This window comes from Bradyrhizobium zhengyangense (assembly GCF_022012435.1).
GTDB lineage: Bacteria > Pseudomonadota > Alphaproteobacteria > Rhizobiales > Xanthobacteraceae > Bradyrhizobium > Bradyrhizobium zhengyangense.
The window spans coordinates 225942-275849 of record NZ_JAKLUA010000010.1 but is presented as its reverse complement, the minus strand read 5'-3'; the positions used below and the strand labels follow the sequence as shown (position 1 = coordinate 275849).

The window sequence follows — 49908 nt, the reverse complement described above, 5'->3', positions numbered from 1 at the left end:
ACGCCGCGCGCCGCGGACGTCAAGGCTGGCCGTCGCTCCTGCCTCACCCCAAACTCCGCCCTTGCCAGGCCACGCCTTGACGGCCACAAGCACGGCGTCATTCTCGAAGCAATCGGGCGGATCTTTAATGGTTGCTACGAGGGTGATTGCTCGCACTGACGATGTGAGCCCTATCGCGGCCCCTCACTCGGCCAGCCGAAGCCAGACGTCCTTGCTCGCTAGCGTGCCGTCGGGGGTGGCGATCTCCAGGTCCACGACGTGCAAGGAGTGGTCTCCGTAGACATATTTCAGGTGCCAGATCAGGCCCAGGTCGGGCGTGATGACGAAGTCATCGAGCCCGTCGGTCATCGCCCGAACGGCTTCCCGGTGCGTCAGCGGCGCCGAAAACATCGCATCGATCAGATTGGCGAGGCTCATGCCTTCGACCAGCATCATGCGCGCGATGTCGTCACCATGGACGTGGCGGAGCGCTGATACGATAACGGCAATGGCGTCCGGGTTTTTCATGACACAGTTTACTTCAGGCCATTTGCGTAGCCCCGATCTGGCTGCATTGAGCCGCGTCAGGCACGAGGCCGACGTAGCCCGGATGGAGCGTAGCGTAATCCGGGATCGGTACTCTAGAGAAGGCCCCGGATCGGGCGGAGCCTGTCATCGGGCGGCGCTTCGCGCCGACCCGTTGGATCCATCCGGGCTACGGCCGCTCCTCTGTTGCTGCGCCTTCCATATCGTCCCGCACATGCGCAAGAGGCCCGGCCGATCGGGATCGAATCTGCGGCACGCGCTCTCTCACTTGCGCACGCGCCACACCGTCCAGCCGGGTTTTGACACGGCCTGTATGGGCTCCAGATAGTCCGGAGCTTCGCCGCGGCCGAGATGTGCGGCAAGGCCCTCCGGTGCGATGCGAACGAGATCCTCCTGATCGAAGGAGCCGTTGCACGTCAGGATGTAGTCGACCTGCCGCGCGCGGAGCAGGGCGCGGGCGGCCTCAGGTGTTGCCGTCATCGCATGCACCATGGCGAGGTTGCCGTCATTATTGCGGTGGTAGGGACCGGCGAAGACGGAGTGCTCCGTCGCGGCCAGGATCGCAGAACCGGAATCGATCGGCGCCATCACGCGTCCGGGAGGCAGGCCGGCGAGCGGCGCGGCGCTGGAGATGGTCTGACAGGACGCGGCGGGATCGGGCATCGCGATCTTCTGTCCGCTCGTGCCGGCGGCGAGCGCCGGCCAGACCGCAAGTCCGATGCCTCCAAGTGTGGCGGGCGACACCAGCAACGCCACACGCACCAGCCGCCAACCGGCCACGATGTCAGTGCGAAGCCGGACAATTCCGGCGACGCACAGCGGGGCGGCGACGATATTGGCCGCGGCAGCGCCACGCAATTCCCACAGGCTCTCGCCGACCAGCGCTGCAAGCGTGACGGTCGAAACGATCCAGCGAAAGCGCGTTTGCGGCGTGCAGCCGATCATGGCAACAACACACAGGCCGAGCGTCAGCAAGGGAAACGCATAATAGCCGAGCAGCTTTTGCGGCTGCATCTGTGCCAGTTCAGTCAGCGGCATGGTCTCGACGACGCGGTCAAGCCAGAAGCTGACAAGCAGGGGATCGACCTGCGCATAGGGCGACGCAACGCAGCTCGGATACGATCTGTAGAATGCGCCCAGCAGCAGCGCGCCGGCGAGCGCGCTCGCCGCCAGCCGCGCCCACAAGGGCCCGCGTATGCGGGCAACACCGGCAACCGCGAGCAGGGCGACGCCGCCGCCCGCACACAACAGCAAGATGGGCCCGCCAAAGGCATCGCAGACGGGCCTGGCGAGACTGTTCATCGGGAGCAGCAGCAGCGCCAGCAGCAGCGACGACCCGGCAAGGCCTGCACCAAAGGCACAGGCGGGGCGCAGGACTTCACTGCCTTTCCACACCAGCAGCCCCACAACGGTCGCGCTCGCCAGGGCGATGGCGGGCAGCATTTCCAATCCGACCGACAGCGAAAGCGCGGCGCACAACCCAGCCAAAGCCGCCTTGTCCGCGCGGTGTTCCAGGTCGGAGATGCAGAGCACGAAGCCGAGCAGCAGCACGATCTGCAGATTGTGATGATCGATCGCGCCGGAGCGGAAGTGGATCAGGGCGGGGATCGACAGCGCCGTGATCAGGATCGCCGCAAGCTTTGCCCGCTTCCTGTCTGCAGGGGCGCATGCCTGACTTGCGATCGTCGCTGCGAGCCATAGCGCGGCGCCCATCAACAGCGACGGCCAAAGCACCAGCGTAAGCCCTTCGGCAAGGTGCTGGCCGAGCAGCGGACGGAACAAGAGGATCAGCATGGCCAGGGGCGCATCGACGATGCGGGACCAGTGCATGGCAATTCCGGGCGGGTCGAGCCGGTATTGGGTCAGGTCGAACCAGCCCTGGCCGGCCAGAAGATCGCGGACTTCGACCAGACGCAGGGCGTCGTCGGTCGACAGCGTGTCGAACACACCGGTTTTGATCGCGGGAAGTCCGAGTGCGACCACGATCGTTGCCCAGGTTATCGCGAGCACGATCGCAGGCTTCGGCTCCGTGGTCGATCGTGGCACGGTCGGTGGGACGAACGGCGACATTGTCCGGCGTCTCAATTTGAGTGTGCGGGCATGGGCGTCTCGCCCGTGCTCGCCTCGTCATCCCGCACATGGATCACGGCGATGTCGTCGGCATAGAGCCGCTTCCATCCCTTGATGTGATCGAGCACCTGGGCGGCGGGGCTGTCGGCGACCAGCAGCGTGGCGTCGATCTTGTACTCTTCGAGCAGCCGCGTCAGGTTATCGAGCTTCTTGACCTCGATCGCCTTGAAGAAGTCCATCACGAACTTCTCGCCATAGAGCTCGGCGCGACCGTCGACGAAAACAGGAATGTCGCGCGAGATCAGGTAGCCGCCGAACTGGTAGGCATTGAAGATGCGCTGCGCCTTGCGTTGCTGCAGCAGGTCGACGGCGGCAACCGGCGTCTGGTTCATCGTGAATGTGAAGCGGTGATGCGACATGTAGATCGAGGTCGAGGTCGAGGTCCAGGCCGCGGCCGCGATCATCAGCGCGCCCATCACCGTGACATAGCGCGCGGCTCCGCTCTCGGTGCCTTGCGTGAGCTGCGGCAGCGGCGACTTTTCGCCCAGCGGCTTTGCCAGCACCAGCGGCACCAGGAAGGCAAAGGCCTCGATGCTCCTGACATGGGTGAGGCCCATCCAGGTGAACAGCAGGATCAGCAGAATGCGTGGCACCGACAGTGTGAGGCCGCGAAACAGGCCGAGGGCGATCAGGCCGAGGATCGCGCCTTCGAACGCGGAGAACGAGGCGAAATTCGCCGGCATCCATTCCGAGATGACCGAGAGCAACTCGCCGAGGTTGAGGATGTTGGTGGCGCCCAGCAGCGTCCGCCAGCCATAGGGCGTGACGCAGGCAGCCAGCATCGCGGCGACGCCGAACAGGAACCAGCGTCCGAGAAGCCGGATTTGCTTGGCCGAATCGAGCGTCCAGATGGCTTCGAGCGCCATCGGGCCGATCAGCGCGAGGCCGAGCACGAAGCCGCCATGCAAACTCGCCCACAGCGACATCAGCGGCAGCCAGACCCAGGACGGCGTCACCTTGCGATCGGCCGCGTTCATCAGCACGCCGACCCATGCGATCATCACCGGCAGCGCCAAAATGTGCGGCCGCGCCAGGATGTGATGCAGCGACAGCAGCACTGCCAGCATCGCGAACAGAACCGAGCGCGGAATTTCAAGATGGGCGTCGAGCAGGTAAACGAAGATCGCGGCCGAGGCGGCGATCGCGAGCGCGGTGAGGATCACCGGCCCCGCCCAATCCCATCGCGCGTAGGTGATGGCGTACAGAATTTGCGACAGCCAGGAGGTCGAGATCCAGGGCTCCCCTGGCCGCGTGAACGAATAGAAATCGGTATAGGGCAGGGCGTGGTGATCGAGGATCCACTGTCCGATCTTGATCTGCCAGAACGAGTCGGAGTCCTGAAGCAGCGTGTCGCCGACATAAAGGAAGAAGAGATAGGCACCCGCGCCGACACACAGCGGCACCAGCGCTCGCGCGCGGCTCTGCACGGTGATGCTGTTGGTGAAGGAAAGCGACATGCCGCCTCGTGTTGTTCTTGGGAGCGTTGGCCGAGCGGGCGGCATTGGACCACGGCGGTCATAACTTCCAGTAAATCGGCGGGGCGATCGCGTCTGGCGCGGCATTGTTTCCGCGCAATTTAACCGATTGTTTTAGATTTCGGTTTACCATCGGCGAATACGTGTAGACCCTTCTCTGTTTGCGCAGTCGAATTAACTGCGGCGCAATTCTTTGCCCTTACGTTCGGTTCCATGGTCAGGCGGCGCTGGGAAGCCGAAGAAACCAGACCAGACCAGTTGAAGCCTCGTGTATCTTTTGGAGCAGTCTATGAAGAACCTCGTTTCGCGTTTCGTGAAGGACGAATCCGGCGCCACCGCCATCGAATACGGCCTGATCGCTGCCGGCATCGCGCTGGCGATCATCACCGTCGTCAACAACCTCGGCTCGACGCTGAACACCAAGTTCGGCTCGATCTCGACCAGCCTCAAGTAAGCTGAGACGAATTCAGAGTTCAGAGAGCCCCGTCCTCGGACGGGGCTCTTTTCGTTTGGGGGGCGCGGCGTTGAAGGTTTCGTAGGGTAGGCAAAGCGAAGCATGCCCACGTCAAGTAGATGGCGCGGCGTATCCCCCGCGTCATTGCGAGCGCACCGAAGCAATCCAGGCTGTCTCCACGGAGGGATTGCCGGATTGCTTCGCCGCGCTCGCAATGACGAGGAAGCGGGAGCCACTTTTCTCGATTGCAAAGAGAGTGTGGGCACGGCGCTACGCGCCTTTGCCCACCCTACGAGAGCTGTGGATGTGATTGATCGCGGCGCTACTCGCGCGCTTATTCCGCAAGACTCGGCTGCCACACCGCCGATGTAGCCGGCGCTGCCGAGACCCGCGCCGTGCGGTTCATCCATTCCAGATAGGCCTTCGCGGCCCAGATCGAAGCTGCCGCCAGCGCAACACCGCCGGCGACGTCGACGATGTAATGCGCGCCGATGACAGGCGTCGCCGCGATCATCATGAGGTTGAGGGCCGCTGCAGCACCGCCGATGCGCCGCACCGGCCACAGCGCCCACATGTAGAGCACGGCGGATGCGGCGTGGAAGCTCGGAAACGAGACGATGCCGGAGAGCTTGAACAATTGCATCTCGTGCAGGCTGCCGTCGCGTAAGCCCAGGATGTCGCGCAACTGCCCGGCGTAAATGGCGGTGTTGATGTCGGGGAGGTGGGCCGCGGGCAATTGCAGTGCGTAATAGGTGCCGATCGCCGGCACGAGGGCCGAGATCGCGATGGTGATGGCGAGCGCAAGGCTCATTGCCAGCATGAACAATTGCAGCCGCACGTAGCGCGCCGTCAGCGTCAGCACGATGGGGATGGCGAGCAGGGGCCATTTGATCAGGCCGTAGCTGCGCGACAGGATGTCAGCGAGCCAGGGATGATCGTTGACGAAGCGCGCGATCGGCTCGGGATCGAGGCCGAGCGCGCGATCGATCGCGAGCAGCGCCTGATCCTGCAGCGGCCAGCCCATCTTGCCCGCGACGTAGCTGAGCGGCCCGACGATGGCGCAGGTGATGATCACTTGACCGATCGTGCCAAGCGAGAAGATCAGTTTCGGATCGGCGAGATCGCCTTTGCCGATGCGGTGGCGATAGGCAATGACGACGAAGAGCGCGGCGATTGCCAGCGTCGTGCCGTAGGCGACAGGCTCGAGCCTGAGGCCAGTGACATCAAGGCCGAGCGTCAGCAGGCTGCCCATGAACACGATGGGAAGCCAGTTCAAATGGAAGAGCTGCCAGGCGGTCTTGGCGTCCGTATCGACCATGCTGCACCGGGTTGGATCGCAGCCACAGTCGCTGGCCGGCTTTAAGACCGCGGTAAGAAGTGTGGTCAGCCGTTTACCAATGAATTCCCTGCAATTTGAGCGGTTTGCAGTGCAGCGACGCAAGTGAGGTCAGGCGTGACGCATGACGCATTTGCTGCTTGTCATCCCCCCTGAATAGTTGTTCAGTCCTTGCGGGGCGATTTGCAGCGAATTCGGTGACGAAGCGTTCGGCCGCGGGGCGTGCGGCAGGCGTGGTGGGACAGGAAGCGCGCCATGGTTTATCGGCGGACGCATCAAGTGGTTAAGCGCCTTGCGGCTCGGCGCAGCGCGATCCTGGCGGCGGCAAGGGAAGCCGCAGCCGAAGGCGGCATGGCGGCGGTGCAGATCGCGCCGGTCGCCGTCCGGGCCAATGTGGCGGCCGGCACCGTCTACCGCTACTTCCCTTCCAAGGCCGAGCTGATCTCCGAACTGATTTCCGAAGTCTCCCGTGACGAGCTCGCGGCCATCAGGCGGGCGGCCGATGCCGCGCCGGGACCGTCCTCGGCGCTGGCGGCGGCCGTGACCACGGTGGCCGTCCATACCCTGTCGCAGCGGCGCCTCGCCTGGGGCATCCTGGCCGAGCCCGTCGATGTCGATGTCAGCGCCTCCAGGCTGGCCAGCCGCCGCGAGATCGCGGGCGAGATCGCCGCACGGATCGACGCTGCGGTCCGCGCGGGCCATCTGCCGGCGCAGGACACCGCGCTCGCCGCAACCGCGCTGCTCGGCGCGTTGCATGAGGCCCTGGTCGGTCCGCTCGCGCCTGACAATCTCGAAGACCCCGCCAAGATGCGCGACGCTGTCCAGACCGTGACGCTGCTGGCGCTGCGCGCCGTCGGCGTCATGGACGCCCGCGCGCGTGGTCTCGTCGTGCAGCAGACGCTGCTGCCGACGACCAAGGCGCTGGTCGGGGCTGCGGGCTGAGCCGATCGCAAAAAGGCTCTAGCCCGGGATCGACCGGTGCGCGCTGCGTCCCAGCGCGAACTGACCAACCGGTCCCTCGACGTGGAATTCGAGCCCCGTCATTTTTGCAAACAGATCAATATTGCTGGTGCCGATGGCACAGCCGCCAAGGCCCATATCGGCCGCCGCAAGGTAGAACGTCTGGATCATGCAGCCGACATCCTTCAGGACCAGCGAATATGCGATCGAGCTGTATTTCCAGGAGATCCGCCCGAAGCGCGCAGCGATCGTGATCAGGACCTGCGGCGGCCCGGATGCGTCCATGGAAAACTCGGCCGCCGCGAGAAGCGCCCGGAGCTGCTCGGGGGAGGCATCGAGCGTGACCAGCGCGTGGCCTCCGGCGTCGTAGTGGTAAAATCCGCGCGCCAGACCCTCGCAGTTGGAGACCGCCAGATACAGCTCCAGCTCATACGCACTGCCGGCCGCCGGATACGGTCGTGAGGTGTAGGTGACCTCGGAGCCGCCGTCGACATCGGCGCCGCTCTTCCATTCCGACAACACGCGGGCCGTGGCGCCGAGAAACTGCGCAAGCTCGGGAAGCGTGACGGGATTCCGATCGTCGAAATCCCGCGTCGAATGGCGCGCGCGGAGCAACTGCACGAACGGCGACGCCGGCTCGGGCAGGGCCAATTTGTCGAGGGAGACCGACTTGCCGGGCCAAGGCGGGCGCAGCGCGGGCAGCGGCGGAACGGCGGCAGCATAGGCGTACGCGCCGCCAACCGGATCGGTATGCCGGCCCTCCGTGCTCCGCGTGTGAAATACGAGATCGTGGAAATCCCAGAGAACGAGATTGCCGTCGCCTTCGTTGACCCGAAGGCCGTCTCTGTCTTTCGTATCGAGCTTGATCAACATCCCGCTGCTGAGCAGCAATCCGAGCAGACCAATGTCCAGCGCGGCCGCCTGCCTGCGAAGGTTGCTGATCTTCTGAGGCCGCGACAGGGCCGCGAGCGTGGCGGCGATGGCGGGATCGCAAATCCGGAACAGCGCGCCGGCGCGCGGCGATTCCAGCACCATCTCGTTGTCGCGCCGGCGAAGATAGGCGAAGCGCGACAAGGCGAGAGTATCGCCGTTCGACAGCTTTGCGGGTTCCGGCCAGTATTCCGCGATCTGTGGCTCGATAACGACCACGTCTCGCGCGTCACGGGGCGAGAACAGGCGATAGTCGAGGAGCCCGTGCCGCGCCAGCCGCTGCACCAGGGCATGAACCTGCCTTGCGACGATACTTCTGCCGGGAAGGGAGGCGAGCGGCAAGCCGGTGGCGAGGGGGCCTGCGCGTTCGATCGCCGCGCGGCTGTATTGTCCGAGGTTGAGCGAAGTATCGCCGGACACGGCGGCAACGCTTCCGTCGGCCTGCATATGCAGGGAGAAACGGCCGTTCAGCCGGGCGGCGATGACGAATGCGACTTTCCTGGCCAGCTTTTTCCGGGAGGTGCGCACGGAAGCAGCCTTCAAGTGTGCGGCAGGAACGGGGTCAGTTCGCTTTCCAGGCGTGGGCGGTCCAGCAGCCCAAGCTTCACCGGCACATCGTAAAGCCGGCCGGGCCCGAAGCGACGATAGAAATGCCGCAAGCCCGGGACAAGCACTCTGACGACGGGGACCTCGACGTCGGGTCGTGTCTGGTCGAGCACGAGGAAGTCGTATCCGGCGCGGACCGCGATCTCGACGCAGGCATTGACCTGGTCGCGCGTATTGTCGTGAAGCTTGATATCAGGCGCCGGCGGGATCACCGGATTGTCGCTCGGGATCAGGAACGGATAATCGTCGAGCCGCAGCGGCGTGACACCGTCAAGCGATGGCTTCTCGCCGCTTCCGCCGTCCATCAAGCCAATCGACATGAACTGAGTCAGCTCGGTGAGCGAACGCAGCAGGGCGATGCGGCGATCGAAATGCGAACCGGACCCGAACTCGATGTTCTCGTGCCCATTTTGCATCCAGTGCATGATCGCAACATAAGAGGGAATGCCGAGATCGCTGGTGATGTCGAGGACCCAAAGCCGGCGTCCCGCATCGGCAAACTGGCGCTGCAGATCCCGTACGTAGGAATCCTCGAATTCTGCGAGATCGACTTCCGCACGCTGCACGCGATTGTACCACCAGATCGCGTAGGCATCGCGTTCGACCAGTTCGAGGAAGCCTTGAACGATGGCTTCCTCGCGTGTGTTGCCGGCTGCGCAACCGTTCGAATCCGTGTGGAAGCCGCCATAGAAGAAATACAAGAGGCCAGTCGGAAGATATTTGAACCGCTTGTCGCGCATCGACCAGACCGGCGACCATTCGGTCTTCATCGAGGGATCGAACGGCTCGGGAACCGGATGTGAATCGTCGGGCAGAGGGATATGCCGGTTTTGGAACTGCAGGTCGCTGAAGAACTGGACGTCGTTTGGCAGAAGCGCCTCACCGGGAGCGAAATCGGCGAAGCGTCGCGTCGTCCTGATCTCGTCACCCTGGAAAATGCCGGAATAGCGTTCGATCGCCTCCATCAGCGCGCTGGCCTCGCCCTGCTCGGCCGTGGAGCCCTTGCCGAAGCTGCCGCCGCTCAGGCCGGACCTGAGTTGGTCGACATTCCACGCCGGCGCAGAGAAATTATGGTAAGCGAAAAAATTGGTGTTCATCGGCAGATCGGCTTCGATCCGCTCGAGCCTGGATACCACGCCGGTCAGCGGGCTGACGTGTTTGCGGAACCGCGCCACGGTGGCCCGCGACGTCACGGTGCGGTATCCGCCGCTGGTCATGACGAGCCGTCTGCCTTCGGCAATCTCGATCGGCGCTGCCGCCCGCCGCGGATTCCTCAATTTCTTGCTGCCACAGGTCGCGCATTGCGGACGTTTCGCAACGTAGTGCTTGGCGATGGCGGCCCCGGTGAGGTCGACGCTTGCGATGTGATCGCTGAGATCAGTGCGAAATCCGGAGGCGATCGCCTTTGCAATTTCAATGGCAGCGAAGTGGACCCCGGTCTGTCCGACACTCTCGCTGACCAGGGGCGATGTTGCGACCGCTTGCGCCGCCCCGCGAGCGAGAAATCCCTTGATCTCGCGATTGCGGATCATGCGATCGTGCAGGCAGGTCCAGCAGGCGCTTTCGCCCGGCTTGAACACCGGCCCCACCAATGGAAAAACGCCGGAGGGCTGAACCAGCAGCCAGGGCGTTCCATCGGTGACGCGTTCCCGGTTCAATTCGGCGAGCGTCGGTTCGAGATAATCGTTCACAAGCGTGACGATGAGTTTGGGCGACCGCTTGGCGATTTGAACTCCGAGCTTGGTCAACGCCGCGCTCAGCTCGCTGGCACCCTTGACGTCGATCGATTCCACCCGCACCGGCCAGTTGCGCAGGTTCTCTTCGGCGATTTCGGCAGGCAGGCCGAGGCTTGCCCAATATCCATCAACGGGGCTCGCGTGCGATGCCCCGCTGACGACGTAGCGGCGCTCCAGCAGACGCCGGATCGCTTCCTCGATCTCGGCCACGGGAAAGTGTTTCGAGAGCTGGCGGATGATATCCTGGGCAGCACGGCCATTCTTTCCGATCGCGCTCGCCACTGCGCAATAGAGATCACCATGCAGGAAAAATTTGCGGTTCTCTGAATAGAGACAGACCACATTGGGAGGAAGCAGGTAGGCGGTGAAGTTTGGCGCGAAACGCAAAACGGTCTTGCGGGTCGGCTTCGCGGTGCGGCTCTTTCGCTTGATTGTCATCGGGGGCGCACGCTGATCCTGTTTCCGCCATGTTCGGTCGTTGGTGTACGACGAACGTCTTGCTGGCCCGACTTGTGCCGAGCGCTACCGGATTTCTTGACATGAGTTGGAACACACTCGTTCGCCATCGGCAAGCCGAGCAGGGAGACGAAGCGAACGCGGTGGCGACGAAAGCAAATTGGCCGGGTCGTGTGCGAGCCCGGCCAATGAAATTGCATCATGTCGATGTCGAGTCAGATGCTCTGGCCTAGCACCAGCGGCAGCGCCCCCATGATGCGCAGCATCCCGTGCAAGCTACCGGCACTGGCAACGGCAGGCCGATCCAGCCAACGCCGCAGCCGCCACAGCCACCGCAACCGACGCCGCAGCGACAGGCTCGGCAACCTGCGCAACCTCTGCAGCCACCACACCCTCTGCAGCCTCCGCAGCCGCGACAACCACCGCATCCCCGAGCCAGCAGCACATGGCTCAATTCTTTCTTGTCGTAGGCCAGATGAAAAGTAGCGAGGCTGACGTCGGCGAGTTCTTCTTCGCTGAGCGCCGTGTACCGACCGGAATTGGAGTTCGGCCTTTGTTGAACATCGCCTGTCGGCAACGCGGACGCTGCCGCGCTTCCCGCCAGCGAAAACGTCAGTCCGGCGAGGCCGAGCGCCGGCATTGCGGTTTTGGTCTTGCTGTTCTTTTTCGAAGCTTGTCTCGTCCGCCGCATGGCCGCATCCTCCATGGCTTCAGGTCCGATCTTCGCTGATGATCCTACGCCGAGCAAAAAGGGCGGGCAAGATTCGCGGATACACAAAAGAGTATGGGCCCGTTCGCACGCATTCATCTTCATGAATGACATCACTGTAATTTTTCGTCGATATCGATGGACGGCCGTGATGCGGTGCGCAATCGTCAGGGAGCTCAACCGGAGAGGCGAGCTTGGCCGATCAATTTGGACGCTTCGTTTGGTATGAGCTTCTGACGACGGATGTGCCGTCGGCAGCTGCCTTTTACGCCGAAATTGTCGGCTGGGCCGTGAAGGATGCGTCGAGCCCGGAACTTGCCTACACGCTGCTGACGGCGGGTGCTGCTCCGGTCGTCGGGCTCATGGATCTCCCCGAAGAGGGAGTACGGATGGGGGCAACGCCGAGATGGCTGGGCTACGTCGGCGTCGATGACATGGATGCGACGGTCGCGCAGATCCTCCGACTGGGAGGCGCGATCCTGGTGTCTCCGACCGACAGCAACATCGGCCGCATTTCGGTGGTCGCCGATCCGCAAGGAGCGGCGTTTGCGTTGGTCAGCCGGCTGGCATTTGGCCTGATGCAAACGAGCGGGTCGTATCAGCCCGGGCGCGTGGGCTGGCACGAGTTGCTGGCTGAAGACCGACGCACGGTTTTTCCATTTTATGGCAAGGTTCTCGGCTGGCGACAGGCCTCCGCCGAAGTGGATCCGGCAAGCGTGTATGATTTGTTTTCGGTGGCCGGGCAGACGATCGGCGGCATGCTCACCAAGCTACCGAGCGTAGCGCACGCCTGTTGGCTTCACTACTTCAATGTCGAGGACATCGGCGCCGCGGCCCGGCGGGTCATGACCGGCGGGGGCCGGGTCCTTCACCAGCCGATCGAGTTGCCCGATGGCGGCTGGATCGTGCGATGCGTCGACCCCCAGGGCGCCCTGTTTGCGCTGCAGGGCGCTTGGGATCACAAGGGCGTCGGGAGATCCTCGAGCTCGGAAGTCAGCTGGTCCTCCGAATGGGAGGGCATTGCTTCACGGGGCAGGATGGTGATCCACAAGACCAAGCGCTAAAGCGCGATGCGATTGGGATGAATCGATGCGCGCCAAGAACTCGAGTCACCTCTCCCGCAGGGAGAGGTCGGATCGCATCGTAAGATGCGATCCGGGTGAGGGGTTACAGTCTCACTGTGCGCCGCGGCCCCTCACCTGGATTGCTCAGGCGCGCAATTGCGCGCCATAGCAATCCGACCTCTCCCCGTTGGGGAGAGGTGAAACACGGACCGCCGACCAAACCTAATTTCATCACGCTTTAGAGCATGATCCGGAAAAGTGTGAAGCGGTTTTCTCTCGCGACAAACGCGGAACGCGTTTGCGCGGAGATCATGCTCAAACAAGGAGCTAAAGCGCGATGACGATTCAACCCAATCTCATCGCGCTTTAGGCCAGCCCGCTACTGTGCATGGGGTTGTTTTCGCGTTTTGGTCGGCGGCCTGCCGGCCGCCTTAGATATTCGCCTCGCCCTCCGGGCCGACCGAGGCGATGCGCACCATGTTGGTGGTGCCGGGAATGCCGAGCGGCACGCCGGCGACGATGATCACGCGCTGTCCGGCGCGGACGAAGCCGTCGCGGAACGCGATCTGGCCGGCGCGGTTCACCATGTCGTCCTGGTCGCGCGCATCCTCAGCCACCACGCAATGCACGCCCCAGACCACCGCGAGCCGGCGCCCGGCCGTGATGTTCGGCGTAATCGCCACGATGGGCGGCTTCGGCCGCTCGCGCGCCACGCGCACCGCAGTCGAGCCGGAGCTGGTCCAGCAGATCAAGGCAGGCAGGTCGAGCGTCTCGGCGATCTGCCGGGCGGCATCGGCGATGGCGTCGCCGGCGGTGGATTCCGGCGCGGGGCGCTGGGCCATGATCACGTCCCGATAGATCGGGTCGCGCTCGACCTCCTCGCCGATGCGGTTCATGGTCGAGACCGCCTCGACCGGGAATTTGCCGGCCGCCGACTCCGCCGACAGCATGATAGCGTCGGCGCCCTCATAGACGGCGGTGGCGACGTCGGAGACCTCGGCGCGGGTCGGCACCGGCGACTGGATCATCGATTCCAGCATCTGGGTCGCGATCACCACCGGCTTGCCGGCGCGGCGCGCCATGCGCGTCATCTGCTTTTGCAGGCTCGGCACGCGCTCGAGCGGCAGTTCGACGCCGAGGTCACCGCGCGCCACCATCAGCGCGTCGGAGGCCTCGATGATGTCGGCGAGACGGTCGATCGCCTGCGGCTTCTCGATCTTGGCCATCACGGCGGCGCGGCCGCGGATCATCTTCTTGGCTTCGATCACGTCGTCGGCGCGCTGCACGAAGGACAGCGCGATCCAGTCGACACCGGTGACGAGGGCCGCCTCGAGGTCGGCGCGGTCCTTCGGCGTCATCGCCGAGACCGGCAGGTCGGTGTCCGGCAGGCTGACGCCCTTGCGGTCGCTCATCTTGCCGCCGACCACGACGCGCGTCACCGCGTGCTCCTTGGTGGTCTCTTCCGCGATCAGCCGCACCTTGCCGTCGTCGAGCAGCAGCGCATGGCCGGGCCGCAGGGCGGCCAGAATCTCGGGATGGGGAAGGTTGACCCGGGTGGCATCGCCCGGGGTCTTGTCGGAGTCGAGCGTGAAGGTCTGGCCGTTCTGGAGCTGCACCGCGCCTTCGGCGAATGCCCCGAGCCGGAGCTTCGGGCCCTGGAGGTCGACCAGGATGCCGATCGGACGGCCGTAGCTACTCTCGACATTGCGGATCGTCGCCACCAGCTCCCGCATCTTGTCATGCGGAGTGTGGCTCATGTTGATGCGGAACACATCGGCGCCAGCCTCGAACAGGCGGCGGATCATCGCGAGGTCCGAAGAGGCAGGTCCAAGGGTCGCGAGAATCTTGATACGGCGAAGGCGCCTCATGGCTTATTTCCAGACGGTGGTGACGAGGGAGCTGGCGGGAGGCCAGGTGCGGCGGGGGGCGTACCACCGGGCGGACTATTGGGCAAACCCGGAACGCCGCCACCAGGACCAACAGGGCCGGGCATGCCGGGGACACGCGGCTGCGCAGAAGGCTGCTCGTTGGCGTCCGTGAGCTGCACCGTCCAGGCCCGCTGCTCGCCGGTATCGACTTCGAAATAGCCGGTCCGGTCATAGCCGCGCGCCAGGCAATCCTCGGTGCCGCGGATGGTGAATTCCTTGTCGCGCGAGCACATGAAAGCCTGCCCCGACCATTCGCCGCCGCGGTCATAGTCGATCGCGTAAATGTAATAGTAGCGGGCGACCAGCGTTCCCCGCAGCAGGGTCTCGCAGGACCGGGACGAGATGTTCCACCAGCCTTCGGTGGTCCAGCCGTCGGCGTCCTTGTAGCCGAGCGCGATGCCCACCCGGCTTGAGGTGTTGTTGCAGAGGCGGAAGTCGGCCGAGGCCGGGCTGGCCCAGAGGCACAATAAGCCAACCGCCAGCACCGGGACCAACCGGGCGAGCAGGCGAAGGGGGGAGCGGGGAGATTCGGCGATCATTGTCGCGGAACGTATACCAGATGATTGACGATTTGGCGTAGGGGCCGGGGACCTGCCCATTTGTTGGCCCAGCGGCCGTTTGCGCCGCGATATGGCAAAATCTGTGACAGGACCCCACCTGATCCCGTAAGGGTGACCACCATCAAGGGCGCAGCCGAGGAATCCAGCCATGGCCATTGACGACAAAACCAGAACGGAGCTCGAGGCGGCCGCTTTCCGGCGCCTGGTCGATCATTTGAAGACGCGGACCGACGTCCAGAACATCGACCTGATGAATCTGGCCGGCTTCTGCCGCAACTGCCTGTCCAACTGGCTCAAGGACGCCGCGGACGCCCAAGGCGTCGCGCTGAGCAAGGATGAGAGCCGGGAAGCCGTCTACGGCATGCCCTACGAGAGCTGGAAGGCGAAGTACCAGGGCACGGCCACCGCCGAACAGATCGAGGCGATGAAGAAGGTTCATCCCCACAATCATTGAGGGGGACTGTCCGCGCCGCGGCCTGAGTCGCACCACACAACAGCTTTCTTTGCTCACCTGCAGGAAGGTGTGGGCGCGCTGTGGACGAGCGCGATGCTTGCTTGAACGCTGACGGCGTCAACCCTAAGGGTCTACCCAGCACGCGCGGTGGATGCCGGCGTCACCTCGTTTTGCCAGTTCCATTGGGAGTACCAAGATGGCCACCTCCGCCGCCGTCCGCGACGACGAGCCCGCGACGAAATTTGCCAAGGACCAGCTCAAATCCATCATCGAGCGCATCGAGCGGCTGGAGGAAGAGAAGAAGGCGATCTCCGACGACATCCGCGACGTCTATGCCGAGAGCAAGGGCAACGGCTACGATGTCAAGGCGCTGCGCACCATCGTGCGCCTGCGCAAGCAGGACCCCAATGAGCGCGCCGAGGCCGAGACGATTCTCGAGACCTATATGCAGGCGCTGGGGATGATCTGAGGCGTTTGCGCCTCCGACGTCACTCGGGCTACAAATCGCGGCTGTTGCACTTCGTTTGTGAACGGAGACGTCAGTGACTGCGCCGTCGCTGCCGCGTGAAGTGATCAGTGCCTTCGGCGCTCTTCCGGCGCCGATCGGCAAGCGGCTGTTCCAGGTGCGCGACCTGATTTTTGCGATCGCGGCGGCGGATGACAATGTCGGCCGTCTCACCGAGACGCTGAAATGGGGCGAGCCTGCCTACCTGACCGATGAGACAGGCAGCGGTTCGACCATCCGGCTCGGCCGCCTCAAGGACTCCGACCACGCTGCCATTCTGTTCAACTGCAAGACGACGCTCGTCGACACGTTCCGCGAGCGCTTTCCCGATCAGTTCGAATATCGGCAGACCCGGGCTCTGCTGCTGCCGGTGGCCGGCAAACTGCCGAAGCAGGCGCTATCGGTCTGCCTGTCGCTGGCGCTGACCTATCATCTGGATCGGTGGGGAAAGAGGGCGCGCTAGGCGATCGGCCTTTAGCGCAGCGCGGCCGTGCGCATGACGAAGGACGTCGTCTCGATCTTCGTGGTCGCGCTGCCCGAGAAACCGTCGCAGGACAGGCCATGCATCGGATCGTCGGTGAAGCCCATTGCGACCACGGCCTGCGGCTTGACGAAATAAGCGCGCATCGCAGCCATATCGAGCTCGCCCATCAGCGTGACAGACATCGCCCGGCTGGCGCTCGGCGACAGCATCACGATCTTGAGCCAGATGCTCTCGCCCTTGGCCGCGGAGAGCCGCGTTGCGGTTGCGATCATCCCTTCGGTGCTCTTGCCGACGACGGTGTTGATCTCGGTGGCCGGCGCAGCGTTGCGGGCGACGGACGCCGCACGCACGCCGTGCGGGATTGGCGCCGAGGCGGCGACGACGCGGGAGCGGTCGACTGGCGAGGCGGAAGCGGGCGCAAAGGCCAGCGCCTGATAGGCGGCGTTGGAGACGCTCGCGGTCGGTTGCGGATCGGTCGCGGCGGCCAGCGCCTGGCGCGCCCTGAGTGCTGCAATCTGCGCCGGTGTCGCTTGCTGCGGCGCGGCCGGAGTATCCCAGAAGCCGCGGGCATTGATGATGTCGGCCGGGGACTCGAACTTGCGGGCTGCCGGCTTGTCAGCCACGGGCTCGGGCTTCGGCTCAGCTTTCGGTTTCGGCGGCGCAACGAGCTGGGCATCGGCCGAGGCGAGCTGGATGGCGGAGGCGACCGACGGCTTGGCGCGCGGCGTCGGCACAGGATCGGCGGGTTTGCTCGCGGCGGCGACCACGGTGGGCTTGGCGGCCGGGGCGGGAGCGCCCTCGTCATCCTCGTCGGCACTGGCTGCCGGAGCCTGTTTGCTCTTGAACAGGGCGGCGAAGAAGTCTGGCTTACCGGCGCCATCGTCGCCACCGCCGCGACGCTCGATCTCGGCCTTGGCCAGCTCATAGCCCTTCAACGGCACACCGTCGGTTGGCAGATGCACCGTCTTCCCGTCGGGGAAGACGCGGGCGAGCTGGTCATGCGTCATGCGCGGCCAGTGCCGGATGCTGCCGGTGTCGAGATGCACGAAGGGCGAGCCGGAGGTCGGGTAGAAGCCGACGCCGCCGCGTTGCAGGCGGAGGCCCGCGAAGCGGATTTGCTCCAGCGGAACGTTCGGGATGTAGAAGTCCATCGCATGGCCCAGCATGTGCTGGCTGAAGCGCGCCACGCCCGAGGAGCGGCGGCGCAGCATGGCGTTGGTGGCGGGGGAGCGATAGGAGGAGATGATCTGGATCGGCTGCTTGCCGTCGACGTCGCGATAGACTTCCCAGAGGATGTCGAACAGGTGACGGTCCATCACCGTCTCGTCCTGGGTGCGCCAGTCGCGCAGGAAATGGTTGAGCGTCTTCAGCGCGGCTTCGTCGTAGCGGCCGTCGCGCTTGAAGGTGACCGTAAGGTCTTCGCCCGAATGGGTGTGGTGGAAGGAGAGCGTCTTGGTCTCGTTCAGCGCCGCGGCGTTATGGACCGAGCCGGCAGCCGCAAACAGCACCAGCGAAGCGAGGCCGATCCGAGATCCGACCTTCACTCCCGCATGGGACAGCGACAACGCAGCGAATTTGCGTGCGAAACCAGTCAGCACGAATGAGCCCACCCAGTCGACGAGCGTTCAAAATGGACTCTCCCGCCAACCCCGTTAGCGCGCGAAAGAGGATGAACGCTTTCTTAAAGCGAGAAGGTTAATCCGAGGTTGACCTTCCCGCCCCCAAACCAAGTCAGACTACAATCCTAACCGGTTGAGTGTGGCGAAAAAACGCCAGCCGCCCGAACTCGGGTGGAGAATGGTTAACGTTAAGCGACCCTATCCAGAGGAAAGGGTCGCTGATTCTATTGAAGAATTTCAGGGATTGAGGGCAGGCCGCGGCTCAGCGGGTGAAGACCCGCTGCTGCCGGCGGCCAACCGGAGCCGGCGGCTGAGCCGGGGCGCCGCCGCCGAACAGCCGCTCGAAGAAGTTCAACCCGGACGAGCCGCCATTGTTGGCGATCGCTACACCCGAGGGCAGCGTCGTTGCCGGGCGCGAATAGCTCGGCTGCGAATGGGCGACGACGTTCTCGAGGTCCTTGCCGCGGCCGTTCTTCAGGATGTTGATCATGGTCGCGTCGCGGCCATAGACGTCCTTGCGGAATTGCAGCTTGCCGCCGTCGTCCACGAACGCGGTCTGGTAGGTGATGTTGACCGGGATCGGGGTCGGGAATTTCAGGTCGACCTCACCCGAGCCGTACATGCCGCGCACGCGCTCCGGGGTGTAGTGCTCGTTCGGCATGGCGATGTTGAGCAGGACCGAGGCGTACTGATCCGGATATTGCACGCGCATGCAGCCATGGCTGAAGGCGCGCTCGTCCTTGGCGAACAAATACTTGTCCGGCGTGTCGTGCTGGTAGACCAGGAACTTGTTCGGGAAGTTGAAGCGGATGCGGCCGAGCGCATTGGCTTCCCCGGGCGGCTGCGAGATGTGCACCGAGCCGTCGCGGTTCTGCTCGAGCTTCAAGCCCATGCGCTGAAGCACGGTCGGGTCCTGCTGCAGCGCCGGCAGATACTCGCCATAGACGATCGACGGCGGCACGTTCCAGGTCGGGTTGACCGTGATGTACTTCATCGTCTCGGTCAGCAGCGGCGTTGCGTGCTGGCCCGGCTTGCCGGTGACGACGCGGGTGGTCCAGACCTGCTGGCCGCGCTGCATCACCTTCAGCGTGTAGTCGGGAATGTTGAGGATGACATAGGCATCGCCGAGCGAGGGGGCGCCGAGGTCGCGCGGCAGCCAGCGCCAGCGCTCCATGTTCACCAGCACGGTGTCGATCTGCCTGTCACGCTTCGGGCTGTTCAGCGCCTTCACGGTCGGCGCATCCAGCACGCCGGTCGCCTTCATCTCGGCGCCGTCCTGGAATCTGCGCACGGCTTCGGCAACCGTTGCGTCATAATGGTCGTCGCTGGCGTTCTCGGTGATGCCCAGCTTGGCGCGAAGCTGCGGCACGCGCGGGTCCTGCGCGACGATTTCCGCCTGCCTCTTGCCCTTGGCGGGGGTGTATTTCAGCGCGGGGCCGTCGGTGATCTCGATCACCGGACCGTCGCCTTGACCGCGCAGCTTGGCAAGCTGCGCCTTCAGCTCCTTGTAGAGCTTCTGCGGCGGGTTGTAGCTGTCGAGCGCGGCAGAGGCGTCGGCTGCGGTCGTGACCTTGGTGAGCACCTCGCTCGGATCGACCGGATGCTCGGGATAGAGGATATCGGCGCTGACCTGGGACCAGTGCATGCGGCCGCTCTGCGCCTGGCGCGCATAGTCGAACATGCTGGCGGTGAGCTTCAGCTCGGCATCGGCGAGCGCATCGGGCGTCGTGGCGGCGACGAAGTCCGGCACCGGATAGTCGGCCGGATTGAGACCGTCGGAGGCCGCATCCTTCAGCCGCGCGATCACGCCCTTGGCCGCAGCGGTCAAGCTGCCGGCTTGCGTCCAGACCGGCGCGAAGTCGCGGGCGCCGTAGAACTTCTCGGCGGCGGCACGTTCGTTCTTGCGGTCGAAATGGCGCGAGGTCTTGGACCCGAGGATGTCCTTGATCTTGTCGGCGACCGGCTGGTCGGCGGCGGGAACGTTGCTCGCGGCCTTCACCGGCTCGGCGGCCGGAGTTGCGGCTGCCGCCGCCGGAGCAGCGGGGCTGGCCGATGGCGCGGCTGCGGTGTCAGCCTTTAACGGTTCAGATTTGGCAGGCTCAGATTTGGCCGCTTCAGATTTGGCGGGTTCGGTCTTAGCGGGCTCGGTCTTGGCAGGTTCGGTGGTGGCCGTCTCGCTCTTCGGCGCCTCGGCGGCGGGCGTCGTGGCGATGTCGGCAGGTTTGGTTTCGACCTTCTCTGCGGCTGGAGCGGCTTCGGCCTTCACAGGCTCCTTGGCCGCATCCTTCGGAGCGTCCTGAACTGTGGCGGTGGTGTCGAGCTTGATGTCGGATGCGGTCGGGGGCGGAACGTTTGCGGGCTCGGGGCGCGGGATCGCAGCTTCGATCGCGAGTTCGGCAGCGCTGCTGCGCGCCTGATCCTGTGCCAGCGCCGAGCCGGCCGACACCGTGATGAAGGTCGCTGCGACCACCGCCAGAACGCGGTCAAAGCCTGCACGGTGGTTCAAACAGTCACGCATTGTATCGCACCCCTCGGGTGAGCTGTCCCTCGTGGAACAGCTTTCGTTATCGCCTAATTGAGCTTCGGCTAAATCGCGCCGGCCTCTCGAAAGTTACACGCCTGCACGCAACGATTCATACGCAGACGATATACAGGCCCCGTTTTCACAGCTAGCGCTACCCCGGGAAACTCACGACAAACTGACTTCAAGACAGTCTGTTTGCAACGGATTGTGCGGCTTTGCCCCGCGCTTTTCCCGCTGTCTGTCACTTCCAAGTCACGGTTCCGGCCGGAGCCGAATTTTGCCGTAATTCAACGGGTTGCGGACGCCTCACGAATGCGCGCGAACTGCCATTCGCATGAGGTTCAGTGCGTCTCTTCGCCGCTTTTCCCGCCATGTCCGGGACCCCCCGCTTCGTCGAGTTTGCGATACAGCGTGGACCTGCCGATCTTGAGTCGGCGCGCCACCTCGGACATCTGTCCACGGTAGTGCGAGATCGCGAAGCGGATGATCTCGCTCTCCATGTCCTCGAGCGGACGAACATCGCCGGTCGGGGTCAACATGGAGAGGGATCCTGCCAGGGGCAGCGGTGCGATGGGTATTTCGCTACCCGATACCACCGGGGGCGCCGCGATCGGCTCGATCATCAGCGGGGCGGTCGGAATCTCCGTCGCGGAATGCGGGTGCGAGGCCAGCAGCGGGAAATCGTCCAGGCCGAGCTGGTCGCCCTCGCTCATCACCACCGCGCGGTAAACAGCGTTTTCGAGCTGGCGGATGTTGCCGGGCCAGTCGAGCTGGGCGAGATGGGCCACGGCCTCGCCAGTGACGCCGGAGATCGCGCGGTTCTCCTCGGCGGCAAAACGCGCCAGGAAATGCCTGAGCAGATGCGGGATGTCCTCGCGGCGGGCCCTGAGCGAGGGGATCGTCAGCGGCAGCACGTGCAGGCGATAGAACAGGTCTTCGCGGAAATGGCCCTGCTTGACCCGGTCCAGCAGCTTGCGATTGGTCGCTGAGATGATGCGGACGTCGACCTTCACGGGCTTGCGGCCACCAACGGCCTCGACTGCGCCCTCCTGCAGTGCGCGCAAGAGCTTGACCTGCGCGGTCAGCGGCAGCTCGCTGACCTCGTCCAGAAACAGCGTGCCGCCGTGAGCCTCGAGGAATTTGCCGGTATGCCGCTCAGTCGCGCCGGTGAAGGCGCCCTTCTCGTGGCCGAACAGGATGGACTCGACGAGATTGTCGGGGATCGCGCCGCAATTGACCGCAACGAACGGCTTGGCCTTGCGCTCGCCGCTGCCATGGATGGCGCGGGCGAACATCTCCTTGCCCACGCCGGACTCGCCTTCGATCAGTACGGGGATCGACGAGTTTGCCGCCTTCTGGGCCGCGCGCATCACCGGCGCCATCGCTTCGGCGCGCGTGATGATGTCGGAGAAGGTCAGCCGACCCTCGCGGCTGTGACGGATGCGCTGCAATTCGCCCTTCAGCGCGGAGGCATTCAGCGCGTTGCGAAGCGAGACCTGGAGCCGCTCCAGTCCGACCGGCTTGACCACGAAGTCGGCCGCACCGGCGCGCATCGCCGAGATCACGTTGTCGATGCCGCCATGGGCGGTCTGCACGATGACGGGCACGCTGAGGCCCGCCTCGCGGATTTTCGCCAGCACGCCCATGCCGTCGAGGCCGGGCATCACGAGATCGAGGATCATCGCGTCGATCGCGGGTGCGTCGGGGCCGGTGAGGGTGGCGATCGCAGCGTCGCCGGATTCGACGACGACCGTCTCATAGCCGCATTTCTGCACCATGTTCTCGACCAGGCGGCGAGCTACGGCGTCGTCGTCGGCGATCAAAATACTGGCAGCCATGGTGCTCCCCGCACGCTACTACTATCTGTCTCGAATCGGGTCACTCTGGCCGAAGCCGATTAACGCACTCTTAAACCTTGATGCCCCCGCCCACCGTCGCGATTGTTGAACACAGGTTTCCCACACAATGACTTCGCGCTCCAAAGCTGCTCTCACAAAGAACGCTGCTCTTCGTAAGCCCGCCGCCAAGAAATCCGCCGTCAAGAAATTGGCACCCAAGGCAAAGTCCTCCGCGAAGCCTGCGAGCAAGACGGGCAAGCTTCCGGAGTGGAACCTTGCCGATCTCTATTCCGGGATCGACGCGCCGGAAGTGGCGCGCGATCTCGAAACGATGGATGCCGATTGCGTCACGTTCGAGACCGACTACAAGGGCAAGCTCGCAACAGGCACAGCAAACGAAGATGGCGGAAAATGGCTCGCGGAGGCCGTGCGACGCTATGAAGCGATCGACGATCTCGCCGGCCGTCTCGGCTCCTATGCCGGTCTCGTCCATGCCGGCGACAGCGTGGACCCTGCGATTTCAAAGTTTTACGGCGACGTCTCCGAGCGGCTGACGGCGGCCTCGACGCATCTCTTGTTCTTCGCGCTCGAACTCAACCGCATCGATGACGATATTTTGACTCGCGCGATGCAAACCCCGGAACTCGCGCATTATCGTCCGTGGATCGAGGATCTGCGCAAGGAGAAGCCGTATCAGCTCGACGACAAGCTCGAGCAGCTGTTCCTGGAAAAGGCGCAGACCGGCTATTCCGCGTTCAACCGTTTGTTCGACCAGACAATCTCGGGCCTGCGCTTCAAGGTCGGCGCCAACGAACTCGCGATCGAGCCGACGCTGAATTTCCTGCAGGACCGCGACGGCGCCAAGCGCAAGGCTGCGGCGGAAGCGCTGGCAAAAACCTTCAAGGCCAATGAGCGCACCTTTGCGCTGATCACCAACACGCTCGCCAAGGACAAGGACATCTCCGACCGCTGGCGCGGTTTCAAGGATGTCGCGGATTCCCGCCACCTGAACAATCGCGTCGAGCGCGAAGTGGTGGATGCGCTGGTCGCCTCGGTCCGCGCGGCCTATCCAAAACTGTCGCATCGCTATTACGCGCTGAAGGCGAAGTGGTTCGGCAAGAAGAAACTGGCTTATTGGGACCGCAACGCGCCGCTGCCGTTCGCGGCGACCGACGTCATCGGCTGGCCCGATGCACGGAACATGGTGCTGACGGCCTATCGCGGCTTCTCGCCGAAGATGGCCGACATCGCCGAGCGCTTCTTCACCGATCGCTGGATCGATGCGCCGGTGCGTCCGGGCAAGGCGCCCGGCGCATTCTCGCATCCGACCACGCCGTCGGCGCACCCCTACGTGCTGATGAACTACCAGGGCAAGCCGCGCGACGTGATGACGCTTGCGCATGAGCTCGGCCACGGCGTGCACCAGGTGCTGGCCGCCAAGAACGGCGCGCTGATGGCGCCGACGCCGCTGACGCTGGCGGAGACCGCGAGTGTGTTCGGCGAGATGCTGACGTTCAAGCGGCTGCTTGCCCAGACCAAGAATGCAAAGCAGCGCCAGGCGCTGCTCGCCGGCAAGGTCGAGGACATGATCAATACCGTGGTGCGGCAGATTGCGTTCTATTCGTTCGAGCGCGCCGTCCACACCGAGCGCAAGAACGGCGAGCTCACCGCGACGCGGCTCGGCGAGCTCTGGCTGTCGGTGCAGGGCGAGAGCCTGGGTCCGGCGATCGAGATCAAGGCGGGTTACGAGAACTACTGGATGTACATCCCGCACTTCATCCATTCGCCGTTCTACGTCTACGCCTATGCGTTCGGCGATTGCCTGGTGAACTCGCTCTATGCCGTCTACGAGAACGCGGCCGAGGGCTTTGCCGAGCGCTATCTCGACATGCTCGCCGCCGGCGGCACCAAGCATTATTCCGAGCTGCTGCGGCCCTTTGGGCTCGACGCCAAGGATCCCAAATTCTGGGATGGGGGCTTGAGCGTCATCGCCGGGATGATCGACGAGCTGGAGGCGATGGGCTGAAGGGCGCGAATGCCTGGATTTAGGGCAGGGCTGCCGCGCGGCATCTGTTGAACCCCGGTTCAGCAAAGCAAATTCCGCGCGCCGGATCCGCGATAATCGGGATTCCAAATGAGCCTATTTGCTGGAAAACCGCGCCTTGGCGCCGTTGCCCTGCCCGAAGGTTTAAGGTATCCCAGCCGAGGAATTCGACTTTCGACTGGGGACATCCATGGCAGATCATAGCGAAGTTGCGTACAGCACCGCCGACGGCAACGACTACGTTGCTCACGAGCAGACCTACGAGGGCTTCATCAAGCTGGTGAAGTACGGCACGGCGTCGGTCGCGCTGATCGTGATTCTGATGGCGATCTTCCTCACCTAAATCGACCTTGGCGGCTGCCTTCATCTGTGGCGGCAGCTGCCCACAAAATTTGCAAACAAGCCGGTTCTAAAGCCGGTATGCAACGCTGCGGGAGTAACGCTACTTTTTTGTGCGTGCGCTGGCCCGCGCCGCCGGAGGACCTATGAAGATCGCCGTTGCCAAGGAAATCGATCCGTCAGAGCCGCGGGTCGCGGCTTCGCCTGATACGGTGAAGAAGTTCAAGGCGCTGGGCGCCGAGATCGCCGTCGAGCCGGGCGCGGGCCTCAAGTCGGGCCTCCCCGATTCCGAATTCACTGCGGTGGGGGCCACTGTCAGCGCCGATGCGCTGAAGGATGCCGACATCATCATCAAGGTGAAGCGTCCCGAGGCCTCCGAGCTGTCGCAATACAAGCGCGGCGCGCTCGTCATCGCCATTATGGATCCCTATGGCAACGAAGCCGCGTTGAAGGCGATGGCCGATGCCGGCGTTTCCGCCTTTGCGATGGAATTGATGCCGCGCATCACCCGTGCGCAGGTGATGGACGTGCTGTCCTCGCAGGCGAACCTTGCCGGCTACCGCGCCGTGATCGAGGGCGCCGAGGCCTTCGGCCGTGCCTTCCCTATGATGATGACCGCGGCCGGCACCGTGCCTGCCGCAAAGGTGTTCGTGATGGGCGTCGGCGTCGCCGGTCTCCAGGCGATCGCGACCGCGCGCCGCCTTGGCGCCATCGTCACCGCGACCGACGTGCGGCCTGCGACGAAGGAGCAGGTGGAATCGCTCGGTGCAAAGTTCCTCGCCGTCGAGGACGAGGAGTTCAAGAACGCGCAGACCGCCGGCGGCTACGCCAAGGAGATGTCGAAAGAGTACCAGGCCAAGCAGGCCGCGCTGACCGCCGAGCACATCAAGAAGCAGGATATCGTCATCACCACCGCGCTGATCCCGGGCCGTCCCGCGCCGAAGCTCGTCTCGGGCGAGATGGTCAGGTCGATGAAGCCGGGTTCGGTGCTGGTCGATCTCGCCGTCGAGCGCGGCGGAAATGTCGAGGGCGCCAAGGCGGGCGAGGTCGTCGAGACAGATGGCATCAAGATCGTCGGCTACACCAACGTCGCGGGCCGCGTCGCGGCCTCGGCCTCCAGCCTCTATGCACGCAATTTGTTCTCCTTCATCGAGACCATGGTCGACAAGAAAGAGAAGAAGCTCGCCGTCAACTGGGACGACGAGCTCGTCAAGGCCACCGCGCTGACCAAGGACGGCGCCGTGATTCACCCGAACTTCCAGCCGAAGGTTTAAGGAGGCCCGTCATGGAGCATGCTGCACAGGTCGTCGACCCCTTCATCTTCCGGCTGTCGATCTTCGTCCTCGCCGTCTTCGTCGGTTATTTCGTGGTGTGGTCGGTGACACCGGCGCTGCATACGCCGCTGATGAGCGTCACCAATGCGATCTCTTCGGTGATCGTGGTCGGCGCGCTTCTGGCCGGCGGCGTCGCCAACGTCTCGAGCGGTTCGGGCTGGGCGCGCGCGTTCGGCTTCGTCGCGCTGATCTTTGCCTGCATCAACATCTTCGGCGGCTTCCTTGTCACCCAGCGCATGCTGGCGATGTACAAGAAGAAGTCGAAGTAAGCGGCCACCTCGGGCTGATGGGATCAATGGGGACCTGAGATGAGCGCAAACTTCTCTGCATTCTTGTATCTCGTGGCGGGGGTGCTCTTCATCCTGTCGCTGCGCGGACTCTCGAGCCCGGCGTCGTCGCGCCAGGGCAATCTGTTCGGCATGGTCGGTATGGCGATTGCGGTCGCCACCACGCTCGCCAACCATCCGCCGGCCGATGGTCTCGCCTGGGTGCTGGTGATTGTCGGCATCGCCATTGGCGCGGCGATCGGTGCGGTCATCGCCCGCCGCGTGCCGATGACGTCGATGCCCGAACTGGTCGCCGCCTTCCACTCGCTGGTGGGCATGGCCGCGGTGCTGGTCGCCGCCGGCGCGTTCTATGCGCCCGAGGCCTTCGACATCGGCACCCCCGGCAACATCCACACCCAGAGCCTGGTCGAAATGTCGCTCGGCGTCGCCATCGGCGCGCTGACATTCACCGGCTCGGTGATCGCATTCCTCAAGCTGTCGGCGCGGATGAGCGGCTCTCCGATCATCCTGCCGGCGCGGCACGTGATCAACGTCGCGCTCGCAGTCGCGTTGGTCGCCTGCATCGTCGGGCTCGTTGTCACCGGCAGCCCGGTGTTCTTCTGGCTCAATGTCATCCTGGCGCTCACGCTCGGCGTGCTCATGATCATCCCGATCGGCGGCGCCGACATGCCGGTCGTGATCTCGATGCTGAACTCCTATTCGGGCTGGGCCGCGGCGGGCATCGGCTTCACGCTCGGCAATTCGGCGCTGATCATAACGGGCGCGCTGGTGGGCTCGTCGGGCGCGATCCTGTCCTACATCATGTGCCACGCGATGAACCGGTCCTTCATTTCGGTCATTCTCGGCGGCTTCGGCGGCGAGACCGCTGCTGCCGGCGGCGGAGCAGGTGGCGAGCAGAAGCCCGCCAAGCTCGGCTCGGCTGACGATGCCGCGTTCATCATGAAGAACGCCTCCAAGGTCATCATCGTGCCCGGATACGGCATGGCGGTGGCCCAGGCCCAGCACGCGCTGCGCGAAATGGCCGACATGCTGAAGAAGGAAGGCGTCGAGGTGAAATACGCCATTCACCCGGTCGCGGGCCGCATGCCCGGCCACATGAACGTGCTGCTCGCCGAGGCCAACGTGCCCTATGACGAGGTGTTCGAGCTCGAGGACATCAACTCCGAGTTCGCGCAGGCCGACATCGCCTTCGTGATCGGCGCCAACGACGTCACCAATCCGGCGGCGGAAGAGGACAAGACCTCGCCGATCTACGGCATGCCGGTGCTGCAGGTCTGGAAGGCCGGCACGGTGATGTTCATCAAGCGGTCGCTGGCGTCGGGTTATGCCGGTATCGACAATCCGCTGTTCTACCGCGACAACACCATGATGCTGCTCGGCGACGCCAAGAAGGTCACCGAGAACATCGTCAAGGCGATGTAGCGCCGGAGAGCCGGCGCAGCGATGACATTCCTGAAATGGATCGCCATCGTCGCTGCCGCCGGCTATCTCGCAGGTCTCGCCGTGCTCTATGTGAAACAGCGCAGCATGCTGTTTCCGATCCCGACCACTGAGCGCACCGCACCGGCCGCCGCAGGGTTTCCGCAGGCCGAGGAACACGTCCTCACCACCTCCGACGGTGAGAAGATCATCGTCTGGCACGTGCCGCCGAAGCCCGGCCGCGACGTGGTGCTGTACTTCCACGGCAATGGCGATTTCCTTGCGGGCCTTGCCGGGCGCTTCAAGGCGATCATTGCTGACGGCACCGGTCTCGTCGCGCTGTCCTATCGCGGCTATGCGGGCTCCAGCGGCGCGCCGAGTGAGGACGGTCTGCTGCGCGACGGCGCGGCCGCGTATTCATTCGCGGCGGAACGCTACGACGCCCAGTGCATCGTCGCCTGGGGATTCTCGCTTGGGACCGGTGTTGCCGTTGCCGTCGCGTCCGAGCATCCGGTTCGCAAGCTGATCCTCGAGGCGCCCTACACCTCGATCGCAGACGTCGCGGCCGCGCAATTCCGCTTCCTTCCGGTCCGTCTCCTGATCCGGGATCCGCTTCATTCCGACGAGCGGATCGCGGGCGTCACAGTGCCGCTGTTGGTCGTTCACGGCGCGCAGGATCAAACCATCCCGATCGCATTCGGGGAGAAGCTGTTCGCGCTGGCGCACGAGCCGAAGCAATTCGTTCGACTCGCTGAGGGCGGGCACGACGATCTCGACAACTTCGGCATGATCGAGATTGCGCGAGGTTTCATCAACGGCTCCTGAGGGCTGACGGGCGCGATCTTCTCGCGCATAATCGGGCGGTTCAACGAAGGAATCGCCTGCATGAGTGTACACGGACCGATGCCGCGGTCGTCCTGGGTGTTCCCGGCCCTGGCGGTGCTGCTGTTCCTGGTCGTCACCGCGACCGGCTACGGTTTCACCCTGTCGGCCGGGGGCGGCCTGTTCGCGATCGTCCTGCTGGTGATCCTGTTCGGCACCGTGTTCGCAGCCGTCCATCATTCCGAGGTGATCGCGGAGCGGATCGGCGAGCCGTTCGGCACGCTGCTGCTCACGCTTGCGGTGACCATCATCGAGGTCGCGCTGATCACCACGATCATGCTCGGCGACAAGCCCGCCCCGACGCTTGCGCGTGACACCGTCTTCGCAGTGGTGATGATCGTCTGCAATGGCCTCGTCGGCCTCTGCGTGTTCATCGGCGGGCTGCGCTACCGCGAACAGGGGTTTCAGCTCTCTGGAGCCAACGTCTATCTCAGCGTGCTGATTGCGCTCGCGACGTTGACGCTGATCATGCCCAATTACACGCTGACGACGCCGGGGCCGATCTATTCGACGCTTCAGCTCGGCTTCGTCGACCTCGTGACCATCGTGCTCTATGGCGTGTTCCTCTACACCCAGACCGTCCTGCACAAGGATTATTTCGTCCATGAGGGGGCGGAGGGCGAGAGCGGGGAGGCCCATCTGTCGGGCAAGATGCTGGCGCTGAGCGTCGCGCTGCTCCTGATCTCGCTCCTGGCCGTCGTGCTGCTGGCCAAGAAATTCTCGCTGGTGGTGGACGCCGTCGCCGACACGATCGGCGCTCCGCCGGCCTTTGCGGGTCTTCTGGTCGCGCTCCTGATCCTGATGCCGGAAGGCGTCTCCGCGATCACCGCGGCCCGCAAGAACGATCTTCAGAAGAGCATCAATTTGGCGCTCGGATCCTCGCTGGCGACCATCGGCCTGACCATCCCGGCGGTCGGGCTCGCCACCTATGTCATCGACCAGCCGCTAGTGCTGGGGCTCAATTCCCAGAACACGGCGCTGCTGTTCCTGACATTCTTGCTGAGCATGCTGACCTTCGGCACCGGCAGGACCAATGTCCTGTTCGGACTGGTCCATATGGTGGTATTTGCCGTCTACGCGTTCATGGTGTTCGTGCCCTGAGCCGATTCGTCTTAGAGAGGTTCTCGATGCTTGCCGCCAGGTCCGAAGTCCAGATCGACAATGACGAGGTCCGGGTGACCGAATGGCGGCTTGCCCCGGGCAGCGCGACCGGGCATCACACCCACGGAATGGACTATGTGATTGTTCCCGTCGTCGCCGGCGAAATGACCATCGTGGCGCCGGGCGGGGAGCGTTCCAAGGCGCAGCTCTCGGCGGGAAAATCCTACTTCCGCAAGGCCGGCGTCCAACACGACGTACTTAACGAAACCTCAACCGAGATCGTGTTCCTTGAGATTGAGCTGAAGGCGTAAGGCGCGCGTAACCTTTGCCATCGATCCGTCGCAGTTGATCCCTTACAATGCCCCAAAGTTCCCGCATCAGATCGCGCGGGGAGTGGCCGAGAAATGCTGAAATACCTCGCTAAAATCTCGATGGATATTTTCCCCTCGGTGCTCGCGACGATCATCGGGGCCTACATCGTTAACCACTACATCAACGCCAGGCCGGCGGCGGATACGCCAGCCGCAGTCGTCGCACCTGCCGACGCCGGCAAGAAGCCCGCTGACGTGGCCCACCTCCCGGGCCCCGGCGTGAAGGCCAAGGGCGTTTCCGAGAAGAGCATTTCCGACAAGAGCGCGGCGGACAAGGCGGCGGCCGACAAGTCTGCTGAGACCAAGGCTGCCGACACCAAGGCTGCGGACGAGGCCGCTTCGCACGGTCATTCCCCCGCGCATGAGAAGGCGGTTGCCAAGTCCTCCCCCGTCACGTCCAGCCCGGCAGCCCCCGCCGCTGCACCCGTGGTTGAGGCCAATTCGTCTCCGGCCGTGACCCCCGACGCCAACGATCTCGCCCGGGCTGCCATCGAGCGCCTGCGCAAGTCGCCCGAGGGCAAGGCCGCCGAGAAGGCCGCCGAGGCCAAATCGACTGAAGCCAAGCCTGCCGAAGCCAAGCCTGCCGAAGCCAAGCCTGCCGAGACCAAGTCGGTCGACAAGGCGCCCGAGAGGACGCCGGAGCCTGCCGTTCAGGAAGCATCCCGCACGCCGGAGGCTCCGCGCGTCGTGACCGCGGTGCCAGCGACGGTGCGTCCCCTGCCTCCGCCGATCAATGTGTCGACGCCGTCACCCGAGGCCTATGGCAATGGCGCCGCGTCGCAGGCGAATCCGCCGTACACCGCCTCGATCGGCAACGACGATCCGAATCGGCTGACGCCACCGGCCGATATTCCGGTCCCGGTGATCGCCCCGCCGCTCGACCTGCGCGCCGATGCCGGCGCGCCGATGCCGCGTCCCAAGACCAATGTCGCCGACGAAATGTTGTCGGGCATGAAGTCGATGTTCCACGCGGTTCTGCCGAAGAGCGCTACCCCCGATTAGCCAGGATAGCGCCTACGCCATCCCATAATTGTCAGCCGCCGACACGGGCCAAGCCGCTGCGAGCGGCGTCATCGCGTGGGCGCAGGCTGACTGCCTTGTTGTAGGACGCCGCCGCCTTGGCCTTGTCACCCAGCCGCTCATAGGCCTGCCCCCGGGTCGTCCAGACCTGAGCATTGTGCGGATCGGCTTCGGAGGCCTCGTCGAGATCGGCAGCCGCCTCCTTGACCTTGCCGATGGCGAGATAGCTGACGGCACGGCCGAGCAGCGGTTCGGCCTTCTGCGGATTGAGCCCGCTGGCGGCGCCGAAATCGGCAATCGCGAAGTCGTGCTCGTTGTTGCCCTGGTAGAGCAGGGCGCGGCCGTAGAGCGCCTGCGCATTATAGGGATCGAGCGCGACGGCGCGGTTGAACTCGTCCAGTGCGGCCTGCGTCTCGCCGGACTTGGCAAAGCCTTGCGCTTTTTCCGTGTGGGTCTGGGCCTCAGAGACGTTGGCAGCGCTGACGGCGCTGTCAGGCGCGGCGGTCGCCTTGGGCGCTTCCTGCGGCTTGTCCTTCTCCGGCCCCAATGAGCCGAGATCGAAGGAGCAGCCGCACAGCGCGATCCCCATCAAGGTCAGCGCAAGGGGCTTGCGCCAGATACGGCGTCGCCGCGCCAAGACGGGCTGGGGGATAGGGAAGGCCATCTACGGTTCGCTCGCGCTAGAGCATGATCCGGAAAAGTGTGCAGAAGTTTTCCGAAAAGATCATGCCCAAACAACAACCTAAAGCGCGATGACAAACAATCCCGATCTCATCGCGCTTTAGCGCCGCATCTGTAGTGCCCCGTCCCGGAAAGGCACTGCTCACAAAAAAATAACGCGGGCTCGGAGCCCGCGTTATCGAAACTCAGTCCTGCAATCTCGGCAAGATCAGCGCGGTCCGCGCGGACCTGCACCGGGGCCGCCACGGCCACCACGCTCGCCACCGGGGCCAGCGCCGAACACCGGCTTCGGCTTCATCGGCAGCAGGCCTTCGCGCTGCAGCTTCTTGCGGGCCAGCTTGCGCGCGCGGCGCACGGCTTCGGCCTTTTCACGAGCCTTCTTCTCGGAGGGCTTCTCGTAGTGACCGCGGAGCTTCATCTCGCGGAAAATGCCTTCGCGCTGCATCTTTTTCTTCAGCGCCTTGAGGGCTTGGTCGACATTGTTATCGCGAACGAGAACCTGCACGCGGCATCCTCTTCAGTGGATCGGATTTGAATTCTGGTAAGACGAAGGGATGGCAAAAAGCGCAAGCCCTTAACCTTGAGGGCGCGGATGTATCAGACAAAACCTGGGATGTCCACCTGCGAAGCGGAGTTTAGGGCCAAGTTCAGCCATTAAATGCGGCGAAAATCCTCCCTTGCAGCCCCGATTTGGGAGATTTGGCGCCAAGAAGGGCCGCAGCGGACATAGTTCCGAAAATCTTTGCAATCAGGGGAGACGCCACATGGACATGAAGAAATACGCTGCCGAGGCCATCGGCACGTTCTGGCTCACATTCGCAGGCTGCGGCAGCGCGGTGATCGCCGCCGGCTTTCCGCAGGTCGGCATCGGCCTGGTCGGCGTGTCCCTGGCCTTTGGCCTCAGCGTCGTCACCATGGCCTATGCGATCGGCCACATCTCGGGCTGCCATCTCAACCCGGCCGTCACGGTCGGCCTTGCTGCCGGCGGGCGGTTTCCGGCAGGCCAGATCCTGCCTTACGTGATTGCGCAGGTCTGCGGCGCCATCGTCGCCGCCGAGCTGCTCTACGTGATCGCCAGCGGTGCGCCGGGCTTCGACGTCACCAAGGGCTTTGCCTCCAACGGCTATGATGCGCATTCGCCGGGCCAGTACAGCATGATCGCCTGCTTCATCACCGAGGTGGTGATGACCATGATGTTCCTGTTCGTCATCATGGGCGCGACCCATGGCCGCGCGCCGGCGGGCTTCGCACCGCTCGCGATCGGGCTTGCGTTGGTGATGATCCATCTCGTCAGCATCCCCGTGACCAACACGTCCGTGAATCCGGCGCGCAGCACCGGCCCCGCGCTGTTCGTCGGCGGCTGGGCGCTGGCGCAGCTCTGGCTGTTCTGGGTCGCACCGCTGATCGGCGGCGCGCTGGGGGGCGTGATCTATCGCTGGCTCAGCGAGGAGCCCGCGGGCGTCGTCGCGGGCGTGAAGACGGCCTAGTTCAACAGCGGGATCGCAGCTTTTGCTGCGGTCCCCCTACTTGCTCTTTGAAGGCCTGACTTCGGTGACGTGGCCCATCTTGCGGCCGGGGCGCGGAGCGCCCTTGCCGTAAATGTGGACAGTCGCGCCGGGCACGCTCAGCCACTTCTCGTAATCATTGATTTCGTCGCCGATCAGATTGGTCATGGTGACGATCTCACCGTGGCGCACCGGCTTGCCGAGCGGCCAGCCGGCGATGGCGCGGATGTGTTGCTCGAACTGGGAGACCGACGCGCCGTCGAGCGTCCAGTGTCCGGAATTATGCACGCGCGGCGCGATCTCGTTGACCAGCACTTTCGATCCGCCGCCGTTGGCGAGCACGAACATCTCCACCGCGAGCACGCCGACATAGTCGAGCGCGGTTGCGATCTTGCCGGCGATGCTGCGTGCCTCCTCGGCAAGTACATCAGGGATCGGCGCAGGCGCTCGCGAGATCTTCAGAATGTGGTCGCGATGCTCGTTCTCGGTGACGTCGAAGCATTCGACCTGGCCCGATGCAGAGCGTGCGGCGATGACGGAGATCTCGCGCTCGTACGGGATGAAGGCTTCCAGGATTGCCGATTTTGTGGCGAGGCTGGTCCACACTTTCGCGATGTCGTCGCCCTCGCGGATGATCGCCTGGCCCTTGCCGTCATAGCCGAAGCGGCGGGTCTTCAGCACCGCGGGGAGGCCGATTTTGACGATCGCCTCGCGCAACGATGCGACCGAGGTGACGTCGGCATAGGCGGCGGTGCCGATGCCGAGCCGCGTGACAAAATCCTTCTCGGCGAGCCGATCCTGGGTGGTCTCGAGGATCTTGCGGTTCGGCAGCACCGGACGGCGCGAATCCAGCACCAGGGCGGCCGCGGACGGAACGTTCTCGAATTCGTAGGTGATGACGTCGACATCGTGGGCGAACAGCTCGAGCGCCTCGACATCGGCATATTCGGCGCAGGTCGCGTTCAGCACCACGTCGAAAGCCGGCGAGTCGGGATCGGGCGAGAACACCTGGCAGCGCAGGCCGAGCCGCGCCGCCGCCATGGCCAGCATTCGACCGAGTTGTCCGCCGCCGAGGATTCCGATGGTGTCGCCGGGCTTCAGCTTCACCTGCTTTGCGTCAGTCACGCCTTGTCCTCCGGGCGCTCGGCAACCGCCTCGGTCTGTGCCTTGCGCCAGGCGGCGAGGCGATCGGACAGCGCTGGATCGGACAGCGCCAGCACGGCGGCCGCAAGCAGCGCCGCGTTGATCGCGCCGGCCTTGCCGATCGCGAGCGTGCCGACCGGAATGCCGGCCGGCATCTGAACGATCGAATAGAGCGAATCGATGCCCTTCAGCGTCCTGGACTCGACGGGGACGCCGAAGACAGGCAGTTCCGTCAGGGCTGCGGCCATGCCGGGCAGGTGCGCGGCCCCGCCGGCGCCGGCGATGATGACCTTGAAGCCTTCCGCCTTGGCGCCCTTGGCGAAGGTAAACAGCCGGTCGGGGGTGCGGTGAGCTGAAACGATGCGGGTGTCGGAGGCGACACCAAGCGCTGCGAGCGTGTCGGCGGCGTGCCGCATCGTCTCCCAGTCCGACTGGCTTCCCATGATGATGGCGATCGGCGCGGTCATGACGTCAATTGTGCTCGGAAAACAGAAAGATAGGCCAGATTAACGGTTCCGGCCGGCGGCTCGCAAGGCGGTGGCAAGGAGAAGGGAATGCACTATCCTGTCTTGGTGAATCCCCGCAAGCCTTCATTGAGCAGGATGCCCATGAAGAAATCAAAAAGGGCGACCGCTGCGAAGGCCAAAAAGGGCCGGAAAACCAGCGGGAGCCGAACGAAAGTCGTACCCAAGCGGCCTGCGGCGCCGCGCCGCGCGTCCCGGGCCGGCGCTGCCAAGACGGCGACCAAGATGACCGGCAATGCAGCGAGCAAGGACAGCAGCACGGCGACCATCCGCGGCCTGCGGACCAAGCTCACCCAGGCGCTGCGGCGCGTCGCCGAGCTCGAGGCGGCGGCCGACACGGATTTCCTGCTCGACATTCCCAACCGGCGCGGTTTCGAGCGCGAGCTCCAGCGCGCCATCGCCTACATGAAGCGCTACCGCGCCAGCGGCGCGCTGATCGTGCTCGACGTCGACCGGCTGAAGCCGATCAACGATTCCTTCGGCCATGCCGCCGGCGATGAGGTGCTCAAGGCGATAGCCAGCACGCTGACGCGACAGATCCGGGCGTCCGACGTGGTCGGCCGTCTCGGTGGCGACGAGTTCGCATTGCTGTTGTGGAATCTCAGTGAGACTGACGCCAAGGCGAAGGCGGCCATCTTCGAGCAGGCGATCGACGATTTGTCCTTCACCTTTCGCGGCCAGCATGTGACGGCGGGCGCCTCCGCCGGTGTTGCGCTGCTCGGTGCGCAGTCCGATGCTGCCCGCGCGCTGGAGGAGGCTGATGCCGCCATGTATGTGCGCAAAGCGCACCGGCGGCACGAGCCGCGGATCAGGCTTGTGGGCAGCTGAGCATGATCCGGAAAAGTGTGCAGCGCCTTTCCGAAGAGATCATGCTCAAGCAATAAAACCTTACAGCGTGGCGAGATCTTCCGGCACGTTGCCGAATTTGCGCAGCAGCGTGGCATCGCCGAACTCACCGGTCATGGGATCGCCGCTGCGGCTGAACGCGACTGCGCCGATATGGCCGGTGCCGCGCGCCAGGGCCTCGGCGCGTCGTAGCGCAGCGGTCGAGCTCTGGCATTCCTCAGCAGTGCCGGCGACAGGCGATCCGTCGGCATCGATCAGGAAGGGCATTGCAACGTAATAGGTCACGTCTGACATGGCGTTGCTCCAATGGTGGGGTCTTAAGCCGCGCTGCTCCTGCTGCGCGAAGCCTCCGGGATGCAGCCGGCCGTAACAGCCGCCTGCAATTCCTCCAGCGCCGCTTCCAGATATTCGTTGGCCATGATCAGCGCCTTGATGGTGCTGCGCAGGTTGCCGTCGCACATCGCGATCGCCTGGTCGCAGGCCTGTTCATAATGGCTGTTGTCGAGAAGGGCGGGGGCTGACATCGGCGGTGTCCTTGCTGTCCTTGGGCGGTTTGCTTTGGGCATTTCCGGGGGGCGTCGGGGATAGGATTAATGTTCCTCTTTTGTTCTTTTTGAGTCAAGTGGATTCACGTTGCGGCAATGCACGGCCACCGGATCAGGCGATGATGTCGGGGGTAATCTGGTCTTCGATGAATGCGATACGGTCTCGCAACAACAGCTTGCGCTTCTTCAGGCGCTGTAACCGCAATAGGTCGGGGGCAGGCGATTGATGCAGTGCATCGATCGCCGCGTCGAGATCTCGGTGTTCCTGCTGCAACCGGGTGAGCTCGGCTTCGAGTTCACGCTCGTCTTCATGGGTCATGTCTGCGGTGGCCGAAAAACCGATAGGCTTGAGATTAAGGCTGTGGATGCCCTGTGGAAATTATCGTCCTTGCGCGGCGTGATCGCAAGCGATCTGCGACCTTCACGCACCGCTCTCTCGCAAGATATTTCGACGATTCGCGGGCGCGTGGCGCAAGCACCTTGATATCATGGATTTTTCGACGCGTGGTTCCTTACTCACGCTTCATTACATATGAATTTTCAAAAATGACGGTGCGACGACGGATACATATCGACAGAACGAATCGGTGATGTACACTTCCTCGTCCGGATCGAATCCAAGGTTCACCCCTACCGAGGAGGTTTCGAATGACAATTCAGGCACATCTGGTTGAATTGGAACGGAAGCACAAAACTCTCGAAAACGAATTGCACGAAGCGCTCGTGCACCTTTCAACAGACGACCTGCAAATTGTTGAGTTGAAGCGCCGCAAGTTGATGGTCAAGGACCAGATTGAACGACTGAAGCAGACCGGCGACACGCTTCACTAGTAACCCCCGTAACAGCGTCAAGTTTGATCGTATCCTTTCAGGCAGGGACGAAAGCCTTTGCGCTCGTCCCTGCTGTAAGGTGCGCACCCGCGCGATCATCATCGCGCAGCGGGCTAGATTTCTGCGAGCTCCGCGACGTGGTCTGCGATCGCGAGCGATGATGTCAGTCCCGGCGATTCAATGCCGAACAGATTGATCAGTCCTGCGACGCCGTGATCGCGCGGCCCCTGCATCAGAAAATCCTGTGTTGCCACTGCCGGCGGTACGATCTTCGGGCGGATGCCCGAATAGCTCGGCATCAGCGCGCCATCGGGTAGCGTCGGCCAGTATTTGCGGATCGCCGGATAGAACCGCTCGGCGCGCGACGGATCGACCTCATAGTCGATCGTCTCGATCCATTCGACATCAGGGCCGAAGCGCGCCTGTCCCGCCATGTCCAGCGTCAGATGCACGCCAAGCCCACCGGGCTCGGGCACCGGGTAGATCAGGCGCGAAAACGGCGCGCGCGCATTGCAGCTGAAATAATTGCCCTTGGCGAGATAGGCCGGCGGAATCCGGTCGATCGGCATGCCGTCGATGTGGCGCGCCACCGATGTCGCCGACAATCCCGCGGCATTGACGAGCAGGCCGCATTGCAAGGCCATCGGCGCTTCGCCGCCGGCTTCGATCTCGATCACGCCCGCCTCCGCCTTGGCGCGGATCAGCGGCGTGTGAAACGCAAAGGCCGCGCCCGCTGCCTCGGCCTCGCCTTGCAGCGAGAGCATGTAGGCATGGCTGTCGATGATGCCTGTCGACGGCGACAGCAGCGCAGCGTCGCAGGCCAGTGCCGGCTCCAGCGCGCGCGCGGCCTCGCCTGAAAGCAGCTGCATGTCGAGCACGCCATTGGCCTCGGCATGCGCCTTGATCGATTGCAGCTTCTCGGTTTCCTTCGCATTGGTCGCGACGATCAGCTTGCCGCAATTCTTGTGTGGAATGCCGCGCTCGCCGCAATAGCGATACAGCGCTTGCTTGCCGCTGACGCACATGCGCGCCATCCAGCTTCCGGCACGGTAGTAAATCCCGGCATGGATCACTTCGCTGTTGCGTGAGGAGGTGACGGTGCCGATGGCCTCGGCTTCCTCGAGTACGATCACCTCGCGCCCCGCCTGGGCGAGCCTTCTTGCCACCGCGAGCCCGACCACGCCGGCTCCGATGACGACGCAATCGACCCTATCCATGGTGATGCAGAAGTCCCGCTGAAGGTGGTGCCGATGGCTCCGGTTTGCCCGGGAAACGCGCTGCGCGGGCGTTGTCCGTTAAGGAAGCATTTATCATGTCAGGGCAATTGCCGTATTTCACGTCACATTTTTCTGCTGGGCCTACAGGCGTTTACCCGATCCAAACCCGTGAAGCCAGACAATCCGCAGTTGAAATCGCGGGTGGCTGATGGCTGAGAAGAACTGGCAGGAAGGCAGCATGCTTCCGATTGCTGTGCAGGCCGTCGTGTGCCTGACCAGCGCGGTCGCGCCTTCGCGTGCCTATGCCAATAGCTTCATTTCGCCAAACCAGATTGGCGATTTCGGCGCTAATCTGGTCTGGGAAGCCCTGATCGGGGGCGTTGTCATCTGCGCGTTCCTGGCGGCCATCGCGCTGTGGATCCATTCCGCGCTGCGCAGGAGCAACCGTTCGCAGCTGCGGCGCAACGCCTTCATCTCTTCGGCCATGAACAATCTCAACCAGGGCGTGGTGATGACGGATGCGCAGCGGCGCATCATCTTCTGCAACGACCGCTATCTCGAGATCTACGGCCTCGCGCGCTCGGACCTGTGGACCGGCATGACCGGCTACGACATCCTCGGGTTGCGGCGCAAGCGCGGCGTCCTCGGCGTTTCCGACGATGAGTTCTACGAGAAGGCGGCAAGTCACAACGGTCTGATCACCGAACTGCCCGATGGTCGCTCCATCCTGGTCAAGTATTTCGTGCTGCCCAATGGCGGCTCGGTGGCGACCCATCTCGACGTCAGCGAGCAGCGCGCACTGTCGCGACAGCTCGCCTCGACCAAGCAGTTCCTGGAAACGGTGCTGGACAACGTGCCGGCTTGCGTCGCAGCGAAGAATATCGAGGACGGCCGCTATATCTTCGCCAACCGTGCCTATGAGCACTTCTGGGGGTTTTCGCGGGATCAGGTCGTCGGCAAGAATGCGCGCGAGCTGTTCGGCGCGACATCGGCCGATAGCATTGAGATGACCGACCGGGCCGCATTGCTGGCGCCGGAAGGACAATATCGCAACGAATTCGAGGTCGAGGTTGGCGCGGCCCGGCGCATGGTGGCCTCGATCCGGATCGTGGTCCGCAACGAAAGCAACAAGCCGCAATTCCTGCTGATCGTGTTCGAGGACATCACCGATCGGCAATCGCTGTCGATGGAGCTGGAGAGCACCAAGAAGTTCCTCGAGCTCGTGGTCGATAACATCCCCGTGGCGTTGATCGTGGAGCAGGTCAAGGACGGCCGCTACCTGCTCGCCAACCGCAGCGCCGAGACGATCCTGAACCGGAGGCGCGAGGAAGCGACCGGCCTGACCGCGGCCGACATCTTCAATGCCAAGGAAGCCAAGCTGATCATCGCGCGCGACGAGGCCGCGATCAAGAAACGCGGGATGATCACCGAGGAGCATCCGATCTCCACCAAGGACGGCCTGCGCCTGTTCCTGACCCGGCGCGCCACAGTGCTCAACGACGCCGGTGAGCCGCAATATCTGATCAAGACCCACGAGGACGTCACCAACCGCCGGCAGATCGAGTCGCGGATGGCGCACATGGCCTATCATGACGGCCTCACCGATTTGCCGAACCGCGCTGCCTTCCTTCAGGCGCTGACCCAGATGATCGAAGCCTGCGAAGGGACCGACGAGGAATTTGCGGTCCTTTGCGTCGATCTCGACGGCCTCAAGGAAGTCAATGACGTGTTCGGTCATGCGCTTGGCGACAAGCTGTTGATCGAGGTGGCCCAGCGACTGCAGGACACCGCACGCGGTGGCCTGGTGGCACGCCTGTCCGGCGACGAATTCGGCCTGATCATCGACGGTAAGCAGCCCGACGCAGGCCTTGCGCTGGCGCAGCAGCTTGGCGAGGCGCTCGCGCCGGAATTCCAGATCGACGGCCGCGCGGTCCGCGCCGGCATCACCACCGGCATGTCGGTCTTTCCGCACAACGGCCCCGATGGTGCCTCGCTGCTCGCCAATGCCGGCGCGGCCCTGTTCCGCGCCAAGCAGAAATCGCGCGGTACGATCAGCCTCTACCAGCCCGAGATGGACCAGCAGATCCGCGACCGCCGCGTGCTGCACCAGGACCTGTCGAAGGCGATCAAGAATGGCGAGCTTTCGCTTGCGTTCCAGCCGCAGGGCATCGCGCGCAACAGCGTCGCCGAGAGCGAGATCATCGGCTTCGAGGCGCTGGCGCGCTGGCAGCATCCGGTACGCGGCCAGGTCTCGCCGGCCGAATTCATCCCGATCGCGGAAGAAAGCGGCCTGATCGTCGAGATGGGCGAATGGATTCTCCGCGAGGTCTGCCGCGAGGCCGCGTCGTGGCCGAAACCAATGCAGGTCGCGGTCAATCTGTCGCCGGCGCAGTTCATGCACGGTGACGTGGTTGGTCTCGTCCATTCGATCCTGATCGAGACGGGGCTTGCGCCCGGCCGGCTCGAGCTGGAAATCACCGAGGGCGTGCTGATCGAGGACTTTGACCGCGGCCTGGCGCTGCTACGCCGCCTGAAGGCGCTGGGCGTCCGCATCTCCATGGACGATTTCGGCAGCGGCTATTCCTCGCTGAGCTATCTCCAGGCCTTCCCGTTCGACAAGATCAAGATCGATCGCGCCTTCATCATGAATCTCGGCCGCAACCCGCAATCGGCCGCGATCGTTCGCGCCGTGATCGATCTCGGCCACGGCCTCGAAATGTCCATCATCGCCGAGGGCGTCGAGACGATCGACCAGCTCGCTTTCCTCGCCAAGGAGGGCTGCGACGGCGTGCAGGGCTATCTGCTCGGCAAGCCGATGCCGATCGGAAAATATGCCGACCTCGTTGGCCGCGGCGAGGCCATGGAGCTTGCGCTCAAGACCGGCTAGTGATGTTGAGCGCTTACCTCGCTCCCTCTCGACGGTTTCATGGCGGATTACGACCTCGCGATCATCGGTGGCGGCCTGAACGGTGTCAGCCTCGCCCGCGATGCCGCCGGCCGCGGGCTGCGGGTGATCCTGATCGAGCAGGGTGATCTCGGCGGCGCTGCCTCATCGGCGACCCCTCGGCTGATCCATGGCGATCTGTCGGTGCTGGAGCGGCGCGGCTTCTGGCGCGTCCGCCGGGCACTGGCCGAGCGCCGGATTTGGCTGCGGATCGCGCCGCATCTGGTGCGGCCCATGAGTTTTGTGATCCCGGCCCATTCCGACGAGCGTCCACCCTGGCTGTTGCGCGCTGGCCTGTATGTTTATGACGCCCTGACGAACCGCGGCGGCCTTCCGGCATCGACGACCTTAGACATCACGCATCATGCGGTCGGTAACGCGCTGAAACGGCCATTCGGCATCGCCTTCGAATATGCCGATTGCGTCGTCGACGATTCGCGCCTGGTGGTGCTCACGGCGCTGGATGCCGCCGAACGTGGCGCTGCGATTCGGACAGGGGCGCGTTGTGTGCGGGCCGACCGGACCGATGCCTGGCGGCTTGCCGTCGTCGATCGCGGTCATCGCCGTACGATCACGGCCCGCGCGCTGGCCAACGCCACCGGCGCCTGGACGTCAATGGTCGCGGAGACCGTGCTGCGGCAGAAGCAGCCGGCCATGGCGGCCGTGCAGATGAGCCAGATCATCGTGCCCAGGCTGTTCGAGTCCGACAATGTCTATGTGTTCCAGAACAACGATGGCCGGCTGATTTTTGCTAGCCCGTTCGAGCGCGATTTCACGCTGGTCGGTACCGTCACGCATGATTTCACCGGCGATCCCGCCATCGTTGCGATGCCGGGCGCCGATGTCAGCTATCTCTGCGAGGCCGTGAGCCGCTATTTCCGCGAGCGCCTTGCTCCGACGGACGTGGTGCGCACGGTCTCCGGGGTCAATCTGTCGCCGGTGCCCGCGCGGCGACGCGACGGCACGACGTTGTTCCACGCGCGCCGGCGCAAGGCACCGCTGCTCACGATGTTCGGCGGCGACATCACGACCTCGCGCTTTCGCGCCGAGCGGGCAGTGACGCGACTGACGCCGTTCTATCCGATGTCGCGGCCCTGGACTTCAGGCGCAGCCTTGCCTGGCGGCGATTTCGCCTGGGATCGTTTCGAGACCGAGGTCGATCTCGCCTGCCACCGCTGGCGCTTCCTATCGGAGCCGCAGGCCCGGCGCATGGTTGCCGCCTACGGCTCGCGATTGGCCGATGTGCTGGGTGAGGCGAAGACACGCGAAGAGCTGGGACCGGCCTTCGGCCCCGACCTGACCGGCGCCGAGGTGCACTATCTCATGACCCACGAATGGGCGCGCTTCCCCGAGGACATCCTGTGGCGCCGCTCCAAGTTAGGCCTGACCATGCCGGCTACGGACCGTGACGCGCTGGCTGCATTCATGGCGACCCCACCTCGAACCGGTTGAGCAAACGACGATCCGCCGCTAGCGTGCGGCGGCATTGGGGTTGGCAGGGACCATGACTGACGAATTGCCCGGAACAGACGTCGCTGGCCGAGATGCGCGTCCGGCCGCGGGCGAGCCGCTGCTGCGCATCGAGGGCGTCGCCAAGACCTTCGGGACGTTCCGTGCGGTCGACGGTGTGTCGCTCGAGATCAAGGCCGGCGAGTTCTTTGCGCTGCTCGGTCCCAGCGGCTGCGGCAAGACCACTCTGCTGCGCATGCTTGCGGGTTTCGAGGCCCCGGACGAAGGACGCATGTTGCTCGGCGGCAAGGACATCGCGCAGGCGCTGCCGCATGAGCGTCCGATCAACATGATGTTCCAGAACTACGCGCTTTTCCCGCATCTGTCCGTGCGCGACAACATCGCCTTCGGCCTCAAGCGCGCCGGCATGGCGCGTGCCGACATCGCAACGCGCGTCGCGGAGATGGTCGCGCTGGTCAAGCTCGAGGGGCTCGAGAAGCGCAAGCCCGACCAGCTCTCCGGCGGCCAGCGCCAGCGCGTCGCGCTGGCCCGCGCGCTGGCGCGAAGGCCGCAATTGTTGCTGCTCGACGAGCCGCTCGCGGCCCTCGACAAGAAGTTGCGCGAAAACACGCAAGGCGAGCTGATGGAGCTGCAGCGTCGGCTCGGCATGACCTTCATCATCGTCACGCATGACCAGGAGGAGGCGATGACGATGGCCAGCCGGATCGGCGTGATGAAATCCGGCAAGCTTGCGCAGGTCGGGACCCCGCGCGAGCTCTACGAGGCCCCGCGTTCGCGCTGGATCGCGGAGTTCGTCGGCGACATCAATCTGTTCGACGCCGAGTCCAAATTGCGCGATGGTCATCGCCTCGTCATTGGCACGCGCGATGCCGGCGCGCTTGTTGTGGCCGAGCCGCGTGAAGCGGTCGGCGAGGGAAAGTTCTCGGTTGCGATCCGCCCCGAGAAGGTCAAGCTGTCGCGCCGTGGTCCCGTGAGCGCGGCCGGTCATGAAACGGCGATCAACCTGCTCGACGGCGTGATCGCGGACATCTGCTATCTCGGCGGCACCACCACCTACAAGGTGAAGCTTGATACGGGTGGAATGCTGCAGGCGTCGGTCGCTAACAGTGCGCGCCTGGATGTCGATGCCTATAGTCTGAACCAGCACGTCGTCGCCTGGTTCACGCCCGACGATTGCGTGGTGCTGCCGTCATGAGCGCGCGCCGGATCTTTGCGCGACCGGCGCGCTTCGCCGCGATCGCGCCGTATGTCTGGATGGTGCTGTTCTTCCTCGTGCCGTTCGGTTTCGTGCTGAAGATCAGCCTGTCGCAGACGGCGATCGCGCAGCCGCCCTATGAGCCGGTGTTCGATCTGACAGCGGGATGGACGGCGATCCGGTCGGCCTTTGCCGCGCTCTCGATCGACAATTTCAGGCTGATCGCCTCCGACGACCTGTATGTGTTCGCCTATTTGCGCAGCCTGACTGTTGCCGTGACAGCGACCGTGTTGCTGCTCGTGATCGGCTATCCCATTGCCTACGGCATGGCGCGACTGCCAAAACGCTGGCAGGCGGTGGCGATGGTGCTGGTGATCGTGCCGTTCTGGACCTCGTTCCTGATCCGCATCTATGCCTGGATCAACATCCTCCAGCACGACGGCCTGCTCAATCAGATCCTGCTGGCGTTGCACCTGGTCAGCCAGCCGGTGGTGTGGCTCTCCACCGACACTGCGATGTATATCGGCATCGTCTATTCCTATCTGCCTTTCATGATCCTGCCGCTCTACGCCACGCTCGCCAAGATGGAGCCGGCGCTGGAGGAAGCGGCCTCCGATCTCGGCGCGCCGCCCTGGCAGGTGTTCTGGCTGGTCACATTCCCGCTGTCGCTGCCGGGCGTCGGCGCCGGCGTGCTGTTGTGCTTCATCCCCGTTGTCGGCGAGTTCGTCATCCCGGATCTTCTCGCCGGCTCCAACTCGCTGATGATCGGCCAGACGCTGTGGCTCGAATTCTTCACCAACAAGGACTGGCCGGTGGCCTCCGCCGCAGCGATCGTGCTGCTCGTGGTGTTGCTGGCGCCGCTCCTGCTTTACGAGCGGCTGCAGCGGCGGCAGTTGGAGGAACAGTGAGATGCGAAAGGCGTCCCGTCTGTCCCGATTCAACATTGCCTCGCTGGCGCTGGGACTCGCCTTCCTCTATCTGCCCATTCTGATCCTCGTCATCTACTCCTTCAACGCCTCGCGGCTGGTGACGGTATGGGGCGGCTGGTCGCTGCGCTGGTATCACGAGTTCTTCGCCGACCGCGCCATGATCGAGGCGTCCTGGATGAGCCTGAGGGTTGCGGTCGCCTCCGCAACCATCGCCACACTGATCGGCACGCTGGCTGCGGTGGCGCTGTCGCGCGGCGAGCGCTTTCGCGGCCGCACGCTGTTCTCCGGCATGCTCTATGCGCCGCTGGTGATGCCGGAGGTGATCACGGGACTGTCGCTGCTGCTGCTGTTCGTGGCGCTGAACGCCGAGCGCGGCTTCTGGACGGTGACGATCGCGCATACCACGCTGACGATGTGCTTTGTCGCCGTCGTCGTGCAGTCGCGCCTCGGCTCGCTCGACCGTTCGCTCGAGGAGGCGGCGATGGATCTCGGCTGCGCGCCCGTTCGGGCCTTCCTGTCGGTCACGCTGCCGCTGATCGCGCCCGCCATCGTCGCCGGATGGATGCTCGCCTTCACGCTCTCGCTCGACGACCTCGTGATCGCCAGCTTCACCACCGGCCCCGGCTCGGCCACGCTGCCGATCCGTATCTATTCCGAGGTGCGACTGGGTGTGAAGCCGGAGATCAATGCGATCTGCACGCTGGTGATCGCCCTGATCGCGGTCGTCATTGTCATCGCCTCGCTCGCTTCAAAACTGTCGAGCTCGCAGGGCGAGAGCGCTGCGCCTCTCTAGAAAAGGAACGGGTCATGATGTTCGTCTATCAAATCCTGATCCACACTCCGCCCTGGGTCTGGATCCTGCTGGCTTATCTGGTCTGGCAGGGCATCAAGGCGATGCAGCCGCGCAAGGCGCCGATCTGGCGTGCATTGATCGTTCCGGCCGTCTTCATCGTCTGGGGCGTTTCGAGGATCGGTTTCGGACATCAGGACAGCCAATGGCCGCTGGTCGCATGGATCGGTGCGGCGCTGGCGCTGCTGCCGCTCGGTGTGCTGACACCGCGTCCGTTCGATGTCGATCACAAGACGGGAGAGATCATCCGTCCAGGCAGTGCATTCGCGCTGATTCGCAATCTCGTCGTGTTCACCCTGCAGTACACGGTGAGCGTGATCTCCGCCATCGACGCAGGCGACCGAGCGCTTGCAATCATCGTCGGCCGCGCCATTTCGGGCGCGACCGCCGGCTATTTCTTCGGTTCGATGGTCGCGCTGCTGCTCGCCTATCGCAGGAAGCGCGCCGAGGATGTCTAGGACTTCACCGCGCCCGCCGTCAGCCCGCCCACCATGTAGCGGCGGAAGGCGTAGTAGACCGCGGCCGGTGGCAGCGCGTAGATGAAGCCGGTGGTCATCAGCAGCTCCCAGGGCGAATCGTCCGCGGCAAGGAAGTTGCCGAGCGCGACGGGCAGCGTGATGTCTTGGTCGTTCGAGAGTAGCAGGAACGCGTAGAGATATTCGTTCCAGGCCAGCAGCACCGCATAGGTGCCGATCGCGACCAGCGAAGGCATCATCAGCGGCAAATAGACCAGGCGGAAGATCTGCAGCGTCGTGGCGCCGTCCATCACCGCGGCTTCATCCAGCTCGACCGGCAGCTTGTCGGAGGCCTGCTTCAGCACCCAGATCGCGTAGGGCGAGGCGATCGTCACCATCGCCAGGATCAATGCCCAGCGATTGTTGAGCAGGCCGTAATTGCCCATGGTGCGGTACATCGGCACGGCGAGGAACGCCGCCGGAATGAAATAGGTGAAGAGCGCGAGGTTCAGCACCACGCGCCCGCCTGGCACCTTCAGCCGCGAGATCGAGAACGCCGCAGCCGTGGCGATGAACAGGGTCAGCGCACCGACGGCGGCCGCGATCACGGTCGAATTCCAGAACTGGACGTAGAAGTCGCGCAGGAAATAGTGCTGCTGCTTGAACACGATTTCGAAGTTGTGCAGCGTCGGATGGTCCGGCCACAGCTTGCCCGAGAACGCGTCCTCCTTCGGAGAGATCGCGAACAGGAACATGTGATAGATCGGGATCATCGTCCACAGGAAGACGGGAATGCCGATCAGCAGCAGCCGCGCTTCCGTCGCGACGTCACGGAGAGAGGGAAGCTTCATCGCGACAACCGTTTCATCATGAAATACACGAGCGGCAGGACGAACGGCATCGCGCAGACGATGGAGGCCATCGCGAGCGAGAGCTGGTCGAGCCGGAGATAGCGAATGCCAAGCGTCGACAGCACGTGCGTGAGGTCGGCCGGACCACCGCCGGTGAGCAGATAGACGCTGTTGAAATCGCCGAGCGTCCAGATCATCGAGAGCAGCGTGCAGGTGACGTAGAGCGTCTGCATCGACGGCCAGGTGATGAAGCGGAATTTTTGCCACCAGTTCGCGCCGTCGACCTCGGCGGCCTCGAATAGGTCCTGCGCGATCGCAAGGCGCCCGGTGATCAGGATCATCGTCCAGAACGGTAGCGATTTCCAGATGTGCACGCCGATCGCCATGGTCAGCGCCACGGTCGGGTCGTTCAGCCAGTTCGGGCCGTCATCGCCGGTGAAGGCGAAGATGTAGTGGTTGATCATGCCCCATTCGGGGTTGAGCATGAAGCGCACCGACAGGATGGTCGGAATCGACGGCACCGCCCAGGGCAGGATGAAGATCACCGAAAGCCATTTGATCCAGGTGCGCTGCTGCGCAAAAAAGCCGGACAGGAACAGCGCGATCAGCATCTTGATGTTGATGCCGATGACCAGGAAGATCAGCGTGTTGACCGCGGCGCGCCCGAAGATCGGGTCGTTCCAGAGCGCGACATAGTTCGACGGCGCTCGCGCCAGCCACAGCCCGTAGCAGACGGGATAGACGACGAAGGCGAGGAAAACGAGCAGATAGGGCGTGAGCAGCACGATGCCCCAGACCTGCGCCGTGGTCAGCCGCGACGTCAGGGGTGGGGCGGGGATCGCCTGATCGCCAGAAAGCGTAATCGCCATTCTTTTCGAACTCTTCAAAGAGAAGCCGGCCGCGAAACGCGGCCGGTGTTGTTCTTACACCTCTCCCCGCAAAGCGGGGAGAGGGAAGTGCAGGGGACTTAGCCCGCGACCTGCTTGATGCGGGCGATCAGTTCGTCGACGGCCTTGTCGACCGGGACCTTCTCGCTGACCACGCGGTTCATCGCCTTGGCCCAGACGTTCTCGTTGTTCAGGATCGTGAACTTCCAGTTCTTGGTGAAGTCGAACGGCGCGGTGCCGCCGGTGAACTGGGCGTACACCGCCTTGCGATGCTTGTCGGCCTGCCAGAACGGGCTGGCCTGACTTTCCTTCGTCACCGGGAACCAGCGGCCGAGCGCGCCCTCGATATAGGGACGCACGTTCTCTTCCTGGAGCAGGAAGCTGATGAACTGCTTGGCCTCGGCCTTGTTCTTGGCCGCGGTGAAGATCAGCCCGGTCTTGACGTCGGAGCGGTAGCGAATGGTCGAACCATCCGGCGCCTTCGGGAAGGACGCCGTGATGATGTCCTGCTCATAGGCCTTCTTGCCGGCGTCGCGCTGTTCTTGCGTCAGCGCCTGGTTCTGCGAGTCCTCGTACCATTTCGCCGCGATCGAGATCGTGAAGTTGTGGGTCATCACGATGGTCTTGTTGTGGAAGGCGACGTTGTTGTCCGGGTCCTTCCAGGTCGTCGAGGACGGCGGGGTACAGCCCTTGATGTAGGTGTCGGTGTAGTCCTTCATCGCCTTGATCAGGTTCTCGCGAACCTTGGGATCGTCCACCAGGAGCTTGCCGTCGTCGTCGACCAGCTTGACATGATAGGCGTCCATGAAGGTGTAGAACGACTGGAAGGCGTCGGTGGATTCCACGCCCATCGGCTGGCCGACGGCGTAGATGCGCTGGCCGGTGGCCTTGCGGATCGCCGGCTGCACCTTGTCGCACCAGAATGACCAATAGCCTTCCCAATCATTCGGGATGTCGCTCTGCTTGAAGCCGGCTTTCTCCAGCATGTCGTTCCAGATCTGGACGTGCATACTCTGCTGCTTCAGCGGGAAGCCGTAATAGGCTTTCTTCTTGGCGACGTCGTTATAGAGGATCGACGCATCCAGCGTGTTTTGCACGAACCGATCCTTGATCGGTTCCATGATGTCGGAAAGGTCCTCGAGCTTGCCCTCATAGGCCCACTTGCCCTGCACCTGCACGTCATAAGTGTCGGAATAGGCGACGTCGGGCACGGTGCCGGCATCGAGCGCGGCGACCGTCTTCGGAATCATGTCCTGGATCGCATACTGCGACAACTCGACCTTGATGCCGGTCTTGGCTTCGAACTTCTTGATCGTGTCGAGCAGTGCGTCGTCTTCGGAGCGGTAGAAGCCCTTGCCCCACCAGACCGTAATCGTTTTTTGCTGCGCAAAAGCGGGTGCGGCGGCTGCAAACAGCCCAGCTGCAGCTACCGCCAATGTAACTGCGCCAATAACCTTGGATTTCACGTTTTTCTCCCTCAAGCGGCCGGTGTTTTAACCGGTCGGATAAAACACTAGCCCATGGCCGCTATCCGATCTAGCGGCATGTTGTCAGACCTAGGTCGAGGGGTGTCGGGCTCTCGGAGATGCTTAACGCGCGCATCGATCCAATCGCCGCATCAATTCGTGCCGATCAATTCGGAGTGCGTGTTCCCAAAGCGAGGCTGCTCACCGCCTCTACCGGGAAACGGACTTGCGCCGCACTCTCTGCGAGCTACGAGCGCTTTCCCTTCGGGCCCGTCGAAACGGCTTCCGCACTTGCCTCAGCGGACCGGGACCGCGGCTTGCCTTGCCCGCCGGTCCGGGACGGAGAGCGCCATGCCTCGAGGAGCATCTTGAGGAATTGGCTGGCATGAGGGGATAATGTAGCTCCGCGCCGGCGCACGATTCCGATCGTCCGCGACACTTCCGGCTCGATCAGCCGAATGGTGTGAATGATCGGATGG

Annotated in this window: 47 protein-coding genes (1 of these 47 cut by a window edge); 24 read left to right on the top strand and 23 right to left on the bottom strand. The window is 63.9% G+C overall.

From position 1 onward, the window contains the following. Positions 1–183 precede the first annotated feature (183 nt). From L6637_RS27935 to L6637_RS27925, 3 genes are all read right to left on the bottom strand, one after another. Positions 184–507: a hypothetical protein gene (locus tag L6637_RS27935; protein WP_237862953.1), complete on the bottom strand. Its 324-nt coding sequence runs from the start codon at positions 505–507 to the stop codon at positions 184–186. Between the two features lie 282 nt (positions 508–789). After that, a complete protein-coding gene (locus tag L6637_RS27930; RefSeq protein WP_237872641.1) occupies positions 790–2595 on the bottom strand; it encodes a hypothetical protein in 1806 nt (601 codons plus the stop codon). A gap of 11 nt (positions 2596–2606) precedes the next feature. Beyond that, positions 2607–4112, bottom strand: a complete 1506-nt coding sequence (locus tag L6637_RS27925; protein WP_237872640.1) for a hypothetical protein — start codon at positions 4110–4112, stop codon at positions 2607–2609. A gap of 307 nt (positions 4113–4419) precedes the next feature. Here L6637_RS27925 and L6637_RS27920 point away from each other — a divergent pair, with 307 nt between their 5' ends. Then, positions 4420–4584 carry a Flp family type IVb pilin gene (locus tag L6637_RS27920; RefSeq protein WP_057757281.1) on the top strand — a complete coding sequence of 55 codons (165 nt, stop codon included), beginning with the start codon at positions 4420–4422 and terminating at the stop codon, positions 4582–4584. Positions 4585–4918: 334 nt separating this feature from the next. Here the strand turns inward: L6637_RS27920 and L6637_RS27915 are convergent, their stop codons facing one another. Further along, positions 4919–5902 (bottom strand): phosphatase PAP2 family protein, encoded by a 984-nt coding sequence (locus L6637_RS27915; RefSeq protein WP_237862950.1) that lies wholly within the window; start codon positions 5900–5902, stop codon positions 4919–4921. A 273-nt stretch (positions 5903–6175) separates the two neighbouring features. On the opposite strand from L6637_RS27915, the gene L6637_RS27910 reads away from it, so the two are divergent. Then, on the top strand, positions 6176–6862 hold the full coding sequence (locus L6637_RS27910) for a helix-turn-helix domain-containing protein (protein ID WP_237862949.1): 687 nt from the start codon (positions 6176–6178) through the stop codon (positions 6860–6862). 18 nt (positions 6863–6880) lie between these two features. On the opposite strand, the gene L6637_RS27905 is transcribed toward L6637_RS27910, so the two are convergent. Beyond that, complete coding sequence (locus L6637_RS27905; protein ID WP_237863344.1) at positions 6881–8257, bottom strand: SagB/ThcOx family dehydrogenase; 1377 nt, start codon at positions 8255–8257, stop codon at positions 6881–6883. 92 nt (positions 8258–8349) lie between these two features. Beyond that, positions 8350–10590 (bottom strand): TOMM precursor leader peptide-binding protein, encoded by a 2241-nt coding sequence (locus L6637_RS27900; RefSeq protein ID WP_237872637.1) that lies wholly within the window; start codon positions 10588–10590, stop codon positions 8350–8352. 921 nt (positions 10591–11511) lie between these two features. On the opposite strand from L6637_RS27900, the gene L6637_RS27895 reads away from it, so the two are divergent. After that, positions 11512–12381: a VOC family protein gene (locus L6637_RS27895; RefSeq protein WP_237872635.1), complete on the top strand. Its 870-nt coding sequence runs from the start codon at positions 11512–11514 to the stop codon at positions 12379–12381. Between the two features lie 431 nt (positions 12382–12812). On the opposite strand, the gene pyk is transcribed toward L6637_RS27895, so the two are convergent. Both pyk and L6637_RS27885 read right to left on the bottom strand, forming a co-directional pair. After that, positions 12813–14249, bottom strand: a complete 1437-nt coding sequence (gene pyk / locus L6637_RS27890) for a pyruvate kinase (protein ID WP_237862946.1) — start codon at positions 14247–14249, stop codon at positions 12813–12815. Next, on the bottom strand, positions 14246–14848 hold the full coding sequence (locus L6637_RS27885; RefSeq protein ID WP_237872633.1) for a DUF1036 domain-containing protein: 603 nt from the start codon (positions 14846–14848) through the stop codon (positions 14246–14248). Before L6637_RS27885 ends, pyk begins: the two co-directional genes overlap by 4 nt. A gap of 169 nt (positions 14849–15017) precedes the next feature. Here L6637_RS27885 and L6637_RS27880 point away from each other — a divergent pair, with 169 nt between their 5' ends. The 3 genes from L6637_RS27880 to L6637_RS27870 all read left to right on the top strand — a co-directional run bounded on the left by L6637_RS27880 (position 15018) and on the right by L6637_RS27870 (position 16291). After that, on the top strand, positions 15018–15323 hold the full coding sequence (locus L6637_RS27880) for a DUF1244 domain-containing protein (RefSeq protein ID WP_237872631.1): 306 nt from the start codon (positions 15018–15020) through the stop codon (positions 15321–15323). Between the two features lie 196 nt (positions 15324–15519). Beyond that, positions 15520–15792, top strand: coding sequence for a DUF2312 domain-containing protein (locus tag L6637_RS27875; protein WP_008546273.1), 273 nt, complete (start codon positions 15520–15522; stop codon positions 15790–15792). Positions 15793–15865: 73 nt separating this feature from the next. Further along, positions 15866–16291 (top strand): DUF1801 domain-containing protein, encoded by a 426-nt coding sequence (locus L6637_RS27870; RefSeq protein ID WP_237872629.1) that lies wholly within the window; start codon positions 15866–15868, stop codon positions 16289–16291. An 11-nt stretch (positions 16292–16302) separates the two neighbouring features. On the opposite strand, the gene L6637_RS27865 is transcribed toward L6637_RS27870, so the two are convergent. The 3 genes from L6637_RS27865 to L6637_RS27855 form a co-directional block, all read right to left on the bottom strand. After that, the gene (locus tag L6637_RS27865) at positions 16303–17910 is read right to left on the bottom strand and encodes a peptidoglycan L,D-endopeptidase MepK (RefSeq protein WP_237872627.1); all 1608 of its coding nucleotides are present in this window, start codon (positions 17908–17910) and stop codon (positions 16303–16305) included. A gap of 283 nt (positions 17911–18193) precedes the next feature. Then, a complete protein-coding gene (locus L6637_RS27860) occupies positions 18194–20449 on the bottom strand; it encodes a L,D-transpeptidase family protein (protein WP_237872625.1) in 2256 nt (751 codons plus the stop codon). A gap of 347 nt (positions 20450–20796) precedes the next feature. Then, positions 20797–22293 (bottom strand): sigma-54-dependent transcriptional regulator, encoded by a 1497-nt coding sequence (locus tag L6637_RS27855; RefSeq protein ID WP_237862939.1) that lies wholly within the window; start codon positions 22291–22293, stop codon positions 20797–20799. A gap of 127 nt (positions 22294–22420) precedes the next feature. Between L6637_RS27855 and L6637_RS27850 the strand changes: the two genes are divergently transcribed. From L6637_RS27850 to L6637_RS27810, 9 genes are all read left to right on the top strand, one after another. Beyond that, positions 22421–24319, top strand: a complete 1899-nt coding sequence (locus L6637_RS27850; RefSeq protein ID WP_237872623.1) for a M3 family oligoendopeptidase — start codon at positions 22421–22423, stop codon at positions 24317–24319. A 208-nt stretch (positions 24320–24527) separates the two neighbouring features. After that, the gene (locus L6637_RS27845; protein WP_018317799.1) at positions 24528–24680 is read left to right on the top strand and encodes an aa3-type cytochrome c oxidase subunit IV; all 153 of its coding nucleotides are present in this window, start codon (positions 24528–24530) and stop codon (positions 24678–24680) included. Positions 24681–24822: 142 nt separating this feature from the next. After that, positions 24823–25950, top strand: a complete 1128-nt coding sequence (locus tag L6637_RS27840) for a Re/Si-specific NAD(P)(+) transhydrogenase subunit alpha (protein WP_237862937.1) — start codon at positions 24823–24825, stop codon at positions 25948–25950. Positions 25951–25961: 11 nt separating this feature from the next. Continuing rightward, complete coding sequence (locus L6637_RS27835) at positions 25962–26279, top strand: proton-translocating transhydrogenase family protein (protein ID WP_014492434.1); 318 nt, start codon at positions 25962–25964, stop codon at positions 26277–26279. A gap of 39 nt (positions 26280–26318) precedes the next feature. Then, positions 26319–27719, top strand: coding sequence for an NAD(P)(+) transhydrogenase (Re/Si-specific) subunit beta (locus tag L6637_RS27830; protein ID WP_237862936.1), 1401 nt, complete (start codon positions 26319–26321; stop codon positions 27717–27719). Between the two features lie 21 nt (positions 27720–27740). Beyond that, a complete protein-coding gene (locus L6637_RS27825; RefSeq protein ID WP_237872621.1) occupies positions 27741–28541 on the top strand; it encodes an alpha/beta hydrolase in 801 nt (266 codons plus the stop codon). 60 nt (positions 28542–28601) lie between these two features. Beyond that, positions 28602–29699, top strand: coding sequence for a calcium:cation antiporter (locus L6637_RS27820; RefSeq protein WP_237862934.1), 1098 nt, complete (start codon positions 28602–28604; stop codon positions 29697–29699). A gap of 26 nt (positions 29700–29725) precedes the next feature. After that, positions 29726–30010, top strand: a complete 285-nt coding sequence (locus L6637_RS27815; protein ID WP_237862933.1) for a cupin domain-containing protein — start codon at positions 29726–29728, stop codon at positions 30008–30010. A gap of 93 nt (positions 30011–30103) precedes the next feature. Continuing rightward, complete coding sequence (locus L6637_RS27810) at positions 30104–31072, top strand: hypothetical protein (protein WP_237872618.1); 969 nt, start codon at positions 30104–30106, stop codon at positions 31070–31072. 31 nt (positions 31073–31103) lie between these two features. Here the strand turns inward: L6637_RS27810 and L6637_RS27805 are convergent, their stop codons facing one another. Both L6637_RS27805 and rpsU read right to left on the bottom strand, forming a co-directional pair. Continuing rightward, positions 31104–31754, bottom strand: a complete 651-nt coding sequence (locus L6637_RS27805; protein WP_237862931.1) for a tetratricopeptide repeat protein — start codon at positions 31752–31754, stop codon at positions 31104–31106. A gap of 225 nt (positions 31755–31979) precedes the next feature. Then, positions 31980–32276: a 30S ribosomal protein S21 gene (rpsU, locus tag L6637_RS27800; RefSeq protein ID WP_027545547.1), complete on the bottom strand. Its 297-nt coding sequence runs from the start codon at positions 32274–32276 to the stop codon at positions 31980–31982. A 259-nt stretch (positions 32277–32535) separates the two neighbouring features. Here rpsU and aqpZ point away from each other — a divergent pair, with 259 nt between their 5' ends. Beyond that, entirely contained in the window at positions 32536–33258 is a 723-nt protein-coding gene (aqpZ, locus tag L6637_RS27795; protein WP_237862930.1) for an aquaporin Z, read from the top strand. A gap of 36 nt (positions 33259–33294) precedes the next feature. On the opposite strand, the gene L6637_RS27790 is transcribed toward aqpZ, so the two are convergent. Further along, positions 33295–34401, bottom strand: a complete 1107-nt coding sequence (locus L6637_RS27790) for a 5-(carboxyamino)imidazole ribonucleotide synthase (RefSeq protein WP_237862929.1) — start codon at positions 34399–34401, stop codon at positions 33295–33297. Further along, positions 34398–34886 carry a 5-(carboxyamino)imidazole ribonucleotide mutase gene (gene purE / locus L6637_RS27785; protein ID WP_237862928.1) on the bottom strand — a complete coding sequence of 163 codons (489 nt, stop codon included), beginning with the start codon at positions 34884–34886 and terminating at the stop codon, positions 34398–34400. The genes L6637_RS27790 and purE overlap by 4 nt, the downstream gene beginning before the upstream one ends. Before the next feature lie 141 nt (positions 34887–35027). Between purE and L6637_RS27780 the strand changes: the two genes are divergently transcribed. After that, a complete protein-coding gene (locus L6637_RS27780) occupies positions 35028–35771 on the top strand; it encodes a GGDEF domain-containing protein (protein ID WP_237872617.1) in 744 nt (247 codons plus the stop codon). Positions 35772–35831: 60 nt separating this feature from the next. Here L6637_RS27780 and L6637_RS27775 read toward each other — a convergent pair whose 3' ends face one another. From L6637_RS27775 to L6637_RS27765, 3 genes are all read right to left on the bottom strand, one after another. Then, entirely contained in the window at positions 35832–36083 is a 252-nt protein-coding gene (locus L6637_RS27775; RefSeq protein ID WP_237862926.1) for a hypothetical protein, read from the bottom strand. Positions 36084–36106: 23 nt separating this feature from the next. Continuing rightward, positions 36107–36313, bottom strand: coding sequence for a hypothetical protein (locus L6637_RS27770; protein WP_237862925.1), 207 nt, complete (start codon positions 36311–36313; stop codon positions 36107–36109). Positions 36314–36446: 133 nt separating this feature from the next. After that, positions 36447–36653, bottom strand: a complete 207-nt coding sequence (locus L6637_RS27765; RefSeq protein WP_018641547.1) for a YdcH family protein — start codon at positions 36651–36653, stop codon at positions 36447–36449. A 329-nt stretch (positions 36654–36982) separates the two neighbouring features. Here L6637_RS27765 and L6637_RS27760 point away from each other — a divergent pair, with 329 nt between their 5' ends. Continuing rightward, positions 36983–37165, top strand: coding sequence for a YdcH family protein (locus L6637_RS27760; protein ID WP_057757317.1), 183 nt, complete (start codon positions 36983–36985; stop codon positions 37163–37165). Positions 37166–37278: 113 nt separating this feature from the next. Here L6637_RS27760 and L6637_RS27755 read toward each other — a convergent pair whose 3' ends face one another. Continuing rightward, the gene (locus L6637_RS27755; protein ID WP_237862924.1) at positions 37279–38382 is read right to left on the bottom strand and encodes an NAD(P)/FAD-dependent oxidoreductase; all 1104 of its coding nucleotides are present in this window, start codon (positions 38380–38382) and stop codon (positions 37279–37281) included. A 208-nt stretch (positions 38383–38590) separates the two neighbouring features. On the opposite strand from L6637_RS27755, the gene L6637_RS27750 reads away from it, so the two are divergent. The 6 genes from L6637_RS27750 to L6637_RS27725 are packed head-to-tail and all read left to right on the top strand — an operon-like array spanning position 38591 to position 46228. Continuing rightward, positions 38591–41269 carry a sensor domain-containing protein gene (locus tag L6637_RS27750; protein WP_237872615.1) on the top strand — a complete coding sequence of 893 codons (2679 nt, stop codon included), beginning with the start codon at positions 38591–38593 and terminating at the stop codon, positions 41267–41269. Positions 41270–41308: 39 nt separating this feature from the next. Further along, a complete protein-coding gene (locus tag L6637_RS27745; protein ID WP_237872613.1) occupies positions 41309–42778 on the top strand; it encodes a glycerol-3-phosphate dehydrogenase in 1470 nt (489 codons plus the stop codon). Positions 42779–42830: 52 nt separating this feature from the next. Beyond that, positions 42831–43991 carry an ABC transporter ATP-binding protein gene (locus L6637_RS27740; RefSeq protein ID WP_237872611.1) on the top strand — a complete coding sequence of 387 codons (1161 nt, stop codon included), beginning with the start codon at positions 42831–42833 and terminating at the stop codon, positions 43989–43991. Further along, a complete protein-coding gene (locus L6637_RS27735; protein WP_237862920.1) occupies positions 43988–44899 on the top strand; it encodes an ABC transporter permease in 912 nt (303 codons plus the stop codon). Before L6637_RS27740 ends, L6637_RS27735 begins: the two co-directional genes overlap by 4 nt. 1 nt (position 44900) lies before the next feature. Next, positions 44901–45713, top strand: coding sequence for an ABC transporter permease (locus tag L6637_RS27730; protein ID WP_237862919.1), 813 nt, complete (start codon positions 44901–44903; stop codon positions 45711–45713). A gap of 14 nt (positions 45714–45727) precedes the next feature. Next, positions 45728–46228: a DUF6622 family protein gene (locus tag L6637_RS27725; RefSeq protein ID WP_237862918.1), complete on the top strand. Its 501-nt coding sequence runs from the start codon at positions 45728–45730 to the stop codon at positions 46226–46228. Here L6637_RS27725 and L6637_RS27720 read toward each other — a convergent pair. The 4 genes from L6637_RS27720 to L6637_RS27705 all read right to left on the bottom strand — a co-directional run. Then, the gene (locus L6637_RS27720) at positions 46225–47076 is read right to left on the bottom strand and encodes a carbohydrate ABC transporter permease (RefSeq protein ID WP_237862917.1); all 852 of its coding nucleotides are present in this window, start codon (positions 47074–47076) and stop codon (positions 46225–46227) included. The two genes, L6637_RS27725 and L6637_RS27720, sit on opposite strands and share 4 nt — an antisense overlap. Then, entirely contained in the window at positions 47073–47945 is an 873-nt protein-coding gene (locus tag L6637_RS27715) for a carbohydrate ABC transporter permease (protein WP_237862916.1), read from the bottom strand. Before L6637_RS27715 ends, L6637_RS27720 begins: the two co-directional genes overlap by 4 nt. Positions 47946–48043: 98 nt before the next feature. Continuing rightward, positions 48044–49429: an ABC transporter substrate-binding protein gene (locus L6637_RS27710; protein ID WP_237862915.1), complete on the bottom strand. Its 1386-nt coding sequence runs from the start codon at positions 49427–49429 to the stop codon at positions 48044–48046. 247 nt (positions 49430–49676) lie between these two features. Next, on the bottom strand, positions 49677–49908 hold the 3' portion of the coding sequence (locus tag L6637_RS27705; protein ID WP_237872609.1) for a LysR family transcriptional regulator. The gene runs 752 nt beyond the window's last position; only the last 232 of its 984 coding nucleotides appear in the window; the start codon falls outside the window, past its right edge; it ends in the stop codon at positions 49677–49679.

What these genes read in the sequence shown, in the direction of transcription:
- L6637_RS27910 (WP_237862949.1), top strand. Translation starts at nt 6,176, where the DNA reads ATGGTTTATCGGCGGACGCATCAAGTGGTTAAGCGCCTTGCGGCTCGG.
- L6637_RS27830 (WP_237862936.1), top strand. Translation starts at nt 26,319, where the DNA reads ATGAGCGCAAACTTCTCTGCATTCTTGTATCTCGTGGCGGGGGTGCTC.
- L6637_RS27925 (WP_237872640.1), bottom strand. Translation starts at nt 4,112, where the DNA reads ATGTCGCTTTCCTTCACCAACAGCATCACCGTGCAGAGCCGCGCGCGA.
- L6637_RS27720 (WP_237862917.1), bottom strand. Translation starts at nt 47,076, where the DNA reads ATGAAGCTTCCCTCTCTCCGTGACGTCGCGACGGAAGCGCGGCTGCTG.
- L6637_RS27850 (WP_237872623.1), top strand. Translation starts at nt 22,421, where the DNA reads ATGACTTCGCGCTCCAAAGCTGCTCTCACAAAGAACGCTGCTCTTCGT.
- L6637_RS27725 (WP_237862918.1), top strand. Translation starts at nt 45,728, where the DNA reads ATGATGTTCGTCTATCAAATCCTGATCCACACTCCGCCCTGGGTCTGG.
- L6637_RS27860 (WP_237872625.1), bottom strand. Translation starts at nt 20,449, where the DNA reads ATGCGTGACTGTTTGAACCACCGTGCAGGCTTTGACCGCGTTCTGGCG.
- L6637_RS27935 (WP_237862953.1), bottom strand. Translation starts at nt 507, where the DNA reads ATGAAAAACCCGGACGCCATTGCCGTTATCGTATCAGCGCTCCGCCAC.
- L6637_RS27920 (WP_057757281.1), top strand. Translation starts at nt 4,420, where the DNA reads ATGAAGAACCTCGTTTCGCGTTTCGTGAAGGACGAATCCGGCGCCACC.
- L6637_RS27855 (WP_237862939.1), bottom strand. Translation starts at nt 22,293, where the DNA reads ATGGCTGCCAGTATTTTGATCGCCGACGACGACGCCGTAGCTCGCCGC.
- L6637_RS27835 (WP_014492434.1), top strand. Translation starts at nt 25,962, where the DNA reads ATGGAGCATGCTGCACAGGTCGTCGACCCCTTCATCTTCCGGCTGTCG.
- L6637_RS27765 (WP_018641547.1), bottom strand. Translation starts at nt 36,653, where the DNA reads ATGACCCATGAAGACGAGCGTGAACTCGAAGCCGAGCTCACCCGGTTG.
- L6637_RS27810 (WP_237872618.1), top strand. Translation starts at nt 30,104, where the DNA reads ATGCTGAAATACCTCGCTAAAATCTCGATGGATATTTTCCCCTCGGTG.
- L6637_RS27805 (WP_237862931.1), bottom strand. Translation starts at nt 31,754, where the DNA reads ATGGCCTTCCCTATCCCCCAGCCCGTCTTGGCGCGGCGACGCCGTATC.
- L6637_RS27900 (WP_237872637.1), bottom strand. Translation starts at nt 10,590, where the DNA reads ATGACAATCAAGCGAAAGAGCCGCACCGCGAAGCCGACCCGCAAGACC.
- L6637_RS27750 (WP_237872615.1), top strand. Translation starts at nt 38,591, where the DNA reads ATGGCTGAGAAGAACTGGCAGGAAGGCAGCATGCTTCCGATTGCTGTG.
- aqpZ (WP_237862930.1), top strand. Translation starts at nt 32,536, where the DNA reads ATGGACATGAAGAAATACGCTGCCGAGGCCATCGGCACGTTCTGGCTC.
- L6637_RS27760 (WP_057757317.1), top strand. Translation starts at nt 36,983, where the DNA reads ATGACAATTCAGGCACATCTGGTTGAATTGGAACGGAAGCACAAAACT.
- purE (WP_237862928.1), bottom strand. Translation starts at nt 34,886, where the DNA reads ATGACCGCGCCGATCGCCATCATCATGGGAAGCCAGTCGGACTGGGAG.
- L6637_RS27730 (WP_237862919.1), top strand. Translation starts at nt 44,901, where the DNA reads ATGCGAAAGGCGTCCCGTCTGTCCCGATTCAACATTGCCTCGCTGGCG.
- L6637_RS27825 (WP_237872621.1), top strand. Translation starts at nt 27,741, where the DNA reads ATGACATTCCTGAAATGGATCGCCATCGTCGCTGCCGCCGGCTATCTC.
- L6637_RS27880 (WP_237872631.1), top strand. Translation starts at nt 15,018, where the DNA reads ATGGCCATTGACGACAAAACCAGAACGGAGCTCGAGGCGGCCGCTTTC.
- L6637_RS27780 (WP_237872617.1), top strand. Translation starts at nt 35,028, where the DNA reads ATGAAGAAATCAAAAAGGGCGACCGCTGCGAAGGCCAAAAAGGGCCGG.
- L6637_RS27845 (WP_018317799.1), top strand. Translation starts at nt 24,528, where the DNA reads ATGGCAGATCATAGCGAAGTTGCGTACAGCACCGCCGACGGCAACGAC.
- L6637_RS27885 (WP_237872633.1), bottom strand. Translation starts at nt 14,848, where the DNA reads ATGATCGCCGAATCTCCCCGCTCCCCCCTTCGCCTGCTCGCCCGGTTG.
- pyk (WP_237862946.1), bottom strand. Translation starts at nt 14,249, where the DNA reads ATGAGGCGCCTTCGCCGTATCAAGATTCTCGCGACCCTTGGACCTGCC.
- L6637_RS27770 (WP_237862925.1), bottom strand. Translation starts at nt 36,313, where the DNA reads ATGTCAGCCCCCGCCCTTCTCGACAACAGCCATTATGAACAGGCCTGC.
- L6637_RS27815 (WP_237862933.1), top strand. Translation starts at nt 29,726, where the DNA reads ATGCTTGCCGCCAGGTCCGAAGTCCAGATCGACAATGACGAGGTCCGG.
- L6637_RS27820 (WP_237862934.1), top strand. Translation starts at nt 28,602, where the DNA reads ATGAGTGTACACGGACCGATGCCGCGGTCGTCCTGGGTGTTCCCGGCC.
- L6637_RS27745 (WP_237872613.1), top strand. Translation starts at nt 41,309, where the DNA reads ATGGCGGATTACGACCTCGCGATCATCGGTGGCGGCCTGAACGGTGTC.
- L6637_RS27840 (WP_237862937.1), top strand. Translation starts at nt 24,823, where the DNA reads ATGAAGATCGCCGTTGCCAAGGAAATCGATCCGTCAGAGCCGCGGGTC.
- L6637_RS27740 (WP_237872611.1), top strand. Translation starts at nt 42,831, where the DNA reads ATGACTGACGAATTGCCCGGAACAGACGTCGCTGGCCGAGATGCGCGT.
- L6637_RS27755 (WP_237862924.1), bottom strand. Translation starts at nt 38,382, where the DNA reads ATGGATAGGGTCGATTGCGTCGTCATCGGAGCCGGCGTGGTCGGGCTC.
- L6637_RS27715 (WP_237862916.1), bottom strand. Translation starts at nt 47,945, where the DNA reads ATGGCGATTACGCTTTCTGGCGATCAGGCGATCCCCGCCCCACCCCTG.
- L6637_RS27905 (WP_237863344.1), bottom strand. Translation starts at nt 8,257, where the DNA reads ATGCAGGCCGACGGAAGCGTTGCCGCCGTGTCCGGCGATACTTCGCTC.
- L6637_RS27915 (WP_237862950.1), bottom strand. Translation starts at nt 5,902, where the DNA reads ATGGTCGATACGGACGCCAAGACCGCCTGGCAGCTCTTCCATTTGAAC.
- L6637_RS27875 (WP_008546273.1), top strand. Translation starts at nt 15,520, where the DNA reads ATGGCCACCTCCGCCGCCGTCCGCGACGACGAGCCCGCGACGAAATTT.
- L6637_RS27735 (WP_237862920.1), top strand. Translation starts at nt 43,988, where the DNA reads ATGAGCGCGCGCCGGATCTTTGCGCGACCGGCGCGCTTCGCCGCGATC.
- L6637_RS27930 (WP_237872641.1), bottom strand. Translation starts at nt 2,595, where the DNA reads ATGTCGCCGTTCGTCCCACCGACCGTGCCACGATCGACCACGGAGCCG.
- L6637_RS27775 (WP_237862926.1), bottom strand. Translation starts at nt 36,083, where the DNA reads ATGTCAGACGTGACCTATTACGTTGCAATGCCCTTCCTGATCGATGCC.